Origin of the sequence: Clostridium frigidicarnis, assembly GCF_900111985.1 — a bacterium.
GTDB lineage: Bacteria > Bacillota > Clostridia > Clostridiales > Clostridiaceae > Clostridium_Z > Clostridium_Z frigidicarnis.
On sequence record NZ_FOKI01000021.1, the window covers coordinates 1 to 57,671 of the forward strand.

At 27.3% G+C, this 57,671-nt stretch carries 49 protein-coding genes; 9 read left to right on the forward strand and 40 right to left on the reverse strand.

The window, feature by feature from the left end; all coding sequences use genetic code 11:
• Positions 1–340: integrase core domain-containing protein (locus BM119_RS12475; RefSeq protein ID WP_143087324.1), on the forward strand; the 340-nt coding region annotated here is incomplete at its 5' end.
• A 218-nt stretch (positions 341–558) separates the two neighbouring features.
• Here the strand turns inward: BM119_RS12475 and BM119_RS12480 are convergent.
• Positions 559–879 (reverse strand): hypothetical protein, encoded by a 321-nt coding sequence (locus BM119_RS12480; protein ID WP_090041924.1) that lies wholly within the window; start codon positions 877–879, stop codon positions 559–561.
• Positions 880–1,062: 183 nt separating this feature from the next.
• Here BM119_RS12480 and BM119_RS12485 point away from each other — a divergent pair, with 183 nt between their 5' ends.
• Together BM119_RS12485 and BM119_RS12490 are read left to right on the forward strand one after the other, a co-directional pair.
• Positions 1,063–1,797 carry a glycerophosphodiester phosphodiesterase gene (locus tag BM119_RS12485; RefSeq protein WP_090041925.1) on the forward strand — a complete coding sequence of 245 codons (735 nt, stop codon included), beginning with the start codon at positions 1,063–1,065 and terminating at the stop codon, positions 1,795–1,797.
• Positions 1,798–2,137: 340 nt separating this feature from the next.
• Positions 2,138–2,968 carry a phosphatase PAP2 family protein gene (locus BM119_RS12490; protein ID WP_177199415.1) on the forward strand — a complete coding sequence of 277 codons (831 nt, stop codon included), beginning with the start codon at positions 2,138–2,140 and terminating at the stop codon, positions 2,966–2,968.
• A 122-nt stretch (positions 2,969–3,090) separates the two neighbouring features.
• On the opposite strand, the gene BM119_RS12495 is transcribed toward BM119_RS12490, so the two are convergent.
• The 15 genes from BM119_RS12495 to BM119_RS12565 form a co-directional block, all read right to left on the reverse strand.
• Positions 3,091–3,828 carry a LytR/AlgR family response regulator transcription factor gene (locus tag BM119_RS12495; RefSeq protein WP_090041929.1) on the reverse strand — a complete coding sequence of 246 codons (738 nt, stop codon included), beginning with the start codon at positions 3,826–3,828 and terminating at the stop codon, positions 3,091–3,093.
• Entirely contained in the window at positions 3,825–4,271 is a 447-nt protein-coding gene (locus BM119_RS12500) for a hypothetical protein (RefSeq protein WP_090041931.1), read from the reverse strand. The genes BM119_RS12495 and BM119_RS12500 overlap by 4 nt, the downstream gene beginning before the upstream one ends.
• Before the next feature lie 19 nt (positions 4,272–4,290).
• Positions 4,291–5,268: a flotillin-like protein FloA gene (gene floA, locus BM119_RS12505; protein ID WP_090041932.1), complete on the reverse strand. Its 978-nt coding sequence runs from the start codon at positions 5,266–5,268 to the stop codon at positions 4,291–4,293.
• A gap of 16 nt (positions 5,269–5,284) precedes the next feature.
• Positions 5,285–5,782 (reverse strand): NfeD family protein, encoded by a 498-nt coding sequence (locus BM119_RS12510; protein ID WP_090041934.1) that lies wholly within the window; start codon positions 5,780–5,782, stop codon positions 5,285–5,287.
• A gap of 178 nt (positions 5,783–5,960) precedes the next feature.
• The gene (locus tag BM119_RS12515; RefSeq protein WP_090041935.1) at positions 5,961–6,848 is read right to left on the reverse strand and encodes a sensor histidine kinase; all 888 of its coding nucleotides are present in this window, start codon (positions 6,846–6,848) and stop codon (positions 5,961–5,963) included.
• A 209-nt stretch (positions 6,849–7,057) separates the two neighbouring features.
• On the reverse strand, positions 7,058–9,484 hold the full coding sequence (locus tag BM119_RS12520; protein WP_090041937.1) for a heavy metal translocating P-type ATPase: 2,427 nt from the start codon (positions 9,482–9,484) through the stop codon (positions 7,058–7,060).
• Positions 9,485–9,497: 13 nt separating this feature from the next.
• Positions 9,498–9,851, reverse strand: coding sequence for an ArsR/SmtB family transcription factor (locus BM119_RS12525; RefSeq protein ID WP_090041938.1), 354 nt, complete (start codon positions 9,849–9,851; stop codon positions 9,498–9,500).
• A gap of 387 nt (positions 9,852–10,238) precedes the next feature.
• Positions 10,239–10,934 (reverse strand): LytR/AlgR family response regulator transcription factor, encoded by a 696-nt coding sequence (locus BM119_RS12530; protein WP_090041940.1) that lies wholly within the window; start codon positions 10,932–10,934, stop codon positions 10,239–10,241.
• 441 nt (positions 10,935–11,375) lie between these two features.
• A complete protein-coding gene (locus BM119_RS12535) occupies positions 11,376–14,387 on the reverse strand; it encodes an SH3 domain-containing protein (protein WP_090041941.1) in 3,012 nt (1,003 codons plus the stop codon).
• Positions 14,388–14,695: 308 nt separating this feature from the next.
• On the reverse strand, positions 14,696–15,943 hold the full coding sequence (locus BM119_RS12540; RefSeq protein WP_090041943.1) for an amidase domain-containing protein: 1,248 nt from the start codon (positions 15,941–15,943) through the stop codon (positions 14,696–14,698).
• A 241-nt stretch (positions 15,944–16,184) separates the two neighbouring features.
• A complete protein-coding gene (gene proC / locus BM119_RS12545) occupies positions 16,185–16,997 on the reverse strand; it encodes a pyrroline-5-carboxylate reductase (protein WP_090041945.1) in 813 nt (270 codons plus the stop codon).
• A gap of 72 nt (positions 16,998–17,069) precedes the next feature.
• Positions 17,070–19,430, reverse strand: a complete 2,361-nt coding sequence (gene hypD, locus BM119_RS12550) for a trans-4-hydroxy-L-proline dehydratase (RefSeq protein ID WP_090041947.1) — start codon at positions 19,428–19,430, stop codon at positions 17,070–17,072.
• A 5-nt stretch (positions 19,431–19,435) separates the two neighbouring features.
• Entirely contained in the window at positions 19,436–20,341 is a 906-nt protein-coding gene (locus tag BM119_RS12555) for a trans-4-hydroxy-L-proline dehydratase activase (RefSeq protein ID WP_090041948.1), read from the reverse strand.
• Between the two features lie 193 nt (positions 20,342–20,534).
• Positions 20,535–21,977, reverse strand: coding sequence for a sigma-54 interaction domain-containing protein (locus tag BM119_RS12560; RefSeq protein WP_090041951.1), 1,443 nt, complete (start codon positions 21,975–21,977; stop codon positions 20,535–20,537).
• Positions 21,978–22,053: 76 nt separating this feature from the next.
• Positions 22,054–22,842, reverse strand: a complete 789-nt coding sequence (locus BM119_RS12565; protein ID WP_090041953.1) for a hypothetical protein — start codon at positions 22,840–22,842, stop codon at positions 22,054–22,056.
• A 71-nt stretch (positions 22,843–22,913) separates the two neighbouring features.
• On the opposite strand from BM119_RS12565, the gene BM119_RS12570 reads away from it, so the two are divergent.
• Positions 22,914–23,225, forward strand: a complete 312-nt coding sequence (locus BM119_RS12570; RefSeq protein WP_090041955.1) for a replication initiation protein — start codon at positions 22,914–22,916, stop codon at positions 23,223–23,225.
• A gap of 76 nt (positions 23,226–23,301) precedes the next feature.
• Here the strand turns inward: BM119_RS12570 and BM119_RS12575 are convergent, their stop codons facing one another.
• From BM119_RS12575 to BM119_RS12630, 12 genes are all read right to left on the reverse strand, one after another.
• Complete coding sequence (locus tag BM119_RS12575; RefSeq protein WP_090041957.1) at positions 23,302–24,186, reverse strand: ADP-ribosylglycohydrolase family protein; 885 nt, start codon at positions 24,184–24,186, stop codon at positions 23,302–23,304.
• Positions 24,187–24,465: 279 nt separating this feature from the next.
• On the reverse strand, positions 24,466–25,533 hold the full coding sequence (locus BM119_RS12580) for a mannose-1-phosphate guanylyltransferase (RefSeq protein ID WP_090041958.1): 1,068 nt from the start codon (positions 25,531–25,533) through the stop codon (positions 24,466–24,468).
• Positions 25,534–26,288: 755 nt separating this feature from the next.
• A complete protein-coding gene (locus tag BM119_RS12585) occupies positions 26,289–27,626 on the reverse strand; it encodes an APC family permease (RefSeq protein WP_242948427.1) in 1,338 nt (445 codons plus the stop codon).
• A gap of 620 nt (positions 27,627–28,246) precedes the next feature.
• Complete coding sequence (locus BM119_RS12590; RefSeq protein ID WP_242948428.1) at positions 28,247–30,025, reverse strand: M3 family oligoendopeptidase; 1,779 nt, start codon at positions 30,023–30,025, stop codon at positions 28,247–28,249.
• 607 nt (positions 30,026–30,632) lie between these two features.
• Positions 30,633–31,721 (reverse strand): DUF871 domain-containing protein, encoded by a 1,089-nt coding sequence (locus BM119_RS12595; RefSeq protein WP_090041960.1) that lies wholly within the window; start codon positions 31,719–31,721, stop codon positions 30,633–30,635.
• A gap of 156 nt (positions 31,722–31,877) precedes the next feature.
• Entirely contained in the window at positions 31,878–32,177 is a 300-nt protein-coding gene (locus tag BM119_RS12600) for a PTS sugar transporter subunit IIA (protein WP_090041962.1), read from the reverse strand.
• A gap of 34 nt (positions 32,178–32,211) precedes the next feature.
• Complete coding sequence (locus BM119_RS12605; protein ID WP_090041964.1) at positions 32,212–33,507, reverse strand: PTS sugar transporter subunit IIC; 1,296 nt, start codon at positions 33,505–33,507, stop codon at positions 32,212–32,214.
• Positions 33,508–33,576: 69 nt separating this feature from the next.
• Positions 33,577–33,888: a PTS sugar transporter subunit IIB gene (locus BM119_RS12610; RefSeq protein ID WP_090041966.1), complete on the reverse strand. Its 312-nt coding sequence runs from the start codon at positions 33,886–33,888 to the stop codon at positions 33,577–33,579.
• A 290-nt stretch (positions 33,889–34,178) separates the two neighbouring features.
• Positions 34,179–36,914 carry a sigma-54-dependent transcriptional regulator gene (locus tag BM119_RS12615; protein ID WP_090041967.1) on the reverse strand — a complete coding sequence of 912 codons (2,736 nt, stop codon included), beginning with the start codon at positions 36,912–36,914 and terminating at the stop codon, positions 34,179–34,181.
• Positions 36,915–37,022: 108 nt separating this feature from the next.
• Entirely contained in the window at positions 37,023–38,411 is a 1,389-nt protein-coding gene (locus tag BM119_RS12620) for an aldehyde dehydrogenase (RefSeq protein WP_090041969.1), read from the reverse strand.
• A 282-nt stretch (positions 38,412–38,693) separates the two neighbouring features.
• Complete coding sequence (locus BM119_RS12625) at positions 38,694–39,056, reverse strand: hypothetical protein (RefSeq protein ID WP_090041971.1); 363 nt, start codon at positions 39,054–39,056, stop codon at positions 38,694–38,696.
• 183 nt (positions 39,057–39,239) lie between these two features.
• Positions 39,240–39,911, reverse strand: coding sequence for a DUF3298 and DUF4163 domain-containing protein (locus BM119_RS12630; RefSeq protein ID WP_143087325.1), 672 nt, complete (start codon positions 39,909–39,911; stop codon positions 39,240–39,242).
• Positions 39,912–40,082: 171 nt separating this feature from the next.
• Between BM119_RS12630 and BM119_RS12635 the strand changes: the two genes are divergently transcribed.
• Entirely contained in the window at positions 40,083–41,084 is a 1,002-nt protein-coding gene (locus BM119_RS12635; RefSeq protein WP_090041974.1) for an anti-sigma-I factor RsgI family protein, read from the forward strand.
• A 25-nt stretch (positions 41,085–41,109) separates the two neighbouring features.
• Here the strand turns inward: BM119_RS12635 and BM119_RS12640 are convergent, their stop codons facing one another.
• Complete coding sequence (locus tag BM119_RS12640; protein ID WP_090041977.1) at positions 41,110–41,340, reverse strand: glutaredoxin family protein; 231 nt, start codon at positions 41,338–41,340, stop codon at positions 41,110–41,112.
• A 367-nt stretch (positions 41,341–41,707) separates the two neighbouring features.
• On the opposite strand from BM119_RS12640, the gene rluF reads away from it, so the two are divergent.
• Positions 41,708–42,541: a 23S rRNA pseudouridine(2604) synthase RluF gene (rluF, locus tag BM119_RS12645; protein ID WP_090041978.1), complete on the forward strand. Its 834-nt coding sequence runs from the start codon at positions 41,708–41,710 to the stop codon at positions 42,539–42,541.
• A gap of 160 nt (positions 42,542–42,701) precedes the next feature.
• Here rluF and BM119_RS12650 read toward each other — a convergent pair whose 3' ends face one another.
• Positions 42,702–43,574, reverse strand: coding sequence for a polysaccharide deacetylase family protein (locus BM119_RS12650; protein WP_177199416.1), 873 nt, complete (start codon positions 43,572–43,574; stop codon positions 42,702–42,704).
• A 17-nt stretch (positions 43,575–43,591) separates the two neighbouring features.
• Positions 43,592–44,509: an alpha/beta hydrolase gene (locus tag BM119_RS12655; RefSeq protein ID WP_090041982.1), complete on the reverse strand. Its 918-nt coding sequence runs from the start codon at positions 44,507–44,509 to the stop codon at positions 43,592–43,594.
• A gap of 307 nt (positions 44,510–44,816) precedes the next feature.
• On the opposite strand from BM119_RS12655, the gene BM119_RS12660 reads away from it, so the two are divergent.
• Both BM119_RS12660 and ispF read left to right on the forward strand, forming a co-directional pair.
• Complete coding sequence (locus BM119_RS12660; RefSeq protein WP_090041984.1) at positions 44,817–45,017, forward strand: hypothetical protein; 201 nt, start codon at positions 44,817–44,819, stop codon at positions 45,015–45,017.
• A gap of 302 nt (positions 45,018–45,319) precedes the next feature.
• A complete protein-coding gene (gene ispF, locus BM119_RS12665) occupies positions 45,320–45,790 on the forward strand; it encodes a 2-C-methyl-D-erythritol 2,4-cyclodiphosphate synthase (RefSeq protein WP_090041986.1) in 471 nt (156 codons plus the stop codon).
• 207 nt (positions 45,791–45,997) lie between these two features.
• On the opposite strand, the gene BM119_RS12670 is transcribed toward ispF, so the two are convergent.
• Positions 45,998–47,080 carry an AI-2E family transporter gene (locus BM119_RS12670; RefSeq protein WP_090041988.1) on the reverse strand — a complete coding sequence of 361 codons (1,083 nt, stop codon included), beginning with the start codon at positions 47,078–47,080 and terminating at the stop codon, positions 45,998–46,000.
• 151 nt (positions 47,081–47,231) lie between these two features.
• The gene (locus BM119_RS12675) at positions 47,232–47,501 is read right to left on the reverse strand and encodes a cysteine-rich small domain-containing protein (protein WP_090041989.1); all 270 of its coding nucleotides are present in this window, start codon (positions 47,499–47,501) and stop codon (positions 47,232–47,234) included.
• Between the two features lie 209 nt (positions 47,502–47,710).
• On the opposite strand from BM119_RS12675, the gene BM119_RS12680 reads away from it, so the two are divergent.
• A complete protein-coding gene (locus BM119_RS12680) occupies positions 47,711–48,964 on the forward strand; it encodes an MFS transporter (protein WP_090041991.1) in 1,254 nt (417 codons plus the stop codon).
• Positions 48,965–49,456: 492 nt separating this feature from the next.
• Here BM119_RS12680 and BM119_RS12690 read toward each other — a convergent pair whose 3' ends face one another.
• The 7 genes from BM119_RS12690 to BM119_RS12720 all read right to left on the reverse strand — a co-directional run bounded on the left by BM119_RS12690 (position 49,457) and on the right by BM119_RS12720 (position 57,324).
• Positions 49,457–50,083 carry a cyclase family protein gene (locus tag BM119_RS12690; protein WP_090041994.1) on the reverse strand — a complete coding sequence of 209 codons (627 nt, stop codon included), beginning with the start codon at positions 50,081–50,083 and terminating at the stop codon, positions 49,457–49,459.
• A gap of 4 nt (positions 50,084–50,087) precedes the next feature.
• Positions 50,088–50,807: an ABC transporter ATP-binding protein gene (locus BM119_RS12695; protein ID WP_090041996.1), complete on the reverse strand. Its 720-nt coding sequence runs from the start codon at positions 50,805–50,807 to the stop codon at positions 50,088–50,090.
• Complete coding sequence (locus BM119_RS12700) at positions 50,798–51,547, reverse strand: ABC transporter permease (protein ID WP_090041997.1); 750 nt, start codon at positions 51,545–51,547, stop codon at positions 50,798–50,800. The genes BM119_RS12695 and BM119_RS12700 overlap by 10 nt, the downstream gene beginning before the upstream one ends.
• Positions 51,525–52,517 (reverse strand): ABC transporter substrate-binding protein, encoded by a 993-nt coding sequence (locus tag BM119_RS12705; RefSeq protein ID WP_177199417.1) that lies wholly within the window; start codon positions 52,515–52,517, stop codon positions 51,525–51,527. Before BM119_RS12705 ends, BM119_RS12700 begins: the two co-directional genes overlap by 23 nt.
• Positions 52,518–52,588: 71 nt before the next feature.
• Positions 52,589–53,524, reverse strand: coding sequence for a dipeptidase (locus BM119_RS12710; protein ID WP_090042000.1), 936 nt, complete (start codon positions 53,522–53,524; stop codon positions 52,589–52,591).
• Positions 53,511–53,876 (reverse strand): hypothetical protein, encoded by a 366-nt coding sequence (locus BM119_RS12715; protein WP_090042002.1) that lies wholly within the window; start codon positions 53,874–53,876, stop codon positions 53,511–53,513. The genes BM119_RS12710 and BM119_RS12715 overlap by 14 nt, the downstream gene beginning before the upstream one ends.
• A gap of 253 nt (positions 53,877–54,129) precedes the next feature.
• On the reverse strand, positions 54,130–57,324 hold the full coding sequence (locus BM119_RS12720; RefSeq protein WP_090042003.1) for a DEAD/DEAH box helicase: 3,195 nt from the start codon (positions 57,322–57,324) through the stop codon (positions 54,130–54,132).
• Between the last annotated feature and the right edge of the window lie 347 nt (positions 57,325–57,671).

Sequence of the window (57,671 nt, forward strand, 5' to 3'; positions counted from 1 at the left end):
AGGTTTATATAATCGAAATTTAAAAGGATTGGACAGTGGCTTGGTACTACGTACCGATAACGGTAGTCAGTTTATTAGTGGTGTATTTGAAAAGGGATGTATGGATGAAAAAGTAGTTCATGAAAGGATTCCAGTAAGGAGTCCTAATTACAATGCTTTTATTGAGTCATATCACAGATATCTTCAAGAAGAGTGCCTTAATAATGAAATGTATTGGAGATTAAAAGAGTTAGAAAATGATTTAAATGATTATGTTTATAGATATAACCATGAAAGGATACATTCCTCTATAGGATATGTATCCCCACATGAATATTATAAAAATAAAATTTCAGCTTAACTTAAAATTTTGAGAAAACTTTAGAATGAGTAACTTTAGTCCAGATAGCGGGGAGCAATCCGCTTATCACTTGTAACTCATAACTTGTAACTCATTAAAGTTTTCAACTTAAAGTTCTATATGTTTCAACACTTAATAAAGTTATCCACAAATTCAAAATCTGTACTATCCTATAGAGTAAAAAATAAATCCCTCTATAAAAATAGAGGGGATTTATTTTAGGATTCTCTGTATTCAACATCCACTACAACTTTTTTATTCTTGAATTCGTCTGGTACCTTAAAGTCATCGCTTTTGTTTGATCTGTTTGATTTATTTGTAAAAATAGTTTCATTGTTATTTTTATTATTACTTTTTCTTTTAAATTTATACCAAATATTATTTTTAACATATTTATATGCCATAATTATTAATACTAATCCTACTATATAAGGAATTAAATGTATCAATCCTATTATTAATAATATGATTATTCCTAATACAATAGCCATGGTTATAAACTTATTCAAGCTGCCCGTTGATCTTCTACCATTATACATACACATTCCTCTTTCTAATAAAATATTTATCTTAACAATATCATAACACATATCATTAAAAATAGTCTTAAATAACTCTTAATATTTTCTTAACATTTTGTAACAATACAATTAATACTTTAAAAGGATTAGGTAATCTTTTAAAGAATATATTAAAAGATATAATTTAAGGAGGTAACTTATATGGATAAAACATTAAACTTCGCTCATAGAGGATTTAGCGGTGAATATCCTGAAAATACGATGATAGCATTTCTAAAAGCTTGCGACAATGGTTGTGACGGTATTGAAACTGATGTTCAATTTACTAAAGATCATGTAGCCGTATTATGCCATGATGAAACACTCAATCGAACTACAACTGGAACAGGTTATATAAAAGATTATACCTTTAAAGAGTTGTATAATCTAGATGCAGGCATAAAATTTAATAATAAATTTAAAAATGAAAAAATCCCTACTCTTGAGCAATTACTCCAATTATCCAAGGATAAAGGTATAATGTTAAATTTAGAACTTAAAAATACAGAAATACCTTATGATGGCTTAGAAGAACATGTTATAAATCTAGTATATAAATATAATATGCAAAATAAAGTTATACTCTCATCTTTTAATCACTATTCTATGATTAAAGTAAAGAATATAGATTCATCCATAAAAACAGGATTATTATATGAAGCTGATTTATATGAACCCCAAGAATATTGTTTAAAAGTTGGAGCTGATTGTGTTCATCCCCAATATTTTAGTGTTTTAAAAGAAGATATAGTAAAAAAGCTTAAAAAAAATAATCTTTCTATAAATACTTATACAGTAAATAATGAAGATCATATGAAAAGACTAATTTCTCTAAATATAGATATAATAATAACAAACCACCCAAATATATTAAATAAATTACTCTCAAAAATTTAAAATTCATCTCAATCGAAAAGTGAGACATACAATTTCAAGCTTTTCCTAACAACGTGAAGAAAAACATCATTAACTTGTTACTAATTAACTTTGTTACTTAAATAAATTCTCTCCTTCACATAAAAAAATTGAGACTTAAGTATATAAAATATACTATAAGCCTCTTTTCTTTCAAAATAAAGTCTAGGTTTAAAAGTAAAAACCCTATCTAAAAATAAATTTTTAATGCTTGAAATTTATCAAATCACAGATTAAAGTATATTTAAAATATGTATCTTTGTCAATGGCATTTTATGTATTATAATGATAGAATATGTACTTTTTTGTAGGAGGTTTTATTTTGGAAATAATTCTTTGGATTCAAAAGTTTTCTTCCCCATTTTTAGATGCTTTGTTTAACTTAATAACTATGTTTGGAGAAGAAGCTATAGGTATAATTGTATTCTTAATGATTTTTTGGACCATAAATAAAAATTATGGCTATAAATTAATGTTTTCATTTTTTACTAGCATGAGCTTAAACGGTGTTATAAAGGATTATTTTAAAGCACCTCGTCCAATAGGAGTTGATGGTATTAGAAGTCTTAGAAAACATACTGCTACAGGATATTCTTTTCCTAGTGGACATACTCAAGGTATCACAACATTATTGTCTTCTCTATCCGTAGAAATTAAAAGTTTATGGTTTTCTATATTCTCAATAATAATGATTTTACTTGTAGGAATATCTAGACTCTATTTAGGGGTTCATTGGCCTAAAGATGTATTATTGGGAACTATTTTTGGTTTTATATCCGTTTTAATTTCAAACTTTGTTTTCAATAAGAGTATTAATAAAAACAACCCATTTATATTATTATTTTTATTAATACCATTCTTAATTGCTCTACCATTTTTCAACAGCACTGATTCTATAAAATCCATCTCTGGTTTTTCAGGTGCTTTTGTTGGTTACATAATTGAATTAAAATATATAAATTTTGAAATTCCATATTGTTTTAGAAATAAGATTAAAAGAATTGTTTTAGGTCTTATAGTTATAGTATTAATTAAATCTGGGCTTAAAATTATCTTCCCAAATTCGGGTGTTTTTCATTTTATACGCTATTTTTTATTAACATTTTGGATTGTAGCTATAGCCCCTTATTTATTCAAAAAATTTAATATTTAGGTATCTAAAAAAATAATAGCCCACAGATTCCAAGTATTATGAATACTGGTCTATTATTTTTTGAAGATGCCTTAAACAAAAATAGCTGCTAATGATTTTTAAGTTCATTAACAGCTATCTTTTTATTTAAATATTTTTTTTATCTCCTCATACTTTTCATGAGTTAATAATGCATCCTGATTTATACTCTTAAATTTAACAACATAGGTCCATCTACCATATGGATAAATTTTGTTTATCATTGACAAGTTTATAATATATGATTTGTGGCTTCTAAAAAACACTCTCTTATCTAATCTATCTTCTAAATCTCCTAATCCCTCTGAAGTAATAATACTGTCTCCATCTTTAAGATATAAAACAGTCATTCCTTGTTCTCTTTGTATAAGAACAATATCAGCTGTATTTATAAAACTTATACCTTCTTTATTTTTTATAATCAGTCTATCAAACATTAAGTCTTCTTCGATATTGGGTATTTTAGGAATTTCTATTTCTGTTAGATATTTTATTTTTTCTAATGTCTTAAATACTCTGTCTATCTTAAATGGCTTTATAAGATAATCGAAAGCATATAATTCAAAAGCATCCATCATATATTCACAATGAGCTGTTGCAAATATTATTTTGACTCTTGGATCTATATCTACTAAAACTTTTGCACACTCAACCCCGTTTATTCCATTCATTTCTATATCTAAAATTACGATTTCAGGTTTAAGTTTTGCAAAAATCTTTATAGCTTCTTCTCCACTATCAACTTCACCTACTACATTAAATCCATCTAGCTTTTCTATAGATTTCTTTAGTATTGATCTCATTACACATTCATCATCTACTAGTAAAATATTTAAACTCAAATTCTTTCACTCCTAGATTTAGAATATCTTTTTCTTCTTTTAGCAATACGTGGGTTATCTAGTACTTCTTTTAAAATTACTGCATCCCTTAAAGACTTGCTATCTAGTATTACGTTGTCATAGCTTATATTTTGTGTTTCATTCTTCATTCTAAGCTCGCTAAGCTTAAAATCTCTTTCCGCTTGAGCCTTTATAGCACCTGATTTCTCTTCTTCTAAACCACATTCATTTTCTTCTAAATCTAAATATTCATCTTTTGATCCAAAGTCATCATCTAAAACATCCTCGTCTTCTTTATTGCTTTTTAAAGAATGATTTTCATTATATTTATACTTAACCTTATCAATTTTTTCATCTAAATCTAAATCCAACCCGTATTTAGCTAATGCTTTTGCATATTTTGCAGCAGTTTCCATATCAAATAATCCATTTGAACTTTTCATTTATATCACTCTCTCATGATTATTTATCTCTATTGTCACTTTGCTTTTGAGGATTATTGCCAGGTGTAGATATACTATTCCTCATTTTTGTATCTGCTATTACATTTTGCATATCATAATAATCCATTATTCCAAGTTTTCCTTCTCTTAATGCCTGAGCCATAGCTCTTGGAACCTCTGCCTCTGATTCTACAACAGTAGCTCTCATTTCTTGTTCTCTTGCAACGGCCATAGCACGTCTTTCTTCAGCTTTAGCTTGTGCAATGTTTTTATCTGCTTCTGCTTGAAGAGTTTGAAGTTGAGCTCCTATATTTCTTCCTACATCCACATCGGCTATATCTATGGATAGTATTTCAAATGCTGTTCCTGCATCTAATCCTTTTGATAAAACTACCTTAGATATTTTGTCTGGATTTTCTAAAACTTCTTTATGTGATTGAGCACTACCTACTGTTGTAACTATACCTTCTCCAACTCTTGCAAGAACTGTAGCTTCACCAGCTCCTCCTACTAATCTTTCAAGATTAGCTCTTACTGTAACTCTAGCCTTTACAAGAAGTTCTATACCATCTTTTGATACTGCTGATACATTAGGTGTTTCTATAACTTTAGGGTTAACACTCATCTTAACAGCTTCTAATACATTTCTACCAGCTAGATCTATAGCAGCTGCCTTTTCAAATAACAACTCTATATTTGCTCTATGTGCTGCTATTAATGCATCTACAACCTTGTCAACATTACCTCCTGCTAGGTAATGTGCTTCTAATTGATTTCCTGTCACATCTAATCCTGCCTTAGTTGCTTTTATTAGAGGTATTATTATTCTACTTGGTGCTACTCTTCTAAGCCTCATACCTACTAAATTTACAATACCTACCTTAACCCCAGCTGCTGATGCAGAAATCCAAAGTCCAATTGGCACAAAGACAAAGAATAAAATTAAAAATAAGATTATTAAGCTTGAAAGTACTATTGTTCCTATAACATTTCCCATATAAATCTCTCCTTATTTAAAAATTAATATTTTTTACTACTATTCTTCTTCCCTCAACCTTTACTATTTTTACTTTTGTATTTGCTTCTATAAAGTCCCCCTCTGATACTACATCCATTCTTATTCCATCAACATCTGCTGTCCCAGAGGGTCTTAATACTGAAGTGGTAATACCTTCCTTATTCAAGAAATAGTCTAGATCTTCTGTTCCTATATACCCACTTTCCTTATCTAACTTGTTTTCTAAAACTACTTTTGATAGCTTACCTTTAGTCAACAATATTAACATTATGGTGAAAGCTATTGCTAATATTGATACTATTATAATTGTTAATACTATTGCCTGTGAAACAGTTTCCGCTGTTAAAATTATTGCTACAATCAATGCAGTTCCACCAAGTATACCCGGTATTCCAAAGCCTGGTATAAACATTTCTACTATTACCAAAACAATTCCTGCTATGAAAAGCAATGCTTGTACTAATGTTATATTGATCATAATTGACTCTATCATTTCCCTACCACCTCCTACTTATTAAAGTTGTAAAGTCGAAAGTTGAAAATTTCATCTTCAATTTTCAATTTCCTAAACTTATGACTTGTAACTTACTTCTATATATATATTAATATTATTTTCAGATTATATACATATATAATTTATAAACAATACATTTAATATATTCAAATGTCATCTAATCAATCTCAAACTTACTCTTTTTCAATATTGAAACTATAAATTTTGTTTCCATCTTATTAGTTTCAACTATTACATCTCCACCATATTCATTTAATATCTCTTTAGCAATTGATAAACCCATTCCAGTTCCATTTTTCCCTTTGGTTGAAAATCCTGCATCAAATAACTTGTCAATTATTTCACTTGAAATTTCTTTTCCATTATTACATATAGTAACCTTGTAATTTCTCATATCTTCTAAAAGTTCTATGGTTAATATTCTATTATCTTTCTTTTCCATCAGTGCGTATATTCCATTATCTATTATGTTTACTATTATTCTACAGAACTGCCAATCTGGAAGCGGTAAATCTTTAAGCGAAGTATTTACATATAAATTTACATTTATATTTCTCTTTTGTGCGTACATTGTTTTCGCTTGAAGAATAGCATTGACAGCTGCGCTTTTAGTTTTTAATGCTTTATTTACTCTTATTACATCTTCATAAACCTTTTCTATGTAATTTCTTGCATCACTATATTCTTCTAACTCCATAAGATTATATATTATTTGCAAGTGATTTACAAAATCATGTCTTTGAGACCTCAATGTTTTATTTAAATCACTTAATGAATCTATTGTCTCTATAAACCCTTTATTTTTATCTTGGCTAAAAATAGATGAATATAACGATTTAACTGTAAAATATATATTTATAACTATTATTATTAATGCTGCCAAACATATAATTCCACCATTGGTATAAGAAACCTTTATATATCCATCTGAACATCGAAATAAAATATTGTATACTGCTATTAATATTAAGAATGCCATTAATATTCCATTAGATATTGCTGATGCCATCAATATTTTTTTCACATTGTCTGCACCTACATTCACTGTTTGTCCCCCTTATAGTTTCTTAATACCTATATTATACCATATGGAAATATTTTTCTTTACAAATTTAATATCGTTAATAGTAAGATAAGACCTTAGACACATGAAATTAAATAACAAGTCAAATATACTAGTATATTTGACTTGTTATTTTTTTATGTGCCTTATATTGATAATTTTGATATCAACATAAGGTTTTGCTTAATATATTATTTTGTTTTTAAGACCCTCATTGAATTTAAAACAGCTATTAATGCAACTCCTACATCGCCAAATACTGCTTCCCACATTGTTGCATACCCTAATGCTCCTAATGCTAATATTATAAATTTCACTGTTAAAGCAAAAATTATATTTTGCCAAACTATCTTATTTGTTTTTTTTGCTATATCTATGGCTTTAGTTATCTTTGAAGGTTCATCATTCATTATTACAATATCTGCTGCTTCTATTGCTGCATCTGAACCTACTCCCCCCATAGCTATTCCTATATCTGCTCTTGCTAAAACCGGAGCATCATTTATTCCATCTCCCACAAACACTACTTTACCATTTTTAGATTTTTCACTAAAGATTTCTTCTAATTTTTCCACCTTATCTTGTGGTAATAACCCTGCATAGAATTTATTCAATCCAAGTTGTTCAGATATAATACCTGCAACTGCTATACTATCTCCAGTAAGCATAACAGTATTTTTAATTCCTAAACTTCTTAGTCCTTTTATAGCCTCTTTAGAATCTTCTTTCAATTCATCAGAAATCAAAATATATCCTGCATATATATTATTTACAGTCATATAAATTACTGTCCCTGGTTCTTCAACAGGACTATAGTTTATAGATTGTTTGTCCATTAGCTTATCATTTCCTGCTAATATGAATTTACCATCAAATATACCTTCTAAACCCATTCCTGCGTATTCATTTATTGAAGTTACTTTATCTTTCTCTATATTCTTTTCATAGTAACTAGCGATAGATAAAGCTATTGGGTGATTTGAATAACTTTCTATATGCGCTGCTATTCTTATAAGTTCAGATTCTTTTATCCAATCTTCTGGCTTTATTTTAGTAACCTTAAAGACACCCTTTGTTAATGTTCCAGTTTTGTCAAATACAACAGAATCTACTTTGTTTAAGGCCTCTAAATAGTTTCCGCCCTTTATTAATATTCCTTGCTTTGATGCAGCTCCAATTCCTCCAAAGAATCCTAAAGGTATTGATACAACTAATGCACATGGACAAGACACAACTAAAAAGACTAATGCCCTATATATCCATGAATCAAATGTTGCTCCAGGTATAACTAACGGTGGCACTATAGCTAAAAGTAATGCTGAAATAACAACTATAGGTGTGTAATATCTAGCAAATTTTGTTATGAACTTTTCTGTTTCAGCTTTTTTTGAAGATGCATTTTCCACTAAATCTAATATTTTAGATATAGTGGATTCTCCAAATTCCTTAGTTACTTTTATCCTTATAACTCCATTTTTATTTATATATCCACCTAACACTTCATCATTTTCTCTAATTATTTTAGGCAATGATTCTCCTGTTAATGCAGATGTATCTACTTGTGAATTACCTTCTATTATAACTCCATCTAAAGGTATCTTTTCTCCTGGTTTTACAATAATTATATCGTTAGGTTGTATTTCATATGGTGATACTTTAATTTCCTTATTATTTTTTAATAAAACAGCATAATCTGGTCTTATATCCATTAAATCAGAAATAGATTTTCTTGAATGATTTACTGCTCTACTTTGGAATAATTCTCCTATCTTATAAAATATCATTACTGCTACTGCTTCAGGATACTGTTTTATACTGAAAGCTCCTACTGTAGCAATTGTCATAAGAAAATTCTCATCAAAAACCTGCCCCTTAAATATATTCTTTATAGCATTTAAAACTACATCTCCACCAACTAAAACATAGCTTATAATAAAGAATAATATTTTTATCCATTCAATTTTGTTTAATATTACTGCTGCAACGAAGAATGCAGTACCTACAACAAATTTTATTAATTCTAAATTTTCCTCTTCAGTATTATCTTTATTTGTTGATCTATTGATTTCACTTTTTTTAACTGTTGCCTTTCCATTCATAGTTATATTAACTACTTTCACATCTGGCTCTAGTTTTTTAACTATATTTTCAACATTTTTAATTGTTTTATTGTAATCTTCCTTATTATTTAGATCAATTCTTAATTTTTTGCTTATAAAATCTAATGATGCTTCTTTTACCTCAATAAGTTCAGTTGCATGATGTTCTATTTTATTAGCACAGTTTGCACAGTCTAAACCTTCTAATAATAAGGTTATTTTGTCTCTCTCATTGTTTCTTGTTTTTATTGCCTTTTGTGGCTTTTTTATTATAGCTTTATTTTTATTATAATTGCTCTTAGTTCTAACCTTAACATCTGGTTCTAATCTATTTACAATATACTTTATTTCATCTTCTATTTTATCTTCTTTATCTTCATCTACATTTAAACTCAGAGTTTTATTAACAAAATTCAATGTTACATTTTCCACATAATTGATTTTAGAAACTTTTTCTTCTATTTTCATAGAACAAGCTGCACAATCTAACCCTTCTAGTATAAATTGTTTTTTTATCAATCTCTTCCCCTCCTTATTCTAAAACATGATTTAATCCCTGATCAAATATTCTCTTAACGTGATCATCTGCTAATGAATAATATACTACCTTTCCTTGACGCCTATTATTTACAAGCTTTGCATTTTTTAATACCCTAAGTTGATGTGATACAGCCGATTGACTCATATTTAAGATACTTGCTATATCACAAACACACATCTCACTTTTAAATAAAACACATATAATTTTAATTCTTGTACTATCTCCAAAAACTTTAAATAACTCTGCAACATCATATAAAATTTCTTCGTCTGGTATAGAATCTTTAACTTCATTAACTAATTCTTCGTGTATAACATTACATTTGCATGTTTCTATTTTCTCCATAAATCTAAAACCACTCCTTCTAGTCATATGAACACATATTCATATGTTCATTTATATTATATTACTATTATATTTAACTTACAAGATTTATTCACTGATTTTATGTAAATTAACTTTTAATTAAATAAGAATAGTTCCTATTTGCATATTCTTTATGAATAATCATCAAAGTCACCACGCCACATTTTATTAGTTTTTTAAAGCAACCTAAAGAAAAACATAATTAACTTATCACTTGTCACTAATCTATGGATCTCTACTTCCAACTAAATGAAGTTTTCAACTAGGATAATACTTTCCCATATAATGCACATTCAAAAAAAAGAAGAAATACAATATATGCTTATGCTTGAAGCATATATTGTATTCCCTCTTTTTATTTTTAAGCTACGATATTTTGTTTCTAATATCTCTTACATAAGCTTTGCTAACTGGTATGGTTATATTTAAATTTTCTAATCGGATTTGTTGATTTTTATAAATATGTATTTTATTTTTGTTTACTATAAAACTTTGATGACATTGTATAAAAAAATTAAAATCTAAACTCTCCTCTAATTCTTTAAACGTTCCGTAATACTCAATAACACCATCTTTTTTTACAACCCTTACTTTTCTAAGTATTTTTTCAAAATACCATATATCCTTATATTTAACTTTATGTATTGTATCTTTAGTTGATATTGTAAATATCCTATTATCTAATTTTATACTATCCATATAATCTATAAAGTCTACTGCTTTATTCCATATTAGGTTCAACCTTGATTTATCCATTGGTTCAAGAATATATTGAAATGCATCAATATTAAATGCTTCATATGCAAAGTTTTCACTTTTGCTTACAATTATTATAACTGTATTTCTTAATGTGCTTTTATGATTTTTAATTAAGTCAATCCCGTTTCCACATTCCAAGTCTGTATTTATAAAAATTATGTCTATGTTGTTGCTTATGTTATTTTCAAAATCACTCCATCTATTAAATGATGATATTTTCCATTGATTTAAAAATCCATTTTCATATAAATACTCATTTATTGAATTCATGTTTTCCCCAATTATTGCAACATTGCGATGCATTTAATATCCCTCATTTCCTTAAAGCATTTCATCTTTTAATATTTATCTGATGGCTACCAGAGCTGTAACACCTCCATCCTCCTACAAGGTGGGGGATAACAGTTGCTACGCCCCTAGATTAACTCATCTAACCTTCAGATGGTGGAAAGAACACACCATCTGAAGGAAGATTCGTTCTATAAATTGGATTTACTAAGACTTTGTTTTCTATTTAACAATATATTTTATATTATTGTTTATTTTTTCACTATCTTTATTCATCAAACCACAAATTATAATAAATGTAAACTTTTAATAATATATTTCTGTAAATTTTGCCAAATTCCTTCTAATTCTTTATAAAATTTAATTTTACTTTCAATTTTCAAAATTAGAAATTTACATATATATTAATAAAAGCACAATACCATATCTTTTAAGACATCATATTGTGCTTATTTATTAGTTTATAACTCTATTTGCCTGAATTTTATTCATACCATATGTGGATAATTTAGATATTTTAACAACCTCACCTGGTTTAGGAGCATGAATAAATTCATCATTTCCTATATATATACCAACATGAGTTGAATTATTAGGATCACTATAGCTTCCAAAAAATATCAAATCTCCTTCTTTTATTGCACTCATATCTATTCTTTTTCCGCTTTTTATCTGATCCCATGTAGTTCTACCTATTTTAATTCCAAAATTATTAAATACATATTGAGTGAGTCCAGAACAGTCAAATCCACTAGTGGTAGTTCCTCCCCATACATATGGAACACCTAAAAATTTCTTTGCATATTCAACCACTTGTTTTCCTAATTGATTATTATTTGATGCTTCATGATATTCCTCAACGTAATCTGAATGTACATACCCTTCTTTTTTAACATCGTAAGTATCAAATTTTATTTTATACCAACTTCCACTTTTAGACAAAATATCAAAAGTTGCATTTGGTGTTAAATAACCAACTACACTACTATTTGCATCTGCATTTGATCTTACCCTTAAAGAAGATGTTACATTAACCACCTTACCCTTTTTATTTATAATAATTTCTTCACCTGAATTATTACCACCGTTATTGTTATTATTGTTATTGTTGTTATCATTGATTTCTTGTACATAATCTCCATGGACATAACCTGTCTTATCTTTGTATTTTATTTTGTACCATCCATTCTTTTTGCCTACTATATCAAACTCTTCACCATTGTTAATATATCCAACTGTATTAAAGCTTGTCCCTGCATCTTCCCTTATTCTTAAAGTAGATGATATATTAACGACCTTACCTTTTTTAGATGTAGTTTCTTCAGTTGAACCATTGTTATCCCCCGGATTATTACCATCATTGGTATTTCCGCCAATTTCTTTTATGTAGTCACTATGAACATATCCATTTTTTCCATTGACACTTATTTTAACCCAGGAACCTTCTCTTCCATTAATCTCAACCTTTTGTCCGTTATTAAGCATAGTAACTACATTATAATTAGTTCCTGCACCTTCTCTAACTCTTAATCCTGATGGTGCATTTACTACTTCACCATACTTTTTACCTTCATTGCTTACATCATTATTATTATTCTCATTATTTCCACCAGATATAGGTCCTTTTATTTCTTGTACATAGTCTCCATGTACATATCCTATTTTTTCATTAAACTTAATTTTATACCATCCATTCTCTTTTCCAATGATATCAAATACTGAATTAGCATTTAATGTATCAACAACTGAAAAATTAGTTCCTGAACCACTTCTCATTCTCAATGTAGATGTTACATTTGTAACCTTTCCTTTTGAACTCATTGAGTTTTCACCATTACTAGTGCTATTATTGTCATCATTGTTTGACCCTGTTATTATTTCAACATAATCTTTATGAATATATCCACTTTGACCATTTGAAGATATTTTATACCAATTATCTTCTTTTCCTAAAATATCAAACTTATTATTAGGATATAATAACGTAACAACATCATAACTAGTTCCAGGACCTTTTCTCATTCTCAAGTTAGTTGTTACATTAACAACTTGTCCTTTTCCTGTTAAAACCGGTTTTTCATTTCCATCATTACTATTAATCACTGAAAGATATTCACTTTTCATAAAACCTATTTTTTCTTGATTTGAAGTATTTTTAAATGTTACGTTTGTCCATTCACCTTGGCTAAAATTAATCCTAACTTGTTCATTTTTGTACATAACTCCCAATATTTCACTATTTGTATTAGACTGCTGCCTTACATTAACACTATTAGCATTAACTACTTTAGCCATTTTATCTTTATTAGAAGTATCTATATCCGTTGTATTACTTCCATCCATATTAATAAGCTGTTTATTTATAAAACCATTTCTATTTCCTTTAGCTGTTGTATATGAAATGTTAGCCCAATCATTAAATGTATAGTTTAATGTAACATTTGTACTATTATCTAATGTATCTTGATAATTACTATTTAAATCTTTATATACTGATACAGTTGATGTTAACCCTGAAATTTTAACTGACTTATTAAATTTAGTAACCCCTTGAATATTCAAGTTATCTTCCTTAATAAATCCTGTTCTTTTTCCACCCTCACTGCTATTAAATGTTATATTAGCCCATTCTTCATCAACATAGTTTAATCTAACACTTTCCTTATTATAGACAACACCTACAGAATTTGAAGAAACATTTTTTTCTCTGGAAACTGTAAGTTTTCCTGCATAGTTAACAGTTGCATCAACATTCTTTATCTCACTGTATATTCCACTTGAACCTCCAGGGCTAGGATTAGTATTTCCACTTTCTCCTGAACTTGCACCAACTGATTTTTTGAAATTATCCCAAAGATATGGCTTATCCTTAATCATCATTCTAGGACATATTTTACCCGTTGCATCATTATGGGTTATAACATTTTCTGCTGGTATATTATATTTCTGCATTAATTTTTTTGTAAGCTCTATTCCATTTTTCATAGAAATATCAAAATTACTATCTGGATTAACTGCTATCTCTATTGCAATAGTATTACTATTCGTTGCTTCTGGTCTATTCGGAGTTACACCTGGATATTTATCACCTATGTGCCATCCTCTCCAGTTATCTTCTAAAGCCTGAACTATATTATTATCATCTACTATATAATGAGCAGATGCCTGTGCACTTGGATGATTGGCAAAGTAATTTCTGTTAGCAATTGCACCTGCTCCATAATCTCTATTATCTGTATCATGTATTACTATATATTGAGGATTTATTATTACTCCTTTAGAATAGTTTATATCTATAAGCATTTTGTTTATCTCAATACCATTTACGAATTCTCCTGTTTTGTAGGGTTTATTGTTTTTTTGGTTATCTACATTTAGGTTATCTATTTTATTCGGTAGAGCATTAACCATAGTTCCTTGAGCTATAGTTGCTGTTAATACTAGTGATGTAATTCTTTTAGTTTTCACCAAATCCCCCCTTGTTATACTTAAATATCAATTTAAATAAAATAATTCATAATAAGAGTAATTATACCATTTCATCATCTAAATTAATATCATATTCAAAGTTTTTTTTGTCATTTATTTCAATTATTTGTTACTACTCTAATAATGTCTTCGATTCTTTAAGCACTTTACTGATGATTTCATACTATGTAGTGTTTATAATGTCACATATTAACCTTTCATTTTCAATTTATCTCTTAATAAATTTTTCTTTTTCAAAAGCTAGATTAATACATTACCTTTTATCAATCTAAATCTTAAGATAAGAATCACTTAATACAATCATGAAAATCTAATCTTCTTATATAACACTCATCATCGCCCCAAGCATAAATAAGGTTTACTAATGATCTGTTATATTTATCATAGTCATGCTGAGAAACATATATTCCATTATATTCTTTATTATTAGGTGCAACATAAGTTACATATACAGAATGCTTATATCTTATATCACCTTTTTTTCTAATCTGAAGAACATCTCCAACCTTTATTTCTTTGGGATTTATTGACGTATATGGTCTATTGTTATTAATGCCTACAGCTTTTGGCCCTGCTGATGATGTGGTGCAAAGCTTCCAAAACTCTTCTACATTAGCCCATGCTAAGGTAACTCCATAACTATTTCCTAACCATATACCCTTAATCATATTAATACCATTATTTATATATTTTTTTGTTTTTTCTATATCATTAGGATCATATGCACCTAATGAAGCCCATACGCATTGTGACACAAAATTAGTACAATCATTATCTTTCGCTGTATAAAATATTCTTTTATCTTCTAAAGCTACAGCATACTCTCTTGCATACCTTGTTCCAAGATCTTTATCACAAAATTTATTTTTATCTTCAAAGAAATCTCTAAACTTTATCTCGTCTTTCTCCTGTTTTTTTTCTTCTATTTCATTATCGTATTTATTTTTCTTTAATTTACTATTTTTAATTTTATTAATTTCTTGATTTTCTACTTCCTTTATAGCATCCATTTTCATTATCCTTTGTTGTGATAATCTGTAATTATCTACCTTACTTTTAAAGTCACTAAACTCATCAAAATTTGTATCAATTCTAACTATTCTCCATGACTCATTGTACTTTTTAAGTTCAAATTTATAGTCTATATTATTTATTTGTGATGAAACATTCTTTGGCAAATTATTATACTCATATTCAACATTTAAATTCACTTTAATATTTGCCACGTCTTCCCTAATATCCAAGTCCATTATTTGATACTTATATTTATAGTCCTTATAACTTAAACCACATGATTTATACCTTTCAATAAATACTCTATTCATAGATAAATACATTGTTGTATTTTCATTGTCCTCTACTATTTCACTTAATTCTTCATATTTTAATGTTTTGAAACTATTTAGATAACTATTAAAATATTTATCTATCACTTTAGTTATAGGTTGATTTTCATTTTGTTTAAATCCAGTTGTTATTACAAGCAAAACTATTATTACAAAACCATATTTTGTTATTTTTAAAAATTTACTCATAAAACGCTCCTATTTTTTATAAATTTGTATTTATTAATACCTTTTTCTTTATAAGTAAAAATTATGTGCTTTTTTCAAAAAATTTGTTGATTTTTTCATATATATATTTTATAATAAATATATGAAAACGTTTAATGTCCTCTTTAGAAAGACATTACTTCCTGAAAAAATCCAAATACCTATGAATAATAAAACAATAAAGCTGAGCTAACCTCGCTCAGCTTTATATTTTTTTGTTATTTTATTTACCAGCCATTTTATTAGCTTTATTAGTACAATCCACCATGGCTTCTATAACTGTTCCTCTAAAATTATTCTTTTCTAAACTATAAACAGCTTCTATAGTGGTACCTGCTGGTGAACAAACCATATCTTTAAGTTCCCCTGGATGTTTACCTGTCTCTAAAACCATTTTTGCTGCCCCTATCATAGCTTGAGCTGCCATTTTATAAGCTTTATCTCTTGGTATACCATGAAGTACTCCACCATCACCCATAGCTTCTAGAAACATATACATATATGCTGGTGATGATCCATTTACAGCTATAACAGACTCCATTAATTTTTCATCAATTTCCTCTGTTTTTCCTATCACATCAAACATTTGCATAACATTATCAAACTCACCATTTGCAACCAAATTATTTCTGCATAAAACAGTCATACTTTCTCCAATTAAAGCTGCTGTATTTGGCATAGTTCTTACAACTTTAATATCTTTTTCAAAAGCATTTTCTACTACTTTTATACTTACTCCGGCTGCAATTGTAACTATAACAACATCTTTTTTTACATAATCCTTAATTTCCTTTATTACAGTTTCATAAACATGAGGTTTAACAGATAAAACTAATATGTCAGCTTCCTTTGCAACACCTATGTTATCATTTAAAAATGTTCTTATTCCAAATTTTTTTTTATGTTTTTCTAGCCCTTCTTTGTATCCATCTGATGCTACTATGTTTTCTCCTTTATATAACTGAGATTTAATAAGACCTCCTATTATAGCACCACCCATATTTCCACAACCTATAAATCCTAAAGTATTACTCATATTACTCTCTCCTTTTATCATATTTATAATTTGAACAAGCTCCTCTATAAAAGAAAAGCTTGTTTATTTTTATTAGAAATTTTCTTGCTCTGTTCTATTTATTATTTCATCTTGAAGGGATTTTCCTAAATCACAAAAATAATCACTATATCCTGCAACTCTTACTATCAAATCTCTATATTCTTCTGGATTGTTTTGTGCTTCTATTAATGTATCACGTTTAATCACATTAAATTGAATATGATGTCCATCCATCTTAAAATATGATCTTATTAAGTGACATAATTTTTCTAATCCCTCATCACCTTGCAAAGCACTTGGAGTAAACTTTTGGTTCAATAAAGTACCTCCAGTTCTTAAGTGATCCATCTTTGATGCTGATTTAATTACTGATGTTGGTCCAAACTTATCTGCTCCTCCAACTGGTGATATACCCTCTGACTGAGGTTTGCCACCTAATCTTCCATCTGGTGTAGCTCCTGTTACCTCTCCAAAATATATGTGACAAGTTGTTGGTAACATATTTATTCTATAAGTTGCTCCTCTAATAGATTTTCTTCCATTTACTTCATTATAATATGCATCAAAACACAATTTCATTATATCATCTGCATAATCATCATCATTGCCATACTTAGGTGTTCTATTAACCAACATTTGTCTTAAAGGTTCGTTTCCCTTAAAATTATTCTTTAATACTTCTAATAGCTCATCCATTGATACTTTATTCTTATCATATACATGATGTTTTATTGAAGCTAATGAATCTGTTAATGTCCCAATGCCCACCCCCTGAATATAATTTGAATTGTATCTGGCTCCACCACTATTGTAATCCTTACCATTGCTTATACAATCATCTGTAACCGTTGATAAAAATGGTCCTGGCATTTCTTCCATATACAGTTTTTCTATAATATTGTTTCCCTTTATCTTAATTTCAATGAAATGATGAATTTGTTTTTTGAATGCGTCAAATAACTCCTCAAAGCTTTTAAAATTTCTTGGATTTCCCGTTTCTATTCCTAGCTTTTTATTAGTTATAGGATCAAACCCATTATTTAATGTTATTTCTAATACTTTAACAAGGTTAAAGTATCCTGTTAAAATATATGCTTCTTTTCCAAATGCTCCTGTTTCTACACATCCTGAAGTTCCGCCTTCTCTTGCATCTTCAATTGCTTTACCTTGTCTTACTAATTCCTGAAATACAGAATCATTATTAAAGACTGGTGGCTGTCCCCAACCTTCTCTTATTATTTCTGTTCCTCTTTTTATAAAATCATGTGGATTCTTTTTTGAAAGCTGAATATTACTATTAGGCTGAAGTAATCTCATAGAATCCACAACATCTAGTAATAAATAAGAAATATCGTTAACTCCATCTCCGCCTTCTTTACTTAATCCACCTATATTTATCGTTGCAAAATCTGTATAAGTTCCACTTTCCTTTAAAGTTACTCCAACTTTAGGGGTAGATGGTTGGTTGTTAAACTTAACCCACATACATTGAAGAAGTTCTTCTACATCTTCTCTTGTTGTTGTTTCGTTTTCTATTTCAGCCTTATATATAGGGTATAAATGTTGATCAAATCTTCCTGGGCTATATGCATCCCATATATTCATTTCAGTTATTATAGTTAGATGTATAAACCAATATCCTTGAATTGCTTCCCAAACTGTCTTTGGTCTATTTTCAGGAACTCTATAGCAAACCTCAGCTATTTTCAAAAGCTCACTTTTTCTCTTTTCATCCAACTCTTTTCCAGCCATTTCTTTTGCTAAATCACCATGTCTTCTTGCAAAAGTTATAACTGCTTCTGATGCTATCTTCATAGCTTTTAGTTCTTCTTGCTTGTTATATGCTTCCTTATCATTTATATAATCTATTCCTTCAAGTTCTTTATCAATTAGTTCTATTACATCTCTATAGCCTCTATTAAATAACTTTTTATCTCCAACAGTATGGCCAGGACCTCTTTGTTCCATAAATTCTGTATACATCCCAGCATAATAACATTCCTTCCATTGGTCTGTCATCTCACTTAATATCTTATCTCTTACGCATCTTCCGCTCCAATAAGGTATTATTTCTTTTTCCTGAATATCATATACTTCTTCTGCCACTTTAAAGAATGTTTTTTCTCTATTATCCATAACTTTTAAGTCTTCTATAGTATGACAACATATTTCTGGATATACTGGAGTAGCCTTTGGTTTTTCTCCCCTCTCTCCAACAATTAATTCATCCTTTCCTATATAAAGAGTTTTCTTTTCACATATGGCTTTTAATGTTAATGCTCTTAAAACAGGCGTTGATACCTTTCCCAAATACTCTTTATATACATTGGTAACTATTCTAGCTCTTTCTATTGATATTGTAGGAACAGCATTTATACTTTCTTCTCTTAATCTTTTAACTCTTTCTCTCATAAAATTTACCCCCCAATTTTAACTTTAAAGCCCTCGTTTTCAAAGATTTTTTTTATTTCTTCCATTTTTTCATCACTTGGAACATTTATATTTGTAAGTTCATATTTTTTATTAAGCCTTCTATACTTTTCACTTGATATATTATGATAAGGAAGAAGATTTATTTGTTCAAATACACCAATATTTTTTAATGTAGTTATAAAATCATCTATATCCTTATTGCCATCATTAATAGTAGGTATTATAGGTATTCTAATAAAAACTCTTTTATTTAAATTCTTTAAAGCCTTTAGATTATTTAAAATTATTTCATTAGATACACCTATATACTTCTTATGCTTTTCATTATCTATAATCTTTAAATCATATAAAAATAAATCCACATATGTTGCTATATCCTCTATTAATTCCTTATTCCCAAAGCCGCTTGTATCAACAATTGTATTTATACCTTTATTTTTACATTTTATTAATAATGTCTTTAAAAATTCACCTTGTGAAAGTGGCTCACCTCCTGAAAATGTAACTCCGCCACCAGACTCATCATAAAAAATTTTATCTTTAAGAATTTCTTTTAATACATCATCACAAGATTTTTCTTCTCCAACCATTGACCTTGCAGTTGTTGGGCATTCTTCACAGCAATCTCCACATATATTACATTTATCCCTGTTAATTTTTATACTATTTTCTTCAAAGTATAATGCATTATTTTTACAAATTTTTAAACAAAATCCACATTCTATGCATTTATCTTTAAAAAACATAACCTCTTTGTTAAAATTTTGGCTTTCTGGATTATGGCACCACTGACATTTTAATGGACACCCCTTAAAAAATACTGTGGTCCTTATTCCTGGTCCATCATGTATAGAATACTTTTGTATATTAAAGATATTTCCTTTCATAATAACTCTCCCCCTTTGTATACCATTAAATAAAGCAAGTAGTATGCCATTATGTAATGTTTATGTATAGTTAAAATTTCTACACAATCAATACTATTTTAAAGCATTTATAATTCTTCTATTTTGCTAATAATTTATCAAAAATAATAATGTCCCAAATATAATACTATTTTGTATTATACTTGGGACATTGACCTTATTTTAATACTACATATTTTTCTATATTATATTTTTTTATTTTATTCTGAAGTGTCTGTTTTGGTATTTTCAAATTTCTTGCTGCCTTAGAATAATTTCCGCTACTTTCTTTTATAGCATTTTTTATTATGTTTTTCTCATAATTATCCATAGCCAAAGGTAATCCTATTTCATAAACCATATTGGCACTATTCTCATCTTTATGGTTTTTATTATTATAATAAACACTCACACCATAATTACAATTATCCATAAATATTGATTCAGTATTTATAAAATTTCCTTCAGTCCAATTCATAGCTCTCTCTATAACATTTTCTAACTCTCGTACATTTCCTGGCCATTCATATTCTTCTAACACTTTTAGTGCACTTTCCTCTATCCCATTAATATATTTATTTAATCTATGATTATATTTTTCTATAAAGTGATCTACCAATATAGATATATCATCTCGTCTTTTTCTTAATGGAGGAATTTCAAAATATATTACATTTAGCCTATAGTATAAATCTCTTCTTAATCTACCTAAGTTAACCAAATCAATAGGTTTTTCATTAGTTGAAGCTATTATTCTAATATTTATTTTTTTATTTTCTTTTCCACCTATCCTTCTAAATTCGCCTTCCTGTATAACTCTTAGTAGCTTTGATTGAAGTTGTACATCCATAGAATTTATCTCATCTAAAAATAAAGTTCCTCCATTTACAAGTTCCAATAAACCTGCTCTATCTTTAGCCCCTGTGTAACACCCATCTTCAGTTCCAAACAATATAGATTCCAATAAATTTTCAGGTATAGCAGCACAGTTTTGCGCTATAAATGGATATTTATTCCTTGCAAAATCTTCATTATGAATGGATTGGACTAATAACTCTTTTCCTGTTCCTGTTTCTCCGTAAACTAAAATAGGCGATGAACTTTTACATATTTTCTTTGCCATATTTATAAGTTTTATCATATCATTATTCTTGGCTATGATATCTGAAAATCTATATTTAGCACCATTTTTATTATTTACTTTATCTACTTTTAGTCTTTCTTTATTAATATTTTCTTGGAGCACTAACACCTTTTCAGAAAGTTCACTAACCAAAGTTAAATCTTTAAAAATTTCAAATACACCTACAAATTCATTATTTTCAAAAATAGGTATAGTTGATGTAACAATATATACTATTTTTCCTAAATTATTTTTATATTTTTGAACCTTTTCTATAATTGGTTTCTTTTTCTTTAATACATAATAAAAAGAACTTGTCTCTTCTGTCAAATAAGGAAATACATCTAGTATGTTTTTTCCTACTGGATTCTTATCTTTAATACCTGTTATATTATTTTTTGATTCCTTGTAAAAGGTTATATTTCCTTTTGTATCAGTAACTATTATTCCCTCATCTGAATTATCAATAAATGTTTCTAAAATTATTTTGTAATTCAATATAACCTCAACTCCTATATACTTATCTTATTCTTAACTTAATTCTATAAGAATGTTCCAAACCCTTTAATAATCATTACTTCCTTGGTAAATCCGTATTTATAATACTAGCTCTCAATCCATCAATTAAAATCCAACTATTGCAGCTACTTCTAGCAACTAATTCTTCTTTTATTGGATTTATTACTATAAAAATTTTAATTAGATTTGGATTTAACATTAGATCTTTTGATAATGATATTTTACTTTTAGGGTTAAATAAATATTTAATTATAAATACGTGATTATATGCTATAAAAGATGAATCTATCCCTTCTCTATTACTCTCATATTCTATACTTGGAAACAATCTTATCTTTTGTTCATTATCCATATCAAAATAACTTAGTTTTAAAAATTCATCCATACTACTCTTTATAATTTCTTTTCTATTTTCTGAAAAAATAAAATAATTATTTTTATCATCAAATTCTCTAAGACCCTTTAATACTAATGCCGTAACTCTTCTTATCTCATCTATATTTCTTCTTTTCCCCAAAGTGTTTAAATCAATTTTTCTTCTATATAACAAATCATACTTATATTTATCTATAAGAACTATATAATTTTTTATTTTCTCTATAGCAAAAAGTATATTTCCAAATATAGTTCCGTAACTTATGATCAATGTTAAATCATATTCACTTTCTTTATCTATTTTCAAGAACTCATCTTGACTTTCATCTAAGATTAAGGATACAGTGCATATATCTCCATATAAAATAAATACATCATCTTCCTTAGAGTAGCAGAACTTTATTTTATGGCACTTCAAAGCTTCTTTTAATATATCTTCTTTTAAATATTCATTTATTTTCTTGCCCATAAAAATATCCTCCTTAAGCTATTATTTTTAATGTATAATATAATTAATTTAATTATTGAGTGGTGATAAAAATGAATAAAAAAATTATACGAAGAAAATCAAATTCATCAAATATTTTTACTCCTGAATTTAAATCTATATATGGAAAACTTTTATTTTTTCATCTTAAACCTCATATTAATGAGAGTGAGTATTGCATATCATTAGAAACTTTAAAAAATGTATTATTAGCTCCTACACTTTCATATGTATACTCTAATTTAAAAATTAAGGTTCTTGATAGAATTATTCAAGAATTTTCTTCTATAAATAGCCCCATACTATTTACTTATGAAGTTATTGAAGAAAATAACACTTGTTTGATAAAATTTATTTTTATCTAACATTCATGTAAAAGCTACCATATGAAAAAAATTCGTTCTATTAACCAAAATGGCGTACATAATTAGTACGCCATTTTTAATTTACAACTCTATTTAATTGTTCTCCAATAATTATTAGCTTATCCCTTATTAATATTTTATCTATCCACCTATCCGGTAATGCATTAAAGCCATAATAAACACCTGCCAAACCACCTGCCATTGATCCTACTGTATCAGATTCACCATATAAATTTACTGCTTCACATATTATATTTTCGCAATTATTTTCGTTGATAAAGCAATAAAGAGAACTTATAAGTGTATTGGTAACATCACCATAAGGTTTCAATTGATTTTTATTCATAGTTAAAACCTTTTGATATTTTTCATATTTTTTCAAAACTTCTTTTAAAGCTTCCATTTTCTCCTCACCATGAAAATATTTATATATTAACGAGTTGTAAATTATACAAGCTTCCTCAGCTTGTCTGCTTTGATGTGTCATGTAGGATTGCCTAGATGTTACTCCAATCATTTCATTAAAATTTTCATATGAAATAGCTATAGGTAAACATCTTTTTAAGCTTCCACTTCCATTAGTTTTACCATTTAAACTTTCATAAGTTTTAAGCGAAGCTTCTGACCAATTTCCATATAGTTTGAATTTTTCTATACTCAACTGATCTGTTATTCCTATATCCTTAGGATTTTCATCATACCATTTTAAAAGTTGTTTTCCTATAAATTCAATTGGATTACTTTTATCTTGTAATATTCCTTCTGCAACAGCTATAGTCATCATGGTATCATCAGTTACTTCTCCTGGTTTCAGCCTCATAACTCCTCCACCAATTATATTATTCAAGTATCCAAAATTACATTCACCTGTCTTTTTGTCTATAAATTGCAGTGTAGCCCCCAAAGCATCCCCACATGCAACTCCAAATAAAGCTCCAAGGATTTTATCTTTCTTATCCATTTAGACCTCCGAAACTTACTTTCACTTATATTATATTAATTTTTTCGTTAAAATTGACAAAATTCAATTATTATAAGTAGTTTATTAATATTTGCAATATATAAGTTCTAATTAATAAGATTCATAATTTGCTAAATTACATTGTTATGAATTACTAAAATTGCACTTTAAAATCAAATGAATAAAATTTTTTAGAACACATATCTATTAAAGATAGCTAGATTATATATTTACTTTTAATAAGGTACATGAAAGTAAATATATTCTAGCTATCTTTAATTAACTATATTCTCTATAATCTTTTGAATCTTTTATATTATTAAATAGATGCTTTATATCCTGATCCTTTGATTTATCCATAATTAATAGAACATCTCCTCCATCAACTATGACTAAATCCTTTATTCCTAAGCCTATTATAAGTTTTTCTTTTCCAAAAATAGCACAATTCTCACTTTGATCTAAATATACATTATCTGAAACAAAATTATTATCATCTTCTTTTAGAAATCTTTTAAGTGAGTTAAAGCTTCCTATATCATCCCAAACAAATTCTGCTTTTATCACATATGCTTTTCTTGTCCTCTGCATTATGCCATAATCAACTGATATTCCTTCTATTAGTTCATACTGTTCTCTTATTACTTCAGTTTCGTTCTCCTGGCCAATACTTTGATATATCTTCATTAGTCTCTCATTTAACTTTGGTATATATTTACTTGCTTCTCTTAAAAATTCTGAAGCTTTCCATATAAACATTCCTGAATTCCAAAGATAATCACCACTTAAAATAAAATCTTTTGCTACCTCTAAATTAGGTTTTTCTGTGAATCTATTAACTTTAAAGGTAGGTATATCCCCTTTATATCTGTCCCCTACCTGAATATATCCATATCCTGTTTCCGCTCTTGTTGGCGTAATACCTATTGTTATAAGTGCTCTTCTTGTACTTGCTATTTCAATTCCTTGCCTTAATGTTTGGATAAATTGAATTTCACCTTCTATATAATGATCCGAAGGTAATACAACCATAACTGCCTCACTGTCCTTTTTCAGAAGTTTAACAGCTGATAGACCTATGCATGTGGCAGTTTCTTTATTAGCAGGTTCTACGAAGATATTATCTTCACTAATCTCAGGTAGCTCTTCTTTGATTTGGTCAAAGTACTCTTCATTAGTCACAATATAAATATTCTCAACTGGAATAAGAGGTTTTATCCTTTCTACAGTATTTCTTAAAAAACTTTTGTTATTTATCGTTTTTAGAAATTGTTTAGGATGATTTGATCTAGAAAGTGGATATAATCTAGTTCCTTTTCCACCGGCTAATATTAGTGCATAAATCAAAAAAATCCACTCCATATATTGTTACAATTTCATAATATGTCCCAAAATTGTATTATGTGCAATATTATTTCCAAAACTCATATATTTTCTATGACTATTAAGGCACATGAAGGAAAATAAATATAACTTATTTATGTATAATATTTTTTATATTGGTAATAATTATATATGTAATCCCCCATTTAAATTAAACATATAAGTCATATTGTGTAGCTTTGCTACTATCAATATGACTTATACTATTTTTACAGAACGAACGTGGCTCCGTCACGTTATAATTGACAATTGAAAGTTGTTGTTGAAAATCACAGATTTTCTTTGATAAGATTTTTTTATTTTAGAAATTTTCTTAAGAAGATTTCATTCAAAATTGTCAATTGTAATTTCTCAAATTTAAATTCAAGGACCCTTAACTCTGGGTTTTATCAGCATTTTAGGATTGAAAATTTCTATAAATTCCTATACATGAACAAGGTATCTACACTATTTTTAAGTAATAAGTTTCCAATGGCAAGTTGAGGTTTAAAACTACAGATTTTCTTAAAAAGCATTTCTTATTTCACAAATTTATCCGCAAATTCAAAATCTATAATATTCTATAGCATAAAAAATCAGATATAAGCATACTGTATTATGCTTATATCCGATTTAAGGTACATGAAAGAAAATAACAAGTCAAATATACTAGCATACTGACTTGTTATTTTCTTGAATGCGCCTAATTATATTGTTTATTTAAGAAATATTTAACTACTTTAAAATAATATTTTATTTTTTATCTTTACTACTTTTTCCTTTCTTTTAACGATAAAATAAACTGGCAATCCTAACAAGGTTATAATTACACCAGTTATGGCATTTGTTGGACTTGTTATTAATGTATTAACCAGCACAAATCCTCCACCAATCAGTCCTATAAGTGGTACTATTGGATAAAACGGCACTTTATATGTTCCTTGCAAGTCTGGACGTTTATTTCTTAATATAAAAACTCCAAATATGCCAAGTAAAAAAAATATCCAAAGAGAAAATATCACAAGTTCAGTTAACATTTCAAATGAACCAGTTACTATATACATTATTCCCATAGTACTTGATACTATTAAAGAATATATAGGTATAACGTCTTTTCCGTATACCTTTGTTAATTTATCTTTAAAGGGAAATAAATTATTTTCTGCCATAGCATAAGGCACTCTTGATCCAGCCATATATTCTCCATTCAATGCTCCAAAGACTGATACTAATATTCCTAAGGCTATAAATGTAGATGCTATATCCCCAAATAATACTGTAGCAGCATCTTCTGCAACCTTTTCTGATGCTATTAGCATTTCAAATGGCAATACCCTGGATAAAGCAAAATTAAATAAAACATAAACTAATATAACTATTGATAATCCTATTAATATAGCTCTTGGTACATTTTTTCTTGGGTTATCAATTTCTCCTGCTAATGTAGCAACACCAATCCATCCATCATATGCCCATAAAGTTGCTAGTAGTGCACTTCCAAATCCACTTACTGTTGTATGTACTGTAGATGCTGTAGCTACGCTCCTTAAGCTGTTATTTTTAAGCAAAGCAAATCCTATAATTAAAAGTAATGGTATAAGTTTTCCTATAGTAACTAAAATTTGCATTTTCCCAACAGCCTTCGAAGCAAATATATTAACAAATGCTAAACAAAATATAAGTGTTACTGCAAAAATTTTTATATATGTATGTCCTATTGGTAATAAACTCGATAATTGATCTATTAAAATTATTGCACAGGCTGCAACAGTACCTGGAGATGATATGGTAACTTGTACCCATCCAAATAAAAACCCTATTTTTTCTCCATAAAGCTCTTTGAGATATACAAAAAGCCCTCCTGTTTTAGGCATTGCAGAAGCTATTTCTGCTATTGTAAGACCTGCACATATAGTTATTATTCCACCTAAAATCCAAGCTAGAATTCCTGTTGTTACATTATTAGAACTTTTAAACACAGTAGTCGCTTTAAAAAACACTCCAGATCCTATAACCATTCCAACAACAAATGATATACCTTCTTTTAATCCTAGCTTCTTAGTTAATGTTTTTTCCACATATCATCCTTCCTCTCACTGAATGTTTATTTATACAGATGAATTATATAGCATGTACATTGTAAATTCAATTATTTTCTCCAAATTTTATTGTTTTATATAAAATTACCTCTTAAAGTGCCTATATTATAATTTAAACCCACTATTCTTTCATAATCCAATCATATCTTAATATAACTACCTTACTTGTTTTTTAAAATCATTTAAAATAGTTTGAAATACTGTATGTTTATGCAAATATTCATTCAGTTGAAAGTAACTTGTAATTATATGAAGTGCTTCTTAATGTTATACCCAGAATAGTTAAAAGTCTCAGATTTTCTCCTTCATTCTCAATCTCTTTAACCCTGGGTTTTATCAACATTTTGGGATTAAAATTTTTTATATTTACCTTCTCTTCTTAATCTATACTAACTTTATTTAATCTTTAATTACTATATATTATTCTTATATAATTTTAGATATAAAAATAAGATAAGTTATAAGAATTTATAACTTATCTTACTCTAATTTCTAATCTACTATTAAGATCAACCTACTCTAAATTATTCAACCTTACTCCATAATTCATATCTCTCAATTTTTACTCCCGTAAAATTTCCACTGGTCACTTATCACTTTTACTTTATTTCTAAGAACTTATCAATTGTTTTATTTACAATTTCCATTGAATCTCTCCAAAACTTCTTACTATGAAGATCTATACCTGCATACTTACCAACATCGTAAACATTAGCCTTTCCTGTAAGTCTTAATATATTATCATATTTTAATACAAAGTCTTTACCATCTTTTAAATATTCACTGTATAATCCCTTTGAAAATAATAGTCCAAAAGCATAAGGAAAATTATAAAAGTTTCTTTCTGCATAATAATAGTGAACTTTGTGTATCCACGCATATGGATCAAATGTGTTCTCTTCTATAGCATCCCCATAAGCTTCCTTTTGTGCCCAAATCATAAGGTCTTTTATCTCATTTACAGATAAATCACCTTGTTTTCTTTTATTAAAAAATTCTTTTTCGAATAAAAATCTTGCATATATATCAACTATAACTGTACTTGCATTTGTAAGCTCTGCATCTAAAATAGATATAGTTTCTTCTTTATTTGCTTCCTTTAATGCAGCATTAACAATTAATGTTTCCGCAAATATTGATGCTGTTTCTGCTAATGGCATGGTATAGCTTGTATTTAATATGCTTTCCTTACTTAATACATATCCATGATATGCATGACCTAATTCATGGGCTAAAGTGTTTACATTTTTAAAATTTCCATTAAATGATGATAATATCCTACTTTGCCCTATACAATGTAGATTTGAACAAAATGCCCCACCTCTTTTGCCACCTCTTTGCTCAGCATCTATCCATCTGTTTTCAAATGCTGTTTTAGCTAATTCGCCCATATTTCTAGAAAATGATGAGAAGTGCTTAACTATAAATTCCATTGCACCTTCATAAGTATATTTTTTATTATTTTTACCTACTGGTGCTAATCTATCATATATTGGCATTTTACCTTCATTTCCCAATAATTTAGATTTCTTTAAAAAATATTCTCTAAACTTAGGTAAACTTTCTTCAATAACTTGTAACATATTATTTAAGATTTCTTCATCCATTCTTGAATCTATTAATGTTTTTTCTAAGGGAGATGAATATCCCTTAATATCACATAAAGTTAATACCTCACCCTTTAATCCATTTAATGATGCTGCCACTCCAATTTCTATATTCCTATTACTTTCTAATTCTGAATAAAATGCCTTCTCTCTCTCATTTTTATCTTTGCTATATAATAGGTTTTTTACTTCATTTATACTTTTTCTTTGTATTCCTTGACCTAGGTCAATTTCAACCATATGATTAGCTGTAAGCTCATTTCTAAGATTCATCCACGAATTAGAACCTGTTAAAGACATTTTTGATAATATAATTTCCTTGTGTTCACTCAGCATATGACTTTCTTTTTTTATCATTTCTTTTATTATAAATTTATGTTCTTCTATAATACTACTTTGTTTAATTATTTCATCTATACCATTAATCTTACTAATCCATTTCGTAAATTTAACATTAACTTTAGTCATATTACTCATTATATTATTTACTTTACTCATTTCTTTTTTAGCTATATCATTTGATGAATCCGCTGAGTTTTTCAATCGAGAATATGCTGAAATTTTTCCTGATACTTTTCTTAATTTAATATTATAAGCTATAAACATTTCTATTTTTTCTTTTGAATTATCTAATGATTTAAGTTCTTTTTCTTCCCATTTTTCTACCTCATCAAAAAGTTCTTTCAGTTTAAGTAAATCATCTAAATATTCCTTTGATTCAAATCCACTATAAAGCTCACTTAAACTCCAATTCATATCTAACTTTTTCAAATTAATTCCCCCCATTTATCTCATAGCTGCAACATACAGCACTCTAATTCTCTTAGAAGTTGAAGATTCACAGATACTATGCCACATTTTAATTTTAAATTTAGAAATTACAATTATGATTAAAAATCACAGGATTTCTAATAAGATTTATTCTATATTATTTAATAAAATTATATCATCAAATTTACAGATTTTATTTTACATTCAACACAGATATTTAAAGTTCATATCAGATTAAGGCACATTCAAAAAATAACAAGTCAGTATGCTAGTCTATTTAGTGTCATACTGCGTCAGCAATATTAGCCCATAGCCTGTGCTATGAACGAATATCACCTCCTTGTCTGGCACGAAATATACATGGCATCTTTGACTTGTTATTTTCTTTTATGTGCCTAAATTTATTAAAAGAACAAAAGTGGCTATGACATTTTTTAGTGATAAGTTATAAGTTGCAATTTGTCACTGATTTAAGCTTTCCAGATTCAACTTGCAGCAAAAAAGTACTGTACTATACATTATTTAAGTTTTGGAGGTTATCCACGAATTTAGATTAATCGTAAAATAATACAAAAATCACCTTAACTAAATAAGGTGATTTTTTATTTTAATATTCCTTAAGTCTAAATTTAGACCATGGCTCCAAATAATCTAATAAAAACAATTCGTTATCATCAATTTTCCCTACAACATTTGTCTTACCTGAATTGTCCATATCCTTTAAAGCTATTTGAAGTTCTCCCGCATATCTTGAATATAAATTAGACTCTATTAGGATGTCTCCTCGTTTTATTTCAGGAGTGTTAAATACAGGAAAATTATGTCCTTTATATTTAACTCTACTTTGAGTGGAACGTATCATATACTCAGACACATCTCCCCTATTAAAGTGAAATTCCTCAAGAACAATCTTCTTTTCAAGTTTTGGAATATCCTTTACTAAATTTACTTTTAGCTCCAATATATCTTTATTTATTTTGCTTAAACTACTTAGTTCTTCTTCTGATGCAAACATATTTGCTATTATTACATCATCTATAAGACCTGTTGCAAATAAATGTTTACACTGAATATCTATAGGTAATTCTCTATGGCTTTCTAGTGTACATAACCCCTCACTTACTGGCCATGGTCCAAATTTTGCGCTATTTGAATTGATAAATGCTGCAGACCTTATACCCAAATTCTTAAACTCCTTTGAACATTTTATCAAATGATCATAGGAAAGTCCTGTATACCTATGAGGATAAAAATTATGGCACCCTAATAAGTTCTCTGGATTTGCTTTATATGATATTATATTATCAATAAATTTTGTACCATTACTCATATTAAATTCTATTTTAAATTCATTATCATTATAGCTCATAATAGACTCTTCAAGTCCTGTAAAGCCTATATCCAATCTAATGCCATGTAATCCTATTTCTTTAAAAAAGCTTAAATCTTTATATGTTATTCCTAATTTTTTAAAAACTTGTGGTTCAACATCTGCTATAACCATCATATCTAACTTATTTGCAAAATATGTTATTTCTTTAAACTCATTTATAATTTCATCAATACTTTTATCTTCATGGGATATTAAACAAGTAAAAATTCTTTTAAATCCATATTTAGCAGCTTTATTTATATATTCTTTTATTTCATCTAATGCTCCATTTCCCGGATATATAGATATTCCCAATGTTTTCATCATTAATCCCCCTTTACTTTTTAAAAATGGCTATGCAATTTTTTAGTGACAAGTTGAGAGTGACAAGTGGCAAGTTGTCACTAATTAAATCATTGATTCTTTTAGACATTAAAATTGAATCCTGATGAGAAACACTCATCAGGATTTATTACTTTTTCATCTTATTCTTTTATAAATCTCTACAAATTCTTCTGCTAAATCTTTTACGGTTATTGTTGACATTAAATGGTCTTGAGCATGAATTAGTAATAATGAAAATTCAGCTTTATTTCCATTTGCTTCAGCTTGTATTAGTGTGGTCTGTGCATTATGTGCAAGTATTAATTTATCAGCTGATTCTTCTAAAAGACATTTTGCTTTTTCATAATCACCAGACTTAGCACTTTGAATTGCTTCCATGGCGCAGCTTCTTGCATCCCCACTGTGCATAATTAATTGTAATATAATCTCTTCCATGCTCCAACACTCCTTTACTTTTTCAAATGTTTTTTTATTGACTTAATCCATCATCTACTACAACTTTTTCATCATGTCCCATAAATACAAATGGTAAATATATTACTATAGAAATTACTAAATTAATAGCTGCTAAAATTCCTCCTGATATTGAATTAGTTGCTAAAGCTGCTCCTATAACTGGAGGCATTGTCCAGTGAGGTGCCATAATTGTTAACGGAACTAATCCTGATGTCATTGCAAAATAAGTTACTAATACTAATATTATTGGTGTTATTAAAAATGGTATTATTAATATTGGATTTAATACTATTGGCATACCAAATAACACTGGTTCATTAATATTAAATATTCCTGGTGCTGATGATAATCCTGAAACTGTTTTGTACTGTTCCATTAAAGCTGACTTTTTCTTTTTAGATGCTATGAATACCGCTATAAGAAGTCCTAAAGTTGCTCCTGTTCCTCCTAAATATATAAAATTATCAAAGAAAGCAGGTGTAATAATTTGGTCTGGTAATTGTCCATTTTGGACAAGTTTCATGTTTTGCTCCATAGCTGGTTGATATAATGCTGTTGTTATTGGTAATAATATATTAGCTCCATGTAACCCAAAGAACCATAATAAATGTATTAAAAATGCTATTAATATAGTTGTTCCTAGTCCCTGAGCCATACCTTGAAGTGGCTGTTGTATAGCATCATATACCAATTGATGTAAACTTGAAACCCCAATAGTTACTAGTAAACATTTTAATAAGGAAAATACTATTAAAACTATTACTCCAGGTAATAGTGCTGCAAATGACCTAGATACTGCTGGTGGTACTGAATCTGGCATTTTTATATTTAATTTTTTATTCCTTAATAATCTTACAAACATTTCAGTTGCTATTATTGACATTATCATAGCAACAAATAAACCAGTTGCTCCTGCAAACTCAAAGAATTTTGTTTTATCATATAACATAAATAAAGCTGCAAATGAAGTAATAGATGCCGCTAATGCATCTGACTCATATGATTTAGCTAAATTATAGCTTAATGCTATGCATAATACTAAGGACATAATTCCATAAGATGCATCCCAAAGATAACTTCCAAAGCTTGTAAAATGAGCTGTTTCTCCTGTTACCCCAAAGATATTTCTCATTAAAGTTTGATATCCTGGTATTTGTAAATTATTAACTAAAATTCCAAAGGCTCCAACTAAAATTAAAGGCATGATTGCTACAAATCCATCACGTATTGCCACAAGATGTCTTTGGTTACCTATTTTGGCTGCTACAGGCACAAAATATTTTTCAAAGAACGCAATAATTTTTTTCATAAAATCCCCTCCCATTTTAAATTAATCTATATTAAAGTAATCTTTAATATTCATAAAATACATAACCCTTTATATTTTTTCCCCTAATAAATTAAGTGCAAATTTTAAAACTTTTTCTCCATTCATCATTCCATAATCCATAGTATTAATAACCTCTACAGGAGCTCTACCCTTTAGTTGTTCTTTAACCTTTGGCAATATAAACCTTACTTGTGGTCCAAGCAGAACAACATCAACATCATTTACATGGTTTTTAAACTCTGCTTCTGAAACTGCATTTATATTGATTTCAATTCCAAGATTTTCTGCTGCTTTTGTCATTTTAGTAACTAAAAGACTTGTAGACATCCCAGCGCTACATACTAACATAATCTTTTTCATATACATTCCCCCAATAAATTACTATTTTTATATTCACACTTATATTAATAGCAATTGTAATGCCAATTAAATAGTATTTTAAACTATTTTCCCATTTAATTTATTTTTTGTATATTCGCTTATAGTAAAGCCCCTAAGAGCTTTTTTCTTTTATATAAAACAAAAAAGTAGTGTGAAATAAATTTACACACTACTTTTTTTATTAATTTACACACTAATTTTTTTTACACTATAATATTAGAAAGATTCAAAAAAATAACAAGTCACTATTCTAGTATACTTCATGTGCCTTATTCTTTTTCTGTAACCATCCTTACAAGATGTGCTAAGTCCTGTTCTCCTACTAAAATATTATATTTTACTTCTATATCCCTAATACACTGTCTTATGAATATAAATTCCTTTTTAAATCTATCTTTATAATCATTTATATTGTTAAAAGACGGTTCTGTTTGACCTTTTTTTATTCTATCTACCATAAAACAAATATGCATTATTATACCTGATTCAATATCTTTATCTAATTTTGTATTCAAAAACTCTTCTATTCTCTTTACACTTCTTCGTATATCATCTACTAACATATCTATATTATCAACTTCTATATGATTTCTTAAAGCATTTTTTATATTTATATAAATTTCTTCTAAATTTATTATTGAATTTATTGTTTTTATGCCTGACCCTGTTAATATATCCGGTGCAGGTATAAATGGTACATTGCTTATTTTTACATTAACTGTTCCAACTATAGCTATTAAATTATATTCATCTCTATACTTATCAACTTGCATCAAAAAATCTTTTTTATCCAAAATATTTAATGGTATTATTTCAACTACATCTGTAGAATCAATTTGGGAGTATATTATTTCTTTTAATCGTTCAGATGCACCCTCTCCTGTAAAACAAGCTGTAATTACAAGCATTTTCTTACTATCTCTTCTCTCTATTGGAATCTGCATTCCATACCTGCATAATGCTGTACATGCTTCATATATACTGTTTAAATCTCTACCTAATAGTGCTTTTCTTGTAGCCTCTAAAACTACAGGGGTACTCACCATATCAACAGTTTTTATATTTATCCCTATTTCCTCTTTTATCATGTCTCCAAAATTAGTTAAAGAACCCATATCAACTAAAAGTAATATTCCTTTTTCATTGTTTAATTTTAATACTTTTTTCTTAAATAACTCATACATTTCCTGAGCTTTCATACTTAATGGCATATCTAAGCTTTGAGCATGATTTTCTCCTATAAGCGAATTAACCACATTAGTCATACTACTAGCCGTTGAATTTCCATGCATTATAACTAATATAGCCACCTTATTCTCCTCTTCATAATCAATATCATAAGGTGTAGATGACAAAAACATTGTTAAATATCCAATCTCATCTAAAGGTACTGTTATATTAAAAGTCTTATCAATTATACTTGCAAATTCCATAGCAAGTATAAATTCATCTGGATATTGAGATCTTATAAGATTTAATTTAGGATGATAGACTTTATGCCCTTGTTTTATCCTCTCTATACTTCCTTGCAAATGCAATGATAACCCAAAATAAACTTTATCATCGAAATTTCTTTTAAGCTTATGCTCAGCTAAGGTTAACATTTTATCTACTAAATTTACTATATTTACATCAACAATTTTACATAATTCCTCTCTTCCAATTGTATGTGGTAGATCTTTTATATACTTTTTAAAAAACCTTTCAATATCTATATTTAGTATTTCATTTATTTCTTCTTCTCCTAATCCTTGTTCTTTCAATGTTCTTAATTTATCATCTATATAATCATAAAAATGTTGTTGTACATTATATTTATCTTCATCTTCTAATGTAGTTAAAATTATATTATCATCTCTATAATAAAATCTTAAAATATCTCCTTTATTATTTAATAAAGTTTCTACCTCATCCCTATAGTCCTGTATTTTCATAAGTCCCTTTTTTACACCATTGTGTAAATCTGATTGATCTATAAGTACATAACTCTTAGAATTAGTCCTATAACTTAAAAATCCCTTTGCACATGCTAATTGTATATCACTTTTAAGTTGTCCAATATTGCTTGGACAATCATATAATAAAAATGATATCAATGCATTTTTATTTATATATATACTTTTTCCTAATCTTTTTGATTCTGCTTTTATAAAATCTTCTAAAAGATAATATCTTTCTCTTAAGCTTCTTTCTCTAAGAGCCGGTAATGTTATAGTCATTGGAATTCTTCTTGTGAATGTTTTTAATAGATATGATTGAGGTTCTTCTGTAGTGGCTGCTATTATTTGCGCTTCAACCTTTATAACTTTTTCTGTTTCACCTAATGGTCTAAAAGTTCCCTTATCTATATAAGTAAATAACATTTCTTGACCTTGTGGAGATAACCTGTGAACTTCATCTAAAAACAATATACCTTTATCTGCTTTTTTTAGTAATCCATCTTTATCTAAATCTGCACCTGTGTAAGCACCTTTTTTCACCCCAAATATTTGTGCTACTACTAATTGTGGATTATCTGCATAATCAGCACAATTAAATCTTATAAAAGGTGCATCTTTCTTTAACATGCCCCCCTCTATTGAGAATTTATACATAAGTTCTGCAAACATTGACTTTCCTACACCTGTTTCCCCTAAAATTAATGTATGCAAACCTCTAGGTGGATATATTATGGCTGCTTTTGCCTGTTGTATTTGGACCTGTAAACTTAACTTTGCACCAACCATTAAGTCCAAACTACTTTTCAAAGTCCTTATTTTACCAATATTTTCTTTTTTGTCGTCAACTACAACTTTATGTTTATTGTCATTTAAAATAGGTCTATATAATACAGGTCTTCCACTTACCTTTTCTACTCTGTTTTCTTTGAACAATTGATTTAAATATCTACTAACATTAGACCTATCTATGTTTAAATGCTTACTCAATTGAAGGGCTGAAAGAGGTTTGTTTAATTCATTAGTTAGCTCTATTAAACCATAATAAATTTCATCTAACCTTGACATTATTACACCAACTTATTTTTTATAATATTTTTTGAATGTGCCTTAATTCATTATATTACCTTTTCTTTACTTAATATACAAAATCCTTCAAACTTATGTTATTGTTTTTTACATAATTTTTTTTAACCACTTAAGTTTATCTTTAAATGGTGGATATCTAAATGCTATATCAATTAAGTTACTCTTCTTTACTATAGACCTGTAATGCGTAAACACATCGAATGATCCTTTACCATGATACGCTCCCATTCCACTCTCACCTACACCACCAAATGTTATGTGAGATGACGCTACATGTATTACTGTATCATTTATACAGCCACCTCCTGAAGTAGTTCTATTTAATACATACTCTTGACTTTGTTTATTTTTAGAAAAATAATATAATGCTAGTGGTTTAGGTTTATCTTGTAATATATTTATAACATCTTCTATACTTATAAATTCTAATACTGGCATTATTGGTCCAAAAATCTCATCCTGCATTATTTTACAATCCCAATCTATATTATCTATAAGGGTTGGTGATATAAACTTTTCTTCTTTTTTAAAATTACCACCACAAATTATATTTCCTTCATCTAAATATGATACTAATCTATTATATTGCTTATCAGTTATTATTCTTGGAAAATCCTTACTTTCCATTGCATTGTCCCCATAGAAATCCTTAATAACAAATTTCATCTTTTCAAGCAAACTATTTTTAACATCTTTATGCACTAATAAATAATCCGGTGCCACGCATGTTTGTCCTGCATTTAAAAATTTTCCCCAAACTATTCTTCTTGCTGCTATATCTAAATCAGCATCATAGTCTACTATACAAGGGCTCTTACCTCCTAGTTCTAAAGTAATAGGCGTCAAATATTTAGATGCATTCTCCATTATTATTTTCCCAACAGGCACACTTCCTGTAAAGAATATATAATCATATTTTTCCTTTAATAATTGTGATATTTCTTCACGTCCACCATAAGGTTCAACAACTGCTACAAACTTTTCTTCAAAAGTATCTGTTATTATTTTTTCAATCACTTTTGTAACGTTTATAGAATATGCAGATGGTTTTATCATTGAACAATTTCCTGCTGCAATTGCCCCTATAAGTGGAGCCATGGTAAGTTGAAATGGATAATTCCAAGGTGACATTATCAAAACGACTCCATAAGGTTCTGGATATACATAACTTGACGATATAAAATGCATAATTGATGTTCTTTTTTTCTTAGGCTTTGCCCATGATTTTAATTTTTTTATTGCTAAATTAAGTTCTTCAAGCACAAGTCCTATTTCTGTTTCATAAGATTCAAACTGCGATTTTTTTAAATCCTTCCATAATGCTTCACATATAATATTTTCATTGATTTCAATTGCATTCTTTAATCTTTTTAACATATCTATTCTAAAATCTATAGATAAGGTTTTTCCTTGGTTATAAAAACATTTTTGTTTCTCTATAATAACTTTAAACTCCAATTTCAACACCTCTATCATAAAATTATAATCACTTATCAATAACTTTATGCCATATAATCATAAAAATCAAAAACAATTTATGAAAGTTACCAACACTTGTGAATAACTGAATAGTTTTATATTTCAAACAATATGTATATAATAACAATTTTCTTATAAAGAGTAAAATATATATAGTTCATCTTCAAATGGAAATCATCTTTCATATGTTAGACATATTATTAAAGGTATGAGTTAATACAATTATTTACTCATACCTTTTTCTTAATTATATTATTTTACGATAATACTTTTAATAAATTAAAGTAGAAAATTAATCAATACCAATATAATACCTGAAATTACAAGTACAGTAGTACTTAAAAAAAATTTTATTGTAGTTTTTATTTGATAATTATTTTTTTTCTTTTCCATTTTACTAACTTCCAGATTTGCATTAGCCATATATTGGACATTAATATTTCCAAGTTCTTGCAGTGAAAGCCCTAGAGTATCTCCACCTATTGTACTTGTTAAACCTATAATAATTATAAAAATTCCTTCAATAAATATTATATCTTTAAACACCAAATTTTTTAAACTAACTAAGATTCCAGCAAGTACAAATGAAATAAGAATCCAACCTAGTATATTGATTATAAGTCTTAAAATCTTTTTGTACATACCTTAAAACTTCCCCCCTAATAAGTTTTCTTTATCTAACATTCAAATATTAAAAAATCACTCCATTAATGAAGATTCTTTCTATGGTCTTATAATACATATATACATATATATATATATTGTGAGTGTTAATCCAACAAACAAAAAAATAAGCATATTTTTTTATATGCCTAATTTTTTTTATTATTTTATATTTAATTTCATTTCATCTTTTATATCCTTAAATGACACCTTGAATTCTGGAAACCCAGTAACATAAGGAGCTATTTCATAAAGTTGAAAATATATAACTAACCCTTCATTATTAATAAAGAACTCTTGATTGTCTTTTATCCCCTTAAAATCCTCTGGAAAGTAATTATCCTTATCTTTATTTATTTCTTTTGTTATCATTTCATCTATTATTTTTTTATAGTCATACCCATCTTTAAATATATTCTTTAATGTTATAATGTCTCCCGTGTTTTTATCTATATTATAAGATTGTCTTAATGTTATACCATGAGCCCCGCCAGTATAAGAATATGAATCTACTAATAAACTTATATAATCTTCACCAATATATTGTACATTAAAATTTACAACGGCCTCGTATATTTTAACTTCATATCCTTGTTTCTTACTTTCTTTAAAATCTTCTTCAGCCATTGTTTTTACTCCGTTTGCAAAATCTAGTGATTTACTTTTAAATTCTTCATTTAAATTTTTTTCTTTATCTTTATTCTTAATTCCATTTATAATCGGTATATTTAAATTCATCTCAAAGTATTCATTTTTTTCTTCCACAGTGGTTCCCTTAATTTCTATTTTATTAATATTCTCTTTTGCATTTACTAAATTAAAATTTAAAAACACAAAAATGATTAATATAAAAAAAGAAATTGCTATATAAATATTACTGTTCTTTTTCACCGTCCTCACCTCTAATTTTATTATTTCCGTTAATATTCTTAAATATCCGAACTTGATTTAAAGAGGACTTGCCTTTAACATAAATATATAGTTAAATTTTTGAGGTGATTTTAAATGAATATATCAAATTTCTATGATTCTAAATATAGTTTTTCTTATAAAAATAAAATTCATGTTTTAAGTGATGAAGTAATAAAAGCTAGAGAGAACGAAGTTTATTTTTTTCATAAAGAATTAAAGGTTTATGGTTTTAATATAAAAGACCTATCCTCCGATAAACCTGATTTTAAAACAAGAAACATTCTAATAAACATAGCATTTTTTATAAAAGATAACTATGATTTATTTAAGTTTGTTGAGGAACAAAGAAATTTACCAATAAGAAAATTATCTTTTGAAGTTAAGGAAAGTCCACTATTTGTAGACAGATGGCAAGGATACATAATTTCTTACTTGTTAATAATATCTAATAAAAGATACCACCATTTAAGAAATTACTTAAATGTAGAAGAAAATACCTTTGATGAAGACTCTAATTATGAGCTTAAAAAAGATAATATAGCTGGATTAAATATGTTTAATACCACAAATAATAGTTGTGTTATATTAACTTCTTATGGTGTTTTTCTTACAATAGTTCCCCATACTACTTACAATGTTGGAGAGATAGTTATAGGTAAGTTAGCTAAAAACTTTAAGTTTTTAATTAAAGCTTTTTTTATTTTAATATTAATTGGAATTATTAGTTATTCAGCTTATTATTATGCTTTTAAAGCTGCTAAAAACATTATAGTATTAGATATAAATACTAACATAAGTATAACTGTAAATAAATTCAACAAAGTTGTGGATGTTTCTGCTAGTTCTATAAAAGGTAAAAAACTTATAAAGAATACAGACAATATTAATTTAAATTCTAATGTGGATGAGGTTTTAAGCTCTCTATTAAAAACTGCATTGCAAACAAAGGTAATCTTTGATTATGATAAAGTATCTATCTTTGTAAACAAAAATCCTTTGGATTTTGATTCTCTCACTGAAACAAACAATATTGTATTGGATTCTCATATAGATTTAAGGGTAAACAATAATGGACAAGATTATTATTTAAAATAAAAAAGGCACTTTAAAGTGCCTTTTTTTACTTATTTAATAATTCTTCTATTTTATTTTGATCAAATCCAACCACAACTTCATTATCAATTTTTATTACTGGCACACTCATAATTTTCATAGCCATTAATTCTTTCCTATATGATGGATTTTCATTAACATTCTTCTCTTCATATTTTAAATTATTTGATTTTAAATATTCCTTTACTGTAACACAATATGGACAAGTATTTGATGTATAAACTATTATATTTTTCATTTTATATTCCTCCTCTATATACCCCACTATGGTATATCTTTAAATTTATTATACACTGTAGAAGTATATTTTTCAATAGTTTTTTTTAATTAATAACAATTCTTGTCTTTAAAACATCTAGTATTATATTTCCCTTTTTATAAAGTAATAAACTAGTTAATTTTTATATTTTTATATATAATTGTTACTATAAATATTTTTAATTTTAAAAAGTTAGAATTTATATAATATAATTGAAATGTATATAATATTTATCTAATACCTATCATTGATAGTAATCACTTGATATTATATTATTAATAAGGCACATGAAAAAAATAAAATTAAACTTATTATCTAATAAGACTTTTTGGAAAGGTGTATTTTAATGAAAAAATTTAATTCTAAAACAATTAGTAGCAAAAAAAATTCTTCTAGTAAAAATATTAATTCAGTAAATAAAATAAATAATGTAAACATACATAAGGATTTAAAAGATGAAATTCGTTTAAATAAATTTATAAGTGACAGTGGAATATGTTCTAGACGCGAAGCTGACAAACTAATAGAAGATGGTAAAGTTACTATAAACAATTCTTTAGCCATAACTGGAACCAAGGTTAAAAAAGGAGATAATGTTAAAGTAAATGGTAAACTTATATCTAAAGACGATGAACTTATATATTTAGCTCTTAATAAACCTGTTGGTATAACTTGTACTACAGAAAAAAAAATCAAAGGAAATATAGTCGATTTTATTAATCATAAAAAGAGAATTTTTCCAATTGGTAGGCTAGATAAAGATTCTCAAGGTCTGATTTTTTTAACTAATGATGGTGATATAGTAAATAAGATACTACGTGCTGGAAATAATCATGAAAAAGAATATCTTGTTACTGTAGATAAACCTATAAATGATGAATTTATAAAAAAGATGTCTAATGGCGTTCCAATCTTAGGAACCATAACAAAAAAGTGTTTTATAAAAAAAGAAAGTAAATATGTATTTAGAATAATTCTTACCCAAGGATTAAATAGACAAATTAGAAGAATGTGTGAATACTTAGGCTTTAGAGTAACTAAACTTGAAAGAATAAGAATAATGAATGTTTCTTTAGAAAATTTAAAAATTGGGCAATGGAGATATTTATCTTCTAGTGAACTTTTAAAAATTTGGGATTTAACTAGTGATTCACTTAAAACAGAAGATGCTTCAAAATAAAAAAGTGTCAAGTTTATAGTGACAAGTTGATGTTGATTTTTCTTCTAAAAATCTAAAATTTAAAAATTTGATTCTAAGTCTTTCTAGACAAAGTGAAGAAAAACATCATTAACTTGTCACTTATCACTCTTAACTTGCAATTAAATAAAGATTTTAATTTTTATTTATAGTTTGGATTACTTATTCTTTCTTTAAAAACTTCAATAGGTGCATTTCCATTTACATACACTCTCTCAAGCTCTAATAATTCTGATTTATTATTAACCCATCCTTTATTAGTTGTAAATCCAAGCTTATATCCTAAATCATTAGTTGCTTTCAATACACTTTGATCATATACCCCAAATGGATAGGCTATAGAGATAACCGGTTTTTGTGTTATTTTTTCTAAAAAAACCTTTGATTCCTCTAGAGTTTTTTTTCTTTTTTCTTTTGATATGTCTAAAAGATTATCATGATTTAAAGTATGACTTCCAAACTCTATTCCATAATCACTCATTTCTTTGATTTGATCAGATTTTAAATACAAATGATGTGCATCAACCAAATCTGCAATGACGAAAATAGTTGCTTTAAAATTAAATTCTTTTAAAATTGGAAATGCGTTATCATAGTTATCTATCCACCCATCATCAAATGTTATTACTACAGATTTTTCAGGAACTTTCTCGTTGTTTTTTATATAATTATATGTTTCATCTAATGTTAAAGTTTTATAATTATTATCTTTTAGGTATTTCATTTGTTCCCTAAATTTTTCTGTGTCTATTACAACCTCATCTTTTTTTGAATCCTCAAATACTGAATGATAATATAATATAGGTATTCCTATAGAATTATCCTTTAATAAAACATTATCCTCTTCTAAGTTTTTTTCTTCTTCTATTAATGTGTCATCTTTTAATGGTTCCTCTTCATTTACTTTATTTATGTAGTCTGTATAAGTTTTGTTTTTTGCATTAAAAGCTAAAATGCCAACTAATAAAATAATTAGGGCAGTAATTAATACTATTATGTATCTCTTGTTTTTCACCTTTAAGTCCTCCATATTTATTTTTTATAACTTTTCAGTACTTCTTCAACAAAATCAATTACCTCTTTTTCATATTCTTTTTTATTAACTTCTATTGATTTTGCATGAGCTGCACCTTTTGCTATATATATTTTTTTTAATCCTTTCTTTTTTGCCTCATACATAGCAACACTCATATCCCATGGCACAAATTTGTCCTTATCTCCATGAACAAACATTATTGGCAATGTAGAATTTTTTACACACTCTATAGGCTTTATCCATCTGTAATCAAAATTTGCTCTAACTTTAGACTTTACATTACTTAAATACAAAATAGGATAAAGTAATCCTTTATAATCATCCTTTACCTTTCTACCCAATAACTCCATTAAGTCTGAAAATGGACAATCTGCTATTATAAACTTTACATATTTATTAATATCTATATATTGTAGGACTGTTGCTGCTCCCATAGATTCCCCATGTAATCCTATAATTGAATCCTTCCCTTTTCTCTTTATTACCCAATTTACCCATAAATCTAAATCTTCTTTTTCAAAATATCCATATGTGGAATAGCTACCTTCACTTTGACCATGTCTTCTATGATCATATATTAATATGTTCCAATCTCTCTTATAAAACATATCTATGTATTTTATTGACCATATTAACCCCACTGTTATTCCATGACAAAATATCATTGTTTTATTAGAGTCATTATCTATAAATTCACCTCTAAGTTTTAAACCATCTTTAGACTTTAAAACAATATGTTCTTTTTCTAATAAACTATAAACATTATTATTTATTAAATTTCTTTCTACTTGAACTCTCATCATTTCATCTTCTGTATCTACTTTTCTAGTAACAACTTGATTGAAATAGTAATTCGTTAACACATACATACCTATTATTACCAAAATGCATAAAATTAATAACAAGTAACTCATTTTATCCCTCCATTTAGAAATTATCCACAGGTGCCTGTGTATAATGTTAATAATTTCCTTTTATTTATTTTATTGTAAAATATATGGAATAATTACTACATATTTGTAAATTTATTTTAAGAACTTTATTAAAGTAAATTTACTCTCAATATTATATGTAATATATTGTATTTAATAGATATATTTAGCATTGCTTACCTAGTTTGCTTTGTTCAGCCTTCACTTGTCTGAATATTCATTAACTTTTGATTTTTCTTATAGTATAATGATACTAATTACCATATTAAGCGAGGTGGTTCTTAAAACTATGAAAGAAAAAGTTATATATGTTGATTTCTCATCAAAAAAGAAAAGAAGAAAAAAGAACCAACATGTCACCGTAAAAACTAATATATTAACAAAATTAAAATCCTTTAAATATAAACTATTACGTATCCTTAAAAACATAACCAATCTAAAACACTCAAATGAACATCCTACACACCCATATTCTAAAAATAATTTTTAATTTATATTTACTTTTATATATTTAAATTTAGTGATTTCTATCACTCAAAAGCTGAAAGGCTTTTCTTTTTTTCCCTTTTTTAATGTGCCTTAGACATTATTATTAATTGATAATTACATTATATATATTATAATATATATAAGTTATTCTGTAATAATTAAATAGTAATTAAATAATACTATTTAATTATTAATTCATTACAAAATGCTTTTTACTCACGGTTAGGCACATAAAGCACATAAGGCACATGCAAGAAAATAGCAAACCAAAATTAATTTTTAATGTAATTAGGAGGATTGTTCATGAGAATAGGAATGGGATATGATGTACACAGATTAGTTGAAAATAGAGATTTAATACTTGGAGGGGTTAAAATACCTTTTGAAAAAGGATTATTAGGACATTCTGATGCCGATGTTTTAATACACGCTATAATGGATTCTTTATTAGGCGCTGCTGCTCTTGGAGATATTGGAAAACACTTTCCTGATACCGATCTTAAATTTAAAGGAGCCTCTAGTCTAATACTACTTGAAGAAGTTTACACTATAATAAATAAAAATTTTACTATAGGTAATATAGATGCTACAATAATAGCTCAAAAGCCAAAAATGTCACCTCATATAGACACTATGAAAAAAAATATATGCTCTATTTTAAATATAAAAGAAAATCAGCTAAACATAAAAGCAACTACTGAAGAAGGTTTAGGTTTTACTGGTGCTTGTGAAGGAATTTCTTCTCAATCCATTGCTCTTCTTGTTGAAAAATAAAGAAAATTTATCTAAACATAAAGATAGAATGATAAGCACCGTAAACAAGCTGATTTCACCTAGTATTCTAAAGTAAAAAAGCATTACTTCCTAAAATCCAATAACTCTCTACACTCAACAATTGGATTTTTTAACGGAAGCAATGCTTTTTCACTAACTTACCACTTGTCAATATGCCTTATTACTCAAATAAAACTTATCATTAAATTACATATCAAATTTGTTTAATGTCCTATCTAAATAAATTTTAAATACGGCCATAATAGGTACTGCTAATATCATTCCAACGGGTCCATATAGTCCTCCACCTAAAGTTACTGCTAATATTATCAAGAATGGAGATAAACCTACTTTTCCACCTATTAATTTAGGATCTAAATACCAACCATCAAATTGCTGTAATAAAAACAAAAATATTAATACAACAAATGCTCTTATAGGATTTACAAATATATTTAATGTGAACCCAACCATTATTCCAATAAAAGGTCCAAAGTAAGGTATCATATTAGTTACCCCTACCACCAATGTTAACACTACAACGTAAGGTGATTGAATTATAGTTAACCCTATAGATGCTATTATAGCTATTATTAATGAATCTAATGCTTTCGTACCTATATAAACACCTATCATATTATTTAATGTCTTTATAAAAACAAGAAATCTATCAGCATATTTTTCTCTTAGAGTAATTTTTACAAAAGTAATACTTGATTTCTTAAATCTCTCTTTATCTGCTAGTATATAAATAGATATTATAAATCCAAATACCCATTTTATAAATGTATTAGTAAAAGAAAATAATTGACTAATAGCCGTGTTCAATAAATCTAATACTATAGTTGTTCCTTTTGATGTTATAAAATTTGTATTTAAATCTACGTACTGCTTTATAAATTGAGCATTATCATGCTTCAATAAATTATCTATCCAGCTTTGAAATTCACTCATAACCTGTGGAACACTACTTGCCATATCAACTATATTTTGTACCAATTGAGGTATAAAATACACTGCTGTAATTACCATAAGTCCTATAATTAATGCATATGTAAGTATTAAACTATATGCTCTCTTTAACCTTAATCTTTTTTCAAAAAACTTCATTATAGGATTTAATATATACGCTATTATAAACGCATATATAAATGGCGTTACTATAGAAAGCATTGACGATATTCCTTTAAATAAATATGAATAATTATCCACTAATTTCAACAAAATATATCCAACAATTATTGCTACGATTATATCAAGGTATTTGTTAATACGCTTCCATATGTTCACTTATATCTCCCCCCTTCATGTTTAAATTTAATTTTTACTCTTTTATCATTAATATACTATATCATAATAGATTATTGCCTACAACCAAATGGATAAAACACACAAACTGAAACAAAAAAGAGGTTGTATGTAATCAACCTCTTTTCATGGTTTATTTCTTTTTTAATGCCTCATCTGTTCTTTTTTCATTAACCTGAACTATCTTATTAACTATGTATTCATATCCGTTAGGACTATGAGGTATCATGCAATTTGAACAATCCTTAATCCCATAAACTACTTTATTATTTCCACCACAGTCCTCTAAAAAATACAGTGGACAGTAACAAAATAAACAATTAAAATCATCTTTATTATTCACTTTATGACATGGAAAATATTCACATGCTTTATTGCTAAAAAATTTATAGTTATTTTTCACTTTTTCTTCCCCCTAATAACAATTAGGCACATGAAAGAAAATAATAGATAAGCATACTGGTCTATTATTTTTTGAGTGTGCCTTATATTTATATTTTATCATAAAAAATCTGTTATGGTTTTTTTAAATCTATTTTCAATGTAAATTTATAAGATATACTTTATTGTTATAATGTTTATAGACTTATAAATGTTTAGGGGGATATTTTTATGGGGGTAAAACAAAAATTCAGCATATTTTCTAAAAATGCAAATATGTACCTAGTTGCTATTTCATTTTTTTATATATCCATGGGATCATTTAATATGCTACAAGGAATTTATCTTAAAGAATTGAATATCGAGGAAAGTTTTCTCGGTATAATTTTAAGTTTCAAAACTTTTGCAATAGCATTTGCTTCTATACCATGTGCTATGATAGTTAATAAAATTGGTAGAAAACGTGGGATACTTATAACCATGTCTCTTGTACCACTCCTTACTATATTGCAAGGAGCCATACCAAATAAATATATAATTCTATTTATATCTGTTTTACAAGGAGCTGTTCAAGGTTTTCTTATGGTATCTGAAGGACCTTTTTTTATGGATAATAGTAATCCTAAAAATAGAATTAAATTATTTAGTTATTCTTTTGCTGATAATGTATTCTCAACTATGTTTGGATATTTTGTATTTGGACAGCTTTCAAATACACTTAGCTCTCACTTCGGTGTTCTATTTGGGTTAAAATATGGCATTATAATCAGTGGTATTATTGGCCTTGTTTCATGTGTATTCATTTTATTTATAAAAGACAATAAAACCCATGTTTCAACTCAAAAATACTTTCTAAAAAAAGTTAAAATACTTTGTCTAAAACCTTATCCAAGAAAGTTTATAATTTATAATTTATTAGTTGGGTTTGGCGCTGGATTAGTAGTTCCTTATTTTAATATATATTTAAAATACAAAGTAAGTGCCTCTACTAGTCAAATAGGCATTATAATGGCCCTAGCCCAAGGTGCTATGGGAATTGGCGGTCTCATAACCCCCTCTATGACAAATAAGTTCGGAAGAATAAAAACTATAATGATTTGTCAGAGTATATCTATTCCATTTTTAATGCTCATAGCTTTACCTCCAAATTTATATATTGTTGCTACCGCATTGTTATTTAGAAATGCTCTAATGAACATGGCTGGCCCTGTTATAAGTAGTTTATCTATGGAGCTAATAGACGATGATGAAAGATCTATTTACTCTAGTTTAAATAGCATTTCAAACAATCTCTCAAGAGCTATTAGTGCTCTTGTTGCTGGTTATATAATGGAAAACTTACCTCATGGCTATGAACTTCCTTATTTTATAACTGCAATAACTTATTTAGTGTCTACTATATATTTCTACAAATCTTTTAGTATCGTTGACTCTAAAAAATTTCTACAAAAGAATGTTGAATCCAACACTGTAACATCAAAATAAATCAGTATATATAAAAAAGGCTACACCCTTTTTTAATTGACAATTGAGAATTGACGATTGACGATTATCGTTGAAAGTCACGGACTTCCTAAATATAAAGTTGAAGGTTGAGAGTGGAAAGTTGAAAGTTCAAGTTGAAAATCACAGATTTTCTTTAATTATATTCTTAAAATTTTAAAATCTTCCTAAGAATATTTATCCTTCAATTCTCAATCGTCAATTGTCAATTCACTCCAACCTTCCTGAGAAAATTTATCCAAAACTTGTAACTTGTCACTATTAACTCGTGACTCTATGAAGTGATTTACAAACTTATGCATATTCTCAAATCTATAAATTAAAATAAAAAATAAGCAATTCATTATATATTTGAATTGCTTATTTCTGTAAACCATCATTACTAGCCTTCAACTAGCACTTAATGATTGAAAGTTTTAGTTTTTAACTAAAAATGATCGTTAAAAATTTCTTCCTGCCAGCCTTAATAAAATTTTATTCCCATAAAACAACTCTTGCTGGAGCTCCATCACCATCTTTTATTTTTAATGGTAGTGCCGCAAAGTTATATATTCCCTGTTCAACATCACTTAAGTTAATGCCCTCTACTATTACTATATCTTTTTCCAATAATAATAAATGTACATCATTAAACTCGCTATTATTTTTTTCTATAGACAAATAATCAATACCAATAGTATATACTTTTTTATCAACTAAATATTCAGCTGCATCCTTAGTTAAAGCTACAAAATCCTCTGAATATATGTTGTTTTTTAGTAATTTTGAATTATTTGTTTTAAAAAATATTCTATCTCCCTCTTCTATATTAAAATCTTCTATATCTTGTTTTGATATTTCCTTTAAATTTCCCATGTCTAAAACCTTAACTTTACCTATAAGCCTATCAATAGAAATTTTATCTATTGTCTTTGACTCATTATAAAAATGTTTAGATGCATCTATATGTGTTCCTGTATGTGTTCCCATAGATATTGAGCTTATATTATAACTATCACCTAATGAAATAGAACATATATCCTCCATTTCAAAATTAGGATCTCCTGGGTAAACTATTATATCCTCTTTTAACTCTAATGTTAAATCGTAAAATCTTCCCATTGCATTACTTCTCCTTAATCATAAGAGTACTTATATACTTTTTGAAATTATTATATTCTATATCTTTCTCAGTTATATTATCTAAACTTATATGATTTTTTATCAACTTTTTTACTATTGTTGGTTTGTCTGAAAATATAACTATATCATTTCCAAGTTCTATAGCTTCATCTATATCATGTGTAACTAATATTACTGTTTTCTTGTATGTATTTTTTATATTTTTAAACCATTTTATTACATCTATTTTAGTATTTATATCTAATGAATTAAATGGCTCATCCATGATTAATATATCACTAGGATATGCAAAAGCTCTTGCAATATTAACTCTTTGCATCATTCCCCCACTTAATTTATTAGGATACATCTTTTCACAGCCTTTTAATCCTACCGTTTCTATTGATTGCATTATATATTTATGAGCATTTTCCTTAATCATTTTATCCTCTAATACGAATTTTATGTTATCATAGACATTTTTCCATGGTATAAGTCTAGGATCTTGATATACAAATGATATATTCTTAAATCCATATATATCCCCTTGAAATTCATCAACTTCCCCTGTAAGTATATTTAAAAATGTACTTTTTCCACATCCTGATGGGCCTAATATACATGTTGTATTTCCAATATTAAAATCTAAATTTATATTTTTTAGGACTTCCACACCATTAAAACTCTTTTTTACGTTTTTTACTTGTAATTTTTCTAGCTCCATTTTTTCACCCTTTTAATTAAAATTCCAATAAACTTTTCTAATATATAATTTATAAAAACAACTATTATTATCCATGCAAAAACTCCACTTGTATTTAAATAAAGTTTCTCTAACTGAATATTACTTCCAATAGCATACTTAGGTTGTCCTAAAACTTCTCCAGCTATTATAACCTTGAGCATTAATCCTAGCGCCGATGGTAATATAGGAAGTAAGTTATTAATTAAATATGGAAAATATATATATTGAATTTTTCTTATAAAATTTACTTTGTAAAGTCTAGCCATAGAAACTAAGTTTTTATCAATATTTAAAAAACAATTCAAAATTCCTTCATATAAGATTGGAAATACAACTATAAACCCAATAAATATTGGAGCTGTACTATTTTTAAACCATATTAATGCTAAAACTACTATACCCATGGTAGGCACTGATTTCATAAATGTTACAAAAGGATTCAATAGATGTTTTATTATAATAAAATAATATGATATTACTGCTAACAATATAGAACTAATAATAGTAATTATGCTAGCTAATATAAATCTTATCATTGTGCTGCTTATTATATTCAAAAAATTCTTGCTTATAAATATATTTCTTAATTCTAAAAACGTAGAGGTTATAGATGGTACTATAACCTCATTTGAAACTAGATTACTTGTAAAATACCAGGTAATTATTATAAACACTGTTGATAATAATTTATATTTATTATTTGAAATAAATAGCTTCATCTGGTATTTTTCCTCCTATAGATTTAGCGTCATACTCTTCTAATACTTTGTAAAAATTCCTATATTCATCTTTACAATCTTTTATATTTATAAAATTTAGATTTGCCCTTTTCATTACAGTTGGTGCCATATCCTTTGTTATTGACATTTTTAATTCTTCTGCATATTCTCCTAATTGTTCTGGGTTAGAATTGGCCCAAAGTATACTTTCATTTATTTGATTCATAAATTCCATTACAAATTTTTCATGGTCCTTTAAAAGTTCATCTCTTACTATTAATGTGGATTGTGGATAACCATACTTACTGTCTGTTATTTTTTTCCACTCATCGTTAATTGAAATTCCTATTTTTGCATCTTCCTTTTTACTTAAAACATTTGTAATCATAGGTTCTGGCATAATTGCTGTCTTTGCTTTTCCTGATATAAACGCTGGTGCTATTTCTGTTGCGCCATTTAAATATGTTAAGGTTAAATCATTATCAGGATCTATATTATTATTTTTCATTACATATCTGCTTACTATATCAGGTGTTAATCCTCTTCCTATATTATAAATTTCTTTTCCTTTTAATTGACTTATATTGTCTACATTTTCTGTAGATAATAAATAAAGATTTCCCCATCCTACGGTACCACAAATTTTATAATCTAAACCTTTATTAAAAGCTTGAGCTGGTAAATTAGATGGAACTATTGCAATATCAGCCTCTTTATTTAAAACCTTAGATACTAAGTTGTCTGTTGAATTTATTGTTTCATAAACAACCTCATAATTTTTCTTTACCTCTGGTTTTTCCTTAATTAATTTTGCAATACTTATAGATGGTACACCTTCTGGTACAAATACTTTTACTATTCTCTTTTCTCCATCTTTTAATGATTCAACATTACTCTTATCATTACAGCCTATGAATGAAAATATCATGACTATAACTACTAAAATTGATATAACTTTTGTCTTTTTCATTGTTATTCTCCCTTCGCTTAAAAGTTCATATATAAATAATATACACATTTATCATATAATATATTTACATATTATAAGGTTTCTTGTATAAGCCTAAGTGCATTTTTATAAAATATTTTTTCTATTTCACTTTCTTTAAAACCATTAGCCATAAGACTTTTATAAAGTTTATCCATTTCAGATATATCTTCTATTTCAACCTTATTACCTATACCATCGAAGTCACTTCCTAATGCTATTACATCTATGCCACCAACGTTCCTTATATGTTTCATATGTTTTATCATATCATCTATAGATGAAACTTCATTTGTACCTAAAAAATGATTAGCAAAATTAATTCCCATTATTCCCCCACTATTTGCTAAGACTTTTATCATATCATCCGTAATATTTCTTGAGTGACCTGTAATGGTTCTTGCATTAGAATGTGATGCAACAAATGGTTTTTTTGAAAACTTAGCAACATCATAAAAACCACCGTCTGAAATATGTGAAATATCTATTATCATATTTAATCTATTCATTTCCTGAACCACATCTATCCCAAAATTTTTTAAACCTTTTTGTTGAAAAGACTTGTCTATATGTGGATATCCTATTGAATTTTCATAATTCCATGTAAGTGTCATTAATCTTACACCCTTATCATAAAACCTATATAGATTCTCCATATTACCTTCAAGAGCTTCTCCCTCTTCAATTGTAATCATTGCAGAAATCTTTTTATTATCACTATTCTTTAAAATATCATCGTAATTTAAAGCAATTTTTATATCATCACCATTTTTATTTAATTCACTTAATAAATTATCTAACATAGAGTTACATGTTTCTAAAGGACTATCACATCTTTCTTGACATATAAATAATGCAAAAAACTGTGTCATAGCATTCCCCTGCTTTAATTTTTCTATATCAACTGAAAAATCATTTTGTTTTATACTTTTCCCCTTTTGATAATATAATTTACTTGCAGTATCACAATGTAAATCAATAAATTTCATAACCTTTCCCCCTGTTTTCAAATTTAATGTTTATCAGCTTCTTTTTATAGAATTCTAATTTTATATTTGATCCATTAACTATTTTAAAATATTCCTTACTTGAAATATTAATATCAAATACATGCCCTGCATCATCTTCTACTTCTATAAAATATAACAATTCATAGACATTAGTATTATGCACTCTTTTTATCTCAATTCGCTTATCTGTAACTATGCCTTTTAGTATTTCAGATTGTGTAAAGTCCATAGCCTTTTCTGTCTTTTTATATACGAAATAAAGAGAAAATCCTGGAACTACAAATATTATTAAAAGTATTGCTGTCCTTATTATAAATTCACCAATATTCATGTAAATCCTTCCATAAAAATTTATCACAAATATATCTTATTCTATAGACTTACAATAAGTTCATATTTTAATACTTTGAAATTTGAAGACTATAGTCTATAGTCTACTTGCCTCTTCACCCTAAACTTCAAACTTACTAATCTAAACTTTTAACTAACTTGTCACTTTCATATTGTCACTTATATAGAACGAATCTTCCTTTAGGTGGGTGTTACAGCTCTGGTAGCCATCAGCTAAACTCTCTTACAAAGCTTTATAACTGAAATAATCCTTCAATATCTTCTAAGGTCATACTAGAAATTATATCTCTATCTATATCTTTATCATCCATTACACTGCCTATAATCTCTCTCTTTTTTCCTTGAATATTTAATATTTTTTCCTCTATAGTACCCTTAGTTATAAGTTTTATTACCTCAACAGTGTTTTTTTGTCCTATCCTATGTGCTCTGTCAGTAGCCTGTTCCTCTACTGCTGGATTCCACCATTGGTCGAAATGTATTACAATATCTGCTGAAGTTAAATTTAACCCTGATCCTCCAGCCTTTAAAGATATTAAAAACACGGGGATAGTTCCTTTATTAAATTCATTAACCATGTTCATCCTCTCTCTACTATTAACACTTCCATCTAAATAAAAATACTCTATATTGTTTAAATCTAAATGCCTCATTATGTTTTTTAAAACAGATGTAAACTGTGAGAATACAAGTATCTTATGATTCTCCTCTATTGATCCTTCTAATATTTCAATAAGAGCACTTATCTTTGAACTTTCTCCAGTATAATCTTTTAAAAATGAAGATGGATCACAACATATTTGTCTCAGTCTAGTAAGTGCTGCGAGTATTTTTATTTTTGTTTTTTCAAGACCACACATATTTACTTCCTTTGATATTTCTTTCTTAAAATTATCAACATATGCTGAATAAATTTTTCTTTGATCTTCACTCATATTAATTATTATATTTTTCTCTATTTTAGGAGGAAGTTCTTCAAGAACATCTCTTTTTAATCTTCTTAATATAAAAGGATTTATTCTTCTCTTCAAATCCTTTAAAGCCTCATAATTATCATGTTTAACTATGGCTGTTTCATATAAATTTAAAAATTTAGAATGATTTAGCAAGTATCCAGGCATTATAAAGTCAAATATTGACCATAATTCTCCTAATGAATTTTCTATTGGTGTTCCTGTTAAAGCAAATCTATTATAACTCTTTATGCTTTTTACGCTCTTAGAATTTTGTGATACCGGATTTTTTATATTTTGTGCCTCATCTATCACACAATAGTTAAACTGTATTTTTTTTATTTCTTCTATATCTCTTCTTATTATTGAATATGATGTTATTAAAATATCATATTGATTTATATTCTTAATAAGTTCCTGTCTTTCTTTTTTATTTCCATCCATTACCCCTACTTTTATGTTACTTGAAAACTTTTCAAATTCTTCATTCCAATTATATACAAGGGATGTTGGACATATAATAATTGATGGTTCTTTCTTCAAGTCTGATATTATAAGAGCTATTGTTTGTACTGTCTTACCTAGGCCCATTTCATCTGCTAATATTCCTCCAAAACCATAACTACTCAAAGTCTTAAACCATTTAAACCCTAGTTTTTGATATTCCCTTAAATTAGCCTTTAAATTCTCTGGTACGCTATACTCCATATGCTTTATATCTTTTAAATTGTTAATTAACTCTCTAAAATCTTTATTTGTTTCAGCCTCTTCCCCTACAATGTCATTTATATATGAAGCAAAAAATTTAGGAAGTATTACCTTATCACTTATTAATTTTCTTTCATCAATATCCAAGTTATCAATTAAACTTACAATCTCTTTTAATTCCTTGCTATTTAGCAAAACTAAACTTCCATCTTTAAGTTTATAATATCTTTTATTTTCTCTTAAACTTTCAAATATACTTATAAGTTCGCTTTCGTTAATTCCATCCATATTAAAGGAAAATTCCAGCATATCTTCTCTATTTAATTTAAGATTATATTTACACTGATTACCTTTATAAACCTTGGTTTTTTTAAACTGTTCAGAATAGTAAACTTCTCCTATTTCTTGAAGCTTATAAACTCCTTCAGTTAAAAAATCTATTATTTTGTCTCCATCTCTTACTTCAAAATAATTTTCTACTTTTTCAAATCCTAATTTCTTTATCAACTCTATAATATCTTCTTCTTTTTTTATATCTCTAACTAATATTCCTCCATTTCCCTCTAGTTTAAAGTTATCATTGAGAGGGTTAAATGAAATATCTTCATATTTAAAAACTAGATTTAATTTTATTGTATCGTTTTCCTTGTCTAAATATATGTCAGTTATAAGATTCTCTTCATAAAATAAGCTCTTTACGCCTTCCTCAAAATATACTCTTCCAATTTTTTTTATCTTAGGTAATACAAAGGATGCAAAATTTGTACTATCTTCCTTATCAATCTCTAAATCACCTTTTCTGTTTTCAAGCATTAAATCAAATAGTGGATTAAATAATCTCTCATCTTTTTTATTTAATTCATATATACTTCCCTTATAAAAGTATATTTTCCCCTCTGATAATAAAGGAAATGGTAGTTCTCTATCCTTAAATGTCAATGCTATTTTATCTGTTTTTTCTACAACCAAAAAATCTAATACTAAATTCTCTGTCTTTATATCTACATCAAAATAAGTTCCTATTGGTAAAGAAATTGTTATATCCTTATTTATAAGTTTTAATAGTTTACAAAACTGCTTATCAGGTATATACACCTGATTTTTTCTAAACATACCTTTGGATAAATTATTATAATATAATGTTTTTTCCTCTATCTCTAAAAGTTCGTTTAATAGATAAATTATCTTCTTATCTTCATCCCTAAAATCATATGTTGAAAAATCCACTATATTTCTTCTATATAAAGGAAACAATTCATTATTGTTATAGGATTCTAAAAATCCCCTTATATCCTTAACTTCATATAATTTATCTAACCCAATTCTAAGTTTTATAGAATTTACTATGGCATCCATTGAACTATGAACTAATTCTATTTCTAAATTCATACTCTGGGATTTTACTATTTCAGTAGAATTATTTAAAACCTTTAACAACTTATCAATATTAGAATATGATTTTAAGTTTTCATTTATATATTTTAAATATACTGAAACTAAGTGAGGACACATCTTTTGCTTCTTAAGAAACTCTTCACAAGTACAGGCAAATTCCTCTAAATCCTTATTTTTATTTATTTTAAACGTACATAAATATTCACTATACTCTCCAGAATCAACTAAGGATTTTATATTACTTGTACCATCTAAATTATTGCTCTCTTTTAATTCAAGTATAAAATCGTTTAAATAATATTTTTCACCTTCTAAATATATATTTTTAGATTTACAAAAACTCAAAATATTTCCTTTATCTAAAATAGCCATATAACCACACTCTCTTTTATAATTATTTTAAAATTCAATAGCCTATATAATTAATGTCTACAACATTATAACATTAACACAGAACAAAAATGGCTGCGCCCTTTTTTAATTGACAATTGAGAATTGACGATTGACGATTATTGTTGAAAGTCACGGACTTCCTAAATATAAAGTTGAAGGTTGAGAGTGGAAAGTTGAAAGTTTAGGTCCTATAGGCCCCCTAATTAGAATGGACAATGTTTACTCAAACAAAGTAAAATAGTTTTAAGATGATTAGGAGGTCTAAGGGATGGAGAAAAAAATATTTACAAGAAAGTTTTCAGAAGATCAAAGAGTTTCATTTGTTA

Excerpts from the sequence above, each read along its gene's own strand:
- proC (WP_090041945.1), bottom strand. The coding sequence starts at position 16,997 with ATGAGTAATACTTTAGGATTTATAGGTTGTGGAAATATGGGTGGTGCT.
- BM119_RS12615 (WP_090041967.1), bottom strand. The coding sequence starts at position 36,914 with ATGTCAAGGTTAGATGAAATTTATTATGGTTTAATAGAGCTAACTAAT.
- floA (WP_090041932.1), bottom strand. The coding sequence starts at position 5,268 with ATGGGAAATGTTATAGGAACAATAGTACTTTCAAGCTTAATAATCTTA.
- BM119_RS12525 (WP_090041938.1), bottom strand. The coding sequence starts at position 9,851 with ATGGAGAAAATAGAAACATGCAAATGTAATGTTATACACGAAGAATTA.
- BM119_RS12620 (WP_090041969.1), bottom strand. The coding sequence starts at position 38,411 with ATGATAGAGGTGTTGAAATTGGAGTTTAAAGTTATTATAGAGAAACAA.
- BM119_RS12710 (WP_090042000.1), bottom strand. The coding sequence starts at position 53,524 with ATGAAATTTATTGATTTACATTGTGATACTGCAAGTAAATTATATTAT.
- BM119_RS12610 (WP_090041966.1), bottom strand. The coding sequence starts at position 33,888 with ATGAAAAAGATTATGTTAGTATGTAGCGCTGGGATGTCTACAAGTCTT.
- BM119_RS12640 (WP_090041977.1), bottom strand. The coding sequence starts at position 41,340 with ATGAAAAATATAATAGTTTATACATCAAATACTTGTCCATATTGTGTT.
- hypD (WP_090041947.1), bottom strand. The coding sequence starts at position 19,430 with ATGAGAGAAAGAGTTAAAAGATTAAGAGAAGAAAGTATAAATGCTGTT.
- BM119_RS12480 (WP_090041924.1), bottom strand. The coding sequence starts at position 879 with ATGTATAATGGTAGAAGATCAACGGGCAGCTTGAATAAGTTTATAACC.
- BM119_RS12570 (WP_090041955.1), top strand. The coding sequence starts at position 22,914 with ATGAATAAAAAAATTATACGAAGAAAATCAAATTCATCAAATATTTTT.
- BM119_RS12575 (WP_090041957.1), bottom strand. The coding sequence starts at position 24,186 with ATGGATAAGAAAGATAAAATCCTTGGAGCTTTATTTGGAGTTGCATGT.
- BM119_RS12500 (WP_090041931.1), bottom strand. The coding sequence starts at position 4,271 with ATGAAAAGTTCAAATGGATTATTTGATATGGAAACTGCTGCAAAATAT.
- BM119_RS12700 (WP_090041997.1), bottom strand. The coding sequence starts at position 51,547 with ATGAAGCTATTTATTTCAAATAATAAATATAAATTATTATCAACAGTG.
- BM119_RS12720 (WP_090042003.1), bottom strand. The coding sequence starts at position 57,324 with ATGGCTATTTTAGATAAAGGAAATATTTTGAGTTTTTGTAAATCTAAA.
- BM119_RS12530 (WP_090041940.1), bottom strand. The coding sequence starts at position 10,934 with ATGCATCGCAATGTTGCAATAATTGGGGAAAACATGAATTCAATAAAT.
- BM119_RS12705 (WP_177199417.1), bottom strand. The coding sequence starts at position 52,517 with ATGAAAAAGACAAAAGTTATATCAATTTTAGTAGTTATAGTCATGATA.
- BM119_RS12605 (WP_090041964.1), bottom strand. The coding sequence starts at position 33,507 with ATGAAAAAAATTATTGCGTTCTTTGAAAAATATTTTGTGCCTGTAGCA.
- rluF (WP_090041978.1), top strand. The coding sequence starts at position 41,708 with ATGAAAAAATTTAATTCTAAAACAATTAGTAGCAAAAAAAATTCTTCT.
- BM119_RS12655 (WP_090041982.1), bottom strand. The coding sequence starts at position 44,509 with ATGAGTTACTTGTTATTAATTTTATGCATTTTGGTAATAATAGGTATG.
- BM119_RS12510 (WP_090041934.1), bottom strand. The coding sequence starts at position 5,782 with ATGATAGAGTCAATTATGATCAATATAACATTAGTACAAGCATTGCTT.
- BM119_RS12660 (WP_090041984.1), top strand. The coding sequence starts at position 44,817 with ATGAAAGAAAAAGTTATATATGTTGATTTCTCATCAAAAAAGAAAAGA.
- BM119_RS12485 (WP_090041925.1), top strand. The coding sequence starts at position 1,063 with ATGGATAAAACATTAAACTTCGCTCATAGAGGATTTAGCGGTGAATAT.
- ispF (WP_090041986.1), top strand. The coding sequence starts at position 45,320 with ATGAGAATAGGAATGGGATATGATGTACACAGATTAGTTGAAAATAGA.
- BM119_RS12600 (WP_090041962.1), bottom strand. The coding sequence starts at position 32,177 with ATGGAAGAGATTATATTACAATTAATTATGCACAGTGGGGATGCAAGA.
- BM119_RS12690 (WP_090041994.1), bottom strand. The coding sequence starts at position 50,083 with ATGGGAAGATTTTACGATTTAACATTAGAGTTAAAAGAGGATATAATA.
- BM119_RS12680 (WP_090041991.1), top strand. The coding sequence starts at position 47,711 with ATGGGGGTAAAACAAAAATTCAGCATATTTTCTAAAAATGCAAATATG.
- BM119_RS12595 (WP_090041960.1), bottom strand. The coding sequence starts at position 31,721 with ATGAAAACATTGGGAATATCTATATATCCGGGAAATGGAGCATTAGAT.
- BM119_RS12715 (WP_090042002.1), bottom strand. The coding sequence starts at position 53,876 with ATGAATATTGGTGAATTTATAATAAGGACAGCAATACTTTTAATAATA.
- BM119_RS12565 (WP_090041953.1), bottom strand. The coding sequence starts at position 22,842 with ATGGGCAAGAAAATAAATGAATATTTAAAAGAAGATATATTAAAAGAA.
- BM119_RS12625 (WP_090041971.1), bottom strand. The coding sequence starts at position 39,056 with ATGTACAAAAAGATTTTAAGACTTATAATCAATATACTAGGTTGGATT.
- BM119_RS12695 (WP_090041996.1), bottom strand. The coding sequence starts at position 50,807 with ATGGAGCTAGAAAAATTACAAGTAAAAAACGTAAAAAAGAGTTTTAAT.
- BM119_RS12635 (WP_090041974.1), top strand. The coding sequence starts at position 40,083 with ATGAATATATCAAATTTCTATGATTCTAAATATAGTTTTTCTTATAAA.
- BM119_RS12540 (WP_090041943.1), bottom strand. The coding sequence starts at position 15,943 with ATGAGTAAATTTTTAAAAATAACAAAATATGGTTTTGTAATAATAGTT.